We start from the raw sequence: 57,671 nt of genomic DNA on the forward strand, positions 1-57,671 counted from the left end.
ATACAGATAGAATTGTGCCACATCTTGTCACTCGAGATAGCATTAGCGAACCCCACGCTTAATCTTAGATTTGTAGCCAAAATCAGGGAAGATGATAGGAAAAAAGGGTAAGTATTGTCGGGGGGGTGTCAATTAACAATACTTACCCAAGCTGCTTGTTTTACAACAAGACTAAGTGAAGGAAACCTTCAGATACTGCAATACATGTCATTTCTCGCAGTGACAGCGACGCCACTGCATTTCGTCCAAACTAATTTCCATTTCCTAAAATATTGATGTTATCCATCACATAAGTGCTGCCATCAAAGGTATTGGGTTCAATTAAAATAACGATGGTGTCAACATCACCTGTTTTAGTTAAACCATCAACACGCTCTTGAAGTCTGAAACGTAAGGTTTGCTTACCATTTGCATGTTCAATATGCGCTTCATATTTACTATGGCGCCCAGTTGGATAGTTAGACGGTGTTGCCGTTGCACTGTTTTCTAATTGGATAAGGATTTCCTTACCAACCAGTGTAGGGTCGAAATTAGTAATATCGATAGTGAATGCTTTACCACCCGTTAAAAAGGCATCTGCGGCAGGAATAGCCGAGGTTGTTGCGGCAATCACATCGTAAAGCGAGCCCGCGTCGCGGGTATAAACCAACTCACCGTCAACAACTTGGAAGTTGCCAGTGAATGAGGTGTACGTCATGTTTGCGTTACCATTGAAGTCGTCCAACACCGCTTCAACTGGCAGAACAGGTTCAACAAAAACCGGAACAGAAAGTGAATATGTACCGCAGCTATTTGTTACCTCAACGGAAACATCTCCACTGGTTGCTGAACCAAAGTCCACACTAATAGAATCGCCGCCGCCAGAGAGCGTCGCACCCGCCGGAACCGACCACGCATAAGTGCTGTTTGGGTCTTCATCAATAACGGTATACGTGCCAGACTTACCCGGTGCGATAATGTGAGGTCCATCTACAGAAGGTTGGCCCATGTCGTATACACGAACATAATCCACTTCCATTGTTGATGGGAAGATTGAATCATCTGGCGTGCCACCAATAGAACCACCAACAGCAACGTTTAGTAGGAAGTGATACTGGTAATTTTCAAATGTCCACCATGCTGGGTTGGCTAAATCTTCTGGTTTTTTTACTGAATAAAGGATGTCGTCGAGATACCAACGAATTTCGTTTGGCTCCCACTCCACGGCAAACACATGGAAATCATCCGAAAGTAAGTCCGGTTGCCAAAGAATATCGTTGCCTTGGAAAGAGTTGTTTGGATACAGTTCGCCGTAATGAATCGTACCAAAGGCTGTCATCGAGGCTTGACCAGTTGCCTCCATGATGTCAATTTCACCGCTAATTGGCCATACTTCCGCAGGATCAGTCGGAAGCATCCAAAATGCAGGCCATAAGCCTTGTCCAAGCGGTAATTTAATACGAGCTTCAAAACGCCCGTTGGTCCACTCTCCGCCATTTGGCATATTCGCCGTTCTTAAACGCGCAGAAGTATAGGATTTGCTTCTTACACGTTCTCGTTTTGCGGTAATGCTAAGAACACCGTTGGCAACTGTTGCGTTCTCAGATTTGTACCATTGAAGTTCATTGTTACCCCAACCACAAAGTCCAATATCACAGCCATCACCTAGTTGGGCTTCCCACTTAGTGGTATCGAGCTGTGTTCCATTAAATTCATCACTCCAAATCAGATTTTGACATTGTTGCGCAGCCGCCGAACCGGAGAACGCAGCTAACAATAGTGCAGTTGTGATTGTGTTTTTGGTAAATAAAGGCTTGTTCATTGAAGTCTCCGCCAATTGGATTCATTACCATTCCATGACTACTGTTGTAACGCTCAACTAAATATCATCCTAATAATGAGCAACTATTGGCAAGAATATTAACCTTCAAAGAAAAAAATGTAAACGCTTACATTCTCATTTTTCTAAAAAATTTTACAAGTTATTAATATTTGTAAAAAAAAGTAATCCTAATTGGTTTGTAGAGATTGCTGAAGTTCACTTACTTTCGTGTTGTTGAGCGTATAACCTTTCATTAAAAACGCGACAACAAAAAAGCATAATGCAGGGAAAACGGTAAACGACCATAAAATACCTTGTTTCACCGTTTCAGACTGCGCTTGATCTGCTTCATAACCATAGAAGGCAAGTAACCATCCGGCTATTGCGCCACCAAGGGCTAAGCCTAATTTTATAAAGAAGACAATGGTCGAATAAACCACACCGGTCAAACGTTCACCGGTTTTCACATGACCGTAATCAACAACATCAGCCATTTTGGCCCAAAGCAAGGGGGTAGCCATTTGTAGGAAAAAGCCCCACAAGAAATGCATTACAAAAGCGAGAATTAGGCTGCTGCTGTCAACCAGAACACTCGCCGCGCTGATAACACCCGCTATCACTTGCAGCAATCGGTATAGCTTAATTCTGCATATTCTCTTGGCTGCATAGGCAGACACAACACAACCTAAAATGTTACCAATCATTCCCAGCGTAATGAACTGAGTAATCATAGACTCCTGCTCTAAGTAATACTTCACGTAATAAATGGCTAAGGTGTTACGTAAAACCATGCCGACGAGCAAAACAAACGCGGCAGCACACAGCACCCGCCATTGATCATTACGCCATAAAAGTTGTAAATCAGCTTTAAGCGGTCTGCCATTTGTCTGCGGCATTTCCACCCGCTCTTTGGTCCCGTAAAAACAAATAAAGAACATCACGACACCGGCAATACTCATGATGACCATAGTAAGTTGATAACCCAAGGCTTTATCACCCTTGCCTAACCAATCTACCAGTGGAATCGTTAACGCAGAAACCAATAATCCACCCAACATACCGAAGGTAAAACGATAGGATTGCACTGTTACCCGTTCTTCTGGATTTGGCGTTAATGCCCCGCCTAAAGCGGAATAAGGAATATTGATAGCAGTATAAGCAATCATCAAAAGAGCGTAAGTCGCAAAGGCGTAAATCACCTTTCCAGTGTCACCTAGGTCAGGGGTTGTAAAAGTGATAACACTAATTGCACCAAAGGGAATCGCCAGCCATAGAATGTAGGGGCGAAAATGACCATGTTTGCTGCGTGTTCTATCGGTTAATGCCCCCATAAGAGGATCGGTTATCGCATCCAACACTCGTATTGAAAGGAACAAGGTGCCGACAATGGCAGGAGACAAGCCGAAAATATCGGTATAAAAAAACGCAAGAAAAAGCATGACGGTTTGAAACACAATATTACTCGCCGTATCCCCTAACCCGTAAGCGATTTTCTCTTTAACCTGAAGCATATTTTCGGCCTTCTTTCTTATTGTTGTTTTTAACTGATGTTACTGTTTTTTATGTTAAAAGTTATGCACTAAGCACGTTGCTCTTGACGTTCGGATTGCCTACGCTCGGTTAATAACGCCTGATAACAACGACCACTGTATTTTAAAGTTCGTTGTTGTGTTTGATAATCTACGTAAACAATACCAAAGCGTTTTACATAGCCTTCTGCCCATTCAAAGTTATCTAATAGGCTCCACGCAAAATAACCACGAATATCAACGCCTTGCTGCATAGCATTTTCAACAGCTTGTAAATGCGTTTGAATATATTCGGCTCTATCTGTATCCATCACCTCGCCATTTTGCAGCGTGTCGGGCATGGCTGCGCCGTTCTCTGTAATGTACAGCGGAGGCAAGGTATAGCGTTGATGTAAATCAACCAATACATCGGTTAGCCCTTGCGGAAACACTTCCCATCCCATATCAGTTAACGGTAATGTTTTCTCAGGAACCGCTTGATATAACTCACCTTCAGCACTTTGATAAACTTCCCGGGTATAATAATTAATTCCCAAGAAATCAATTGGCGTGGAAATCAGCGCTAAATCGCCCTCTTCAACTGGCGGTGCAGCACCTTCTGGCTCGGTTAGCACCGCTTCTGGATAAGACCCTGCTAATACGGGTTGGAACAACCATTGGTTAAGAATTTGGTCGGCCATTTTTGCTGCTGCAATATCTTCAGCACTATCGGAGGCAGGATAAGTAGGCGTAATATTTAAGACAATGCCACATAATGCATTTGGTGCATTCTTACGCAACACTGCCATGCCTAAGCCGTGAGCAAGAAGCAAATGATGTCCGGCTGTTCGACCATTTTTAGTGCCTGTAATGCCCGGCGCATGAATGCCCAACTCATAACCTAAATAGGCGCTACAAAAAGGTTCGTTAAAGGTCGCATAGGAATAAACCCTATCACCAAAGGCTTGGGTAATTGCATCCACATATTGTTCATATAAGTAGGCGGTTTCTCGATTTAACCAACCCCCATTTTCTTCAATATGTTGCGGTAAATCCCAATGATAAAGCGTTATAAAAGGTTTAATGTTGTTTGCATTGAGCCAATCCAATTGCTCAATATAATAATTAACGCCTTCTTGCTTAAGTTGACCATTTGCATCCATTACCCGAGGCCAAGAAATGGACATGCGATAAGCATCAACCCCTAAAGACTTAATCAGTGCAAAATCTTCTTTCCAGCGATGAAAATGATCGCATGCTACTGCGCCATCTGACTGATCAGCAATGGCACCGGGCTGTTGACAAAAAACATCCCAGTTGCAAGGTTCCCTGTGTTCAATGCCTCCCTCTATTTGGAAAGAGGCGGTTGCAACACCGAAACAAAATGCTTCATTTAATAGCGGAGAATGAGCGTGTAAGCGAATACTCATAAGTTTCCTATTCCCTAGTCGCCTTCATTTTAAAAACATAGGCTTAGGCTTAACCGTACATTTGAAATGAAGAAATTTATCTATCCCAGAAATTTACCACAACTAAAACAAAATGTAAGCGTTTTCATTTTGTTTTAATTTTGTTAAAGTCATGTTTATCTGGAGCAACTGGCCATACGAGTTAATGACCAATCTATGTCGTTGGCTAGCTCATTCACTATTATCTATTAATCCTCAGAGGTAGCATTTATGGCTAGTTTAGGAACTACAGGTGTGGACGACACCGTGTCTTCTCAAGGTTCTACCTTGTCGAATAGCCAAGGCAGAATTGCGATCACTTCATTAACATCTTTGTTTTTCATGTGGGGATTTATCACCGCCATGAACGACATTCTAATCCCTCATTTAAAGGGCGTTTTTGATTTAACCTACACCCAAGCCATGCTAGTACAGTTTTGCTTCTTTGGCGCGTATTTCTTAGTGTCTATGCCCGCTGGGTACATTGTTAGTAAACTCGGGTATAAAACCGGTATCGCACTTGGTTTAGTGTGTGCGGCGGTGGGTTGCGTACTATTTGTTCCCTCTGCCAAACTCTCCCTCTACTGGATGTTCTTACTTGGCTTATTTGTGCTTGCTTCGGGTGTGACTATTTTACAAGTTGCAGCAAACCCATTAGTAACGTTAATCGGCAACCCAGACACCGCGTCTAGCCGCTTGAACATGACGCAAGCATTTAACTCGCTAGGAACAACCGTTGCCCCTATCATTGGCGGCATACTCATTTTTGGCTCGGTAGACACAGAAACCAACGCAAATCATGTTGAAACCGTGATTGTGCCTTACCTAACCCTTGCCGCTATTTTAGTTTTACTGGCCGTTTTGTCGCGCTTTGTCACTTTGCCAAACCATACTTCTCCACAAGTGACGCCAACATTAGATGGTGTTGTTAAACGCACACCACTGGCGCATTACAAGCATTTAGTGTTGGGGGCTGTTGGCATATTTGTATATGTTGGCGCAGAGGTATCTATCGGAAGCTTTATGATTAGCTTTTTAGGCGAAAAACATATCGCAGGCTTAACTGAATCCGAGGCAGCGCACTACGTCGCCTATTTCTGGGGTGGCGCAATGATTGGTCGCTTTATTGGTGCCGCCATCATGCAAAAAATTCGAGCCAATCGTTTATTGGCCTTTAACAGCCTTGCCGCTATCGTACTGCTTGGCATTGCCATCACCAGTTCAGGTAAAGTCGCCATGTGGGCCTTGCTAGCAACCGGATTGTGCAATTCCATTATGTTTCCAACCATTTTCTCGCTCGGCATTGCCAAGCTCGGTATAGATACCAGCCGTGGTTCTGGCTTACTGTGTTTAGCCATTGTTGGTGGCGCAATCATCCCCGTATTCCAAGGGTTAATTGCTGACGCCAGCGGACTACAAACTTCCTTTTTACTACCTGTAATTTGTTATGTATTCATTGCGTTTTATGGCGCGAAAGGTTATCGCCCCAATCAGGGATAAATCTCGGAGATATAGATTGATGTTTAAATCGAATCCACCTTCGCTCAATGTGAAGTTAACAAAAACCACTATGGCCTGTGCGCTAGCGTTTGCTCTACTTGGATGCAACAACAACAACGCTCAGCCAGATAAAGACCCAAAAACACAAACTAGCGAAACAGGATTATCGCGCAATGTAAACTTATGGCCGCAAATTGATTCTGCAATTAAAGCCGATCCTGCCATTGAAAAGCGTGCGAAAGCCATTCTTGACAAGATGACGATAGAGCAAAAAGTCGCGCAAGTTGTGCAACCAGAAATCCGCTCGATTACTGTTGAAGAAATGCGTCAGTATGGATTTGGTTCCTATTTAAACGGCGGCGGAGCGTATCCAAACGATAACAAACACGCCACCCCCAAAGATTGGATCAACCTAGCTGAAGCGATGTATCAAGCATCAGTTGATGACTCGATCGATGGCTCTACTATCCCGACTATGTGGGGAACGGATGCAGTCCACGGTCACAATAATGTAATTGGTGCGACTTTGTTTCCTCATAATATTGGCTTGGGCGCCGCTCGAAACCCCGAATTAATTGAGTCCATAGCCGCAGCCACCGCAAAAGAGGTGCTCGCAACGGGTATTGATTGGATTTTTGCGCCTACCGTAGCAACCGCCCAAGATGATCGCTGGGGCCGAACCTATGAAAGTTATGCTGAATCTCCCGATTTGGTGAAAGCCTATTCAGCAGCCATTGTAAAAGGGTTACAAGGTTCAGCCGATGGCGACAGCAAACCCTTCTCAGATGATAAAGTCATTGCCACTGTTAAACATTTTGTTGGTGATGGTGGAACTCTGAATGGTGATGACCAAGGTGATAGTCTGGTATCAGAGCAAACGCTTATCGATATTCACGCCCAAGGGTATGTGGGTGGACTAAATGCTGGCGCGCAGACGGTAATGGCTTCATTTAATAGTTGGCACGGCAGCAAAATCCACGGCGACAAATATCTGCTAACCGATGTTCTGAAAGAACGAATGGGCTTTGATGGATTAGTGGTTGGCGATTGGAATGGTCACGGCCAAGTGAGCGGCTGCACCAACGACAACTGCCCGCAAGCTATTAACGCGGGGCTCGATATTTACATGACGCCTAACGACGATTGGCGAAAGCTTTACACCAATCTTGTAGAACAAGTGAAAACCGGGGTAATACCACAAGCGCGTTTGGATGACGCAGTGACACGTATTTTACGAGTGAAACTACGCGCGGGCTTATTCGACAACCCCTCCCCTGCTAAACGTGCGCTTTCCGGTGACCAATCACTGATTGGTGCAGCAGAACACCGAGCGATAGCGCGTCAAGCAGTACAAGAATCTTTAGTGCTGTTAAAGAACAACCAAAACCTTCTGCCGCTATCTGGTAATCAACATATATTGGTTGCAGGCGATGCTGCGGACAACATTGGCAAGCAATCCGGTGGCTGGACCATCACATGGCAAGGCACTGGCAACCAAAATAGCGATTTCCCCGGTGCAACATCAATTTACCAAGGTATCAAACACAAAGTTGAGCAAGCGGGCGGTAGCGTGTCGTTGTCGGTAAACGGAGACTTCACAACCCAGCCTGATGTCGCGGTAGTGGTATTTGGTGAGGAGCCATATGCAGAAGGCAATGGCGATATTAACAACCTTGAATACCAACGGGAAAACAAACGCGACCTAGCGTTGTTGCGTAAATTAAAATCACAAGGTATTCCGGTTGTAGCCGTGTTTATAAGTGGTCGCCCAATGTGGGTTAACCCAGAACTAAACGCTGCGGATGCCTTTGTTGCCGCATGGCTACCGGGCTCAGAAGGCCAAGGCGTTGCCGATGTTATCTTGCGTGATGAAAAAGACCAGATTGATCATGACTTCAAAGGCAAACTATCTTTTTCATGGCCTGCAACACCAACACAGATGCCAAATGTGTTGGATGGCGAAAACGATAACAGCACCAAACCTTTGTTTGAATATGGCTATGGCCTCACTTATTCGGACTCATCTGAATTAGCTGCGCTACCTGAAACGTTCAAAACGGATGCCAAGCAAACGTTAACAAGTAAAGCGCTCTACGTAGGTCAAGTGAAAAAGCCGTGGTCCATTGCCGCAGGCCCAGCCAATGCGTTAACAACGCTCACAAGTAGTGTATTGCAAACGCCTGAAATGCGTGTTCAAACTATAGATCGCTTTGTTCAAGAAGATGCACTTTCTATTGAATGGCTAGCGACAAGTACCAGCGAATTTGGCTTATATTCCCCGTTCCCAGAAGACTTAATTAGCTACTTAGAAGCTGATGCAAGTTTGGCGTTTGACTATAAAATCATGACAAATCAGGTTAACGCGATGCAGCTAGGCGTGCGCTGTTTGGATGCCTGCGATGCGAACATCGACATCACTGAAATGTTGCAAAACAACTTCGACTTCGAACAACCCGACACATGGGGCAAAGCGAGTGTTGCCTTGCGATGTTTAAGCCAAAAAGGCGCAACCTTTAGCAAGATGATGTCGCCTTTTGTGTTATCCAGCGATAAACCCAATCATATTGCCATTTCTAACCTTCGCATTGTGCCTAATGCAGGGAAACAGGCGTTGATAAGCTGCGAATAGCCCTACTCACGTTATGAAACGAAAAAGGAGGCATTCACTATGCCTCCTTTTTTATATATTAACTAAGAGGTTTATAACTAATTGCAAATCACTATCAACGGGCCGATGTTAATCGTCAACCACCTTATTTGAGAAGTTAACATCGGTTCGCTGAACAGACGGAAAAGTCAAGATAAGCTAATTTGTTACCTTTATAACAAAGAAAGTTTCCTACGAAATATTAAATAGTTAGCCTACCCATGAAGAAATAATAAGCCACAAAGAAGATTCATTTTCTACAGAGTTATAAAGAATGTAATTGTAGCGAAAATATGATTCAAAAATGATATATGCGAACAAAGCCATTGGGACATTAGTAACCATATGATAGAAGAACTTATCTATTAGGTACTTTTTTATTTTTATCCATAGAACCTCAATTCTTCCTAATTTATGGTCCTCATATTTAGGGTACTGAGACTTGAACAGTTCATTATCCAAAACCTCATGGTTATCTGACGCTCTAAGAATTGCATCGTAGTCCTTATCCAAACTTTCCAATGCATCAAAAAAATCAGCGTCCTTCTCTCTATTTTCATACTTGTTTTTTAATCTTCTTAATTTTTTGTACAGACTGTTTATATCTAAAGCGCATTGATGCAGACGAACTGCCCTTACACCGTATGAAGCAGAGCTTTCTAATTGACTGAAAATTAAAATAAGAAGCGAGAGCATCACATTGGTAAACAAAATATAATTACCATTATACGATTCCAAATGACTCAGAAAGAAATAGTCAAATAAGGAAAACAAAATCATGTAAGCGGAAAGTAGAGCTATTGATTTATATGAACGAACATTCTTTTCATTGAGTCTCCTAGAAGCAATAAACCTAGCTCGAGAAGTAGACCAAAGGCTATAATTTAACTGTTTATCAAATCCGCCTTGAGTGTACAAGGGAACCCCAATTGAAACCTTTTCCTGTCCTTTTTCATTAGAATCGCTTTTCATAGATGCCTTTATAATCAACCAAAAAAATAAAATGGGTTAACTATACCACCTTAACAGAGGTGAAAACTCTAAATCTTATCTCTGAATAAAGTCATAACTTGCTCGTTCAAAACTTCAGCGATTACCTTACAAAGCTTATCTCTTTAGCATGTATGACATTCATAATTCGTTAAACTCTATATAAAATGTATTTCACTAAAGTTTTCTTAAAAAGTCACAATTTATATGTTGAACCAACTACCCCCCACAATGATGCTTCAGAAAATCGCTATGACTTGGCAATTGCGAAACGGCTTTTCTCACGCGGGCTTCAATTTGTTGCAAGAATTGATTGAGGTCGTCATCGGACATGGTATCCACAATCGGGTGGTACGCTTCTGGTGTTAAGCCCTGCCCTAGCATGACTTGAATCCATGAGTTTTCTGCGAACAGTTCGTTAGGCACTTTGAACACGCGACCGCTTTCTTTGAACAGTTCAATGCGATGTTTTAGGGAGTCTGGTATCGACATGTTGCGACAATAGCGCCAAAACGGGGAATCTTTTCGTTCAGTTACGTAGTAATGCAGAATGATGAAGTCGCGAATATTGAGCACTTCATGTTCGGTTTGCTGATTGAATTCGTTCACGCTGGCGTGTTCCACACCATGATAAGGGAACAACTGCATGAATCGAATAATACTGCGCTGAATCAAGTGAATACTGGTGGATTCAAGCGGTTCTAAGAAGCCGCTCGACAAGCCGATGGCTAAACAGTTTTTATGCCAATGTTCACGGCGCTGGCCGGTACGAAAACGAATTAAGCGCGGTGTGGTAATTGGCTCGCCTTTTAAGTTATTGAGTAGGGTTTCTTGGGCGTTGTCATCGTCGATATAACGACGACAATACACTAGGCCATTCCCCATACGGTGCTGCAACGGAATTTGCCACTGCCAGCCATAATCATGGGCAATAGAACGGGTGTAAGGCACAGGCTCACCTTGCATTTCGGTTTGCACCGCCAAGGCGCTATCGCAAGGGAGCCAGTGTGTCCAGTCGTCGTAGCCCACATGCATTGCATCTTCAATCAGTAAAGCGCGAAAGCCGGTACAATCAATAAAGAAGTCGCCTTCAATACGCTGCCCAGATTCCAACGTTAAGGCATCAATAAAACCGTTTTCAGAATGCAAACACACTTGCTTAATTTTACCTTCCACGCGAGTTGCGCCGTTGGTTTCTGCCATTTTTCGCAAGAACTTAGCGTAAGCGCTGGCGTCTAAATGATAAGCATAGTTAATGCCGTTAGAGGGCAATACGGCAAAACGATTTTGTTGCGCAGCGACCAACTCAGGGCAATAGTCACCAAAGGGTTTGCTGATATTAAGCTGCTGCCCTTTTAGCCAAAAGTGCTGGAAACCAGCAGCCCATGTGTCTTGCCCCGTGATGCCAAAAGAGTGAATGTAGTCTTGGTCAATGTCTCGCCAATTTTCGAATTTAATGCCGAGCTTAAACGTGGCATTGGTTTCACGCATAAATTCTTGTTCGTTGATACTCAACAACTTATGCAGGGTTAGCAATGGTGGAATGGTGGCTTCACCAACGCCAACCGTGCCAATTTCTTCCGATTCAACCAAAGTGACTTTAATGGCCTTACCTAATAGTTTTGAGAGCGATGCCGCTGTCATCCATCCTGCGGTGCCACCACCAGCAATAACCACATGTTTGACATGATTTTGCATTGTTAATTCGCCTCTTTACTTAATTCTTAATCGATTGTGCAAGCGTAGTTGCAGTTTTCGCGCTTGCTCCGCCGACAATCCTTCTTTTTGCCATGTTAAACCGGTTTGCATCGGCTCAGGTTGGTACGCCGCCGTTTTCTCTGCTTCGGGTTTATCGGCATCATCGAACAGGTAATAATTGAATAACGCCTTCCATGCTTGCTTTTGTGAGGAAGGCAACGACTTCAGCCCTAATAACGCATGGGTTAACACATCTGATGGCGAGCCCATATAAGCTGGCGTATTTCGCCACCAATAGTTAATAAGAGTATTAATGCCGGACAAACTCTCAACATGATGCCACCACATACTTGGCAAAAATAACGCATCGCCCGGAGCAAGTTCGGCGACAATGGCCTGTTGCATCGCCTGTTCAAATTTGGGGTAACGCGTTAAATCCGGGTGGTAGAAGTCCACCAAACTAATCGGTTGCCCTGCTGGGGTAATTTCAATTGGGCCGGGATAGAGCGCATCCACTAACTCTGGTGCAAATAAGGTAAAACGGCGTTTACCAGAAATGCAACACGCCAAATTTTGTGGAAAGTCGTAATGCGCGGCAATGCGGCTTTTGTTGCCTAACCATAAGCTAACAAGGGGTTCGAAGTTTTCTAACTGTGTCGGTAAATCGTTTTGCGCTCGAAAACCCGGCAAGAATTGATCCAGCAAGGTAGAGCCTAGGTAATACGTTGTGCCGGTTTTTGCTTTGCTTTCTTGCAAAACCAAAGACAACACATCGAATAAACCTTTGAAAGCAGCTTGGAAATTACCGCCCTGAAAACCGTCATCATAGAAAATTCGTCCTTGTGCTTCCGGCCCCGCTCGATACACGGTCACAGGCTCATCAGTACCAAAGCCCGCTAGGTAATCGAGCAACGCCACATCGCCCGATTGCGCTAATTTAACCACAGGCCAATGCGACACCAAACCACGAATAACTAGAGGCTGGGTTTGCTCGTTCAATTGTAAAAACACGTCGTTGAAATCACTGGCGTCAACTTCTTGCACATTGGGCGCATTCAATAACCAGTCAATCGTCATAGTTTCTCCAGCTTGGCTTGTTGTCCAATCTAAATAATGCTTTGTAAGCCTTTAATCCTTTACATTGTTACGCCTTGAGCAAAGTCGCGTTTTTTCTGGCAATAAGATTAGAAAACTGCGATAGCGACGCCAACATCATATATACCGCCGACAAAAAGCCCTTTTCGTTCAGTTCAGCAAGCTTTTCAGCGCTGAGTTTGTACAATTTTTCTTCGTTGATAGTGTAATAACCTAGAAGCTGATGCGTTGTACCATCGTTCAATTCAATTTCCGCAGAAAAGCTTTCCACCAATTCGAGCTCAATCAATGCCGCTGAGAAGGCTTTATTTTGCTCCATGCCCAAGTGAATGCTTTCAAGCAAACTCGCCATTTTTTGCAAATACGGACTTTGTTCGCCTAAATCCATAAACAACGGTTCGCCTTGCTCTTGGCTCACCCGAGGGTTGTCTAAATCTATATGAACGACGCGCTGCTTTTCGTCGCTATCGGGAGTGGATTTAAACCCAATTGAAAAGGGTTGTCTGGCAATTAATGCGGGGATATATGGCGCATCCCAATGTGACTCTTGCAAAAACAAGTTTTCCCCTATTTCAAACCCCAAAACCACAACTGGATGAAACAGCCCTGATTGTCCATCGCGCTGGAAAACAATGGGGTAATGCGCCTGCACTGTTCGAAATTCGCCAACAAAACTCAAGCAAGCATTCACGCTGTCGCCATACTCGGCGCCTAACTGGCTACCATGACGCGTGTCGATTTTAATTTGTTTATGCTCATCTGGGGTTAAAAGCACCGTGTTTGTCATTCTTGTTCTCGTATTTAATTGCAACCTTAGTTGCCGGAATAATTATCACCAACTCAACGCAGCGCTAACTGCTTAAGCCATTCTCTGTGCGTTGGCAGTGACTGTAATAAGTGTCGTGTTTGGTTGGCAACTTGTTTAAAACAGCGTTCAGCCTCTACCTGCATGGCCAATTGTGCCGCATTGGCAGCATTATCCATAGGTAAAGCTAGCTTTTCTTGCTGCATGCCGTACCAAATATAGCGCCAACTGGCGGCAGGAAACATTTCCATCATCATGGGTACATCGTGCAAATTCGGCCCGCTTTGTGCCCATAATTGCAAATTGTCTTGTAGCCAGTCGGAACAGGTTTCTATTGCTGTTTGCGCTCGCCAGTAGTCGCTGTCTCTGCGTGATGAAAGTACATAATGCAGTTTAATAAAATCGATGATTTTAGACCAATGATAGTGCATGGTGCTATTAAAGCGCTTAGCGACGACAGCATTGGCTTGCACATCCGGCGTGATGTTGTCACTGATAAAATTCACGGCACTTTCAATTAGCGCAATGGCAGAAGCTTCCAGCGGCTCTAAAAATCCGGCCGATAACCCTATCGCAACGCAGTTATGATGCCAAAACTGTGTACGCACTCCGGGTTGATACGCGATGGCTTTCGCCTCTATTTTTTCCAACTGTTTCAAAAAAGCGCCACTGCCCTGCGTGCTGTTTTCAACATGCTGGCGTAAACACTGTTCGGCCTCATCATCAGAGGTAAAGTGACTGGAATATACCAGGCCTATTCCACGTCGATTTTGCAAGCCTATGTCCCATGTCCAACCTTGACTATGTGCGGTTGAAAGCGTAGCTGAGGCAATAGGCGAATGTGCATTTTCGTAAGGTATTTGCAGTGCTAGCGCGCGATTATTAATTTGTGTGCTTTCGATGCTTTGCCACGGAATGTGGTAATGCTGCTCAATTAGCCGACCAGAAAACCCGGTGCAATCAATGAATAAATCGGCTTCAAAACGCTCGCCGCTGTCCGTCACAATGGCTTGAATAGGCGCGCTGCTATCACCAATTACCGAATCGATGGTGGCAAGTACATGGTTCACACCTAATTTAGCGGTGCCATGAGTCTGCAACAAACTAGCAAATTTTCCGGCATCAAGATGGTACCCGTAATTTAAAGCCGTGCTGTTTTCGCCTGCCTGCAAGGCTTTCGGCGCACGCTGCATATCGCTAACGCGGGCCTGCGCACTAACAGCATTAGCAAAACTAACCTCTTGTTGATAAGGCAACCAATATTGGGATAAATCCAGATGAGGATAGCCTTCTGGCAAGGTGAATGGATGATAGTAGCGATCGTTTTCTTGACCGGTTCGCCACGCATCAAAACGAGATCCTTGTTTGAAAGCGGCATCACATTGCTTGAGGAATTCAGCTTCGCTCAAACCAATTTTATGTAGCGTTTGGCGCATGGAAGGCCATGTTCCCTCGCCAACACCAATACTAGGGATATTGGGTGATTCAACGAGGGTGACATGGATATTAAGACGTGGGCAGGCACGTAACAAACAGGCTGTTAACCAGCCTGCCGTGCCGCCACCGACCACCACAACCTGCGTGGCGTGTTGTTGATTACTCATGAAAGCATTAGAACTTATAACGCATTCCTAAATGATAACGTGGTCCAGTTTGAGTCACGTTAAGAACTTGCTCTTCTGCACGACCATAACTTCTTGTGTACTCATCCGTCAAATTCAAGCCTTCGAAGAAGAAGGTTAAATGCTCGTCGTAATCATAGCTGATGGTGGCATCCCATTGACCGTAATCTTCGATGTAGGTTGGGTGCGAACCGGTTCCTTGATTCGTTGAATTCAGGAAGTCATCACGCCAGTTGTAAGCCACACGAATTTGCCAGCCATCTTTTTCATAGAAGCCGATAATGTTGGCAGAGTCACTTAAGCCTAATAGTGCGAATTGTTGCTCTAGGCTGAAGTTGTCGTAACTGATATCGCCATCAACAAATGTGGCGTTGAGAATGGCACCGAACCCGGTTTCACCAAATACATGCTGCAAGGCAATTTCCCAACCGTCGATTTTTGCTTCGCGTTGGTTAACTGGCACGGTGATGTCGAATACTGCTGCGCCATCTTCGCCATCAATACCGAAGATAGTGTCGCCATCAACGGTATCTGGATAATTGGCAATAATGTATTCGCGGATAGCAACCACATCGTTGCCCACTGCTGCCAACGCTTCTTGATAACGAGGACCATTTGCAGGGTGCGCGAGGTTAAACACAGTTTCTTCAACAATGGATGTACCGATGAAATTCTTCACATCTTTTTCGTAATATCCTACGGCGAGGTAACTATCTTCGTTGTAATACCACTCGAGGGTTAAATCGATGTTATCAGACTCAAACGGTTTCAAATTTGGATTACCACGAGAGCCTGTACCGCCATCAATACGCACTAAGGTGTTAACCGTTAGGCCACCTTGGATGTCGGCATAGCTTGGACGGGCAATGGTTTTGCTGTAAGACGCACGGAAAATGACGTCTTCATAAATTTCAATATCGAAATCGATGTTAGGTAGGAAGTTGTCGTATTCACCTTCTAACTGAGTGAAATCCTGATCACCGGTAGCAACAAGATTAAATTCGTTGGCGGACACCCAACCAATCCCGCTATAGGTAGGCACCAAAGCGCGAGATTCTATATCTGTTTCTTCATAACGCGCACCAACGACTAAGTTAATTGGACGGTCATCCCACTCTGTTTCCATGTGCAATTGTAAATAAACCGCTTTGGCTTCTTCTTCTACACGACGGTCGGTATCAAGAATGGATGAGGTACAGAAACCTGTTCCACAATCACCTAACCCTTCTACTGGGTATAACTCTTCTGCGCGATCTCTTACATTGTGGAAATCAAACATGAAGAATTCATTTTGAAGCAAATCGTTGTCACTTCCCGGTAAATCAAAACGATCACTTACCGTTGCCGCAGGCCAGAAGCTGTTGTCGAAATCACCTTCAACACCTACGCCACCCCAAGTATCACGTTGCACATTGGAGAATGCAGAGCGGTTTTTAGAATCAACAAAGCTTGCACCAAAGTCGATACTGCGGAAAAAGTCGTGTTCGAATACGTACTCACCGTTAATTTGGAATTGGTCAATTTCACTACGCATCATGGAATGACGGAATGAAGAGCCGGTCACGCGCATATCTTCTGGACGCAGCGAACCCCCTTCAGGATAACCTATTTCTAGAACCGGAAATTTCTCACCAAAATACGCGGTTGTACTTGCACGAACAAATGCCGCAGTACTTAAGATGTTGTTACTACCAAATTCGCTGTCTGGGCGAGATTCAGCCGAGGAAGAGTGAAAATCAAACTCAAGCGTTAGGGCATCATTCGCTTGCCATTCAACATTAAAGCCTACCGATTTATTTTCATTTATCGTGGCGTAGTCCCCCGCGCCCATCGCAATATCCGCAGGGTTTGCAGACGTATCTTCGCTATAAACTAGCGGCGACGCAATTGGGCCGTCCGTCCATTCACCCGTTGAAGGGCCGAAGTTAAACCATGCAGACAAATCGTTGAACTGGGTATCAACTTGGTTTTCTGCATAAGTATAATCAAGCGTGGTGGTTAAGGTATCAATTGGGCGATATTGTAACGTCAATTGACCATTAATACGGGTTCTTTGTACTTCTTCAAAGCGATACCCTAAGCTTTGCGGTACAGAGTAAATGGAATCTTCTGTTGGACGGTTGATATGACCAGAATCTGGGCCGCTTGGAATACCACCCCAATCACCGGTTCCCGCATCATAATTTTGGTCGGTAATACCCGGAAATGAGCGCCAGCCTGTGCCGACATTGGCTTGTTGGTTGCCGCTGTCACGCTTTTGATAACTGCCTGAAATAGCCACACCAAATTTCTCGTCATCGAAGGTATTACTATACAAACCAGACAACTCAGGTGTGATGTCTCTGTCTTTATCGCTCGATGAATCGTAAACCCCTTTTACACCGAACGTAGCTTTTAAACCCGGCGCTTGTAGTGGTTTGGTGGTGGTGATGTTAATGGTTGAGCCTAAACCGCCTGTAGCAATATGCGCTTTACCGGTTTTGTATATTTCAACGCCAGCGACCCCTTCGGAGGCAATGTTTGAGAAGTCATAAGAACGAGAAGAAGACGCAGAGGTCGCTTCTAAATTCGACGCAGGCATTTGGCGTCCGTTCAACGTAACCAAGTTGAAGTCGGGTCCAAAACCACGCACCGTTACCTTGCTACCTTCACCGTTTTGGCGATCAATTGAAACACCAGTCACACGTTGTAAAGACTCAGCAAGGTTGGTATCTGGGAATTTCCCCATATCTTCGGCAGATATGGCTTCCATGACACCTTTGTAGTCGCGTTTAACTTCCATTGATTTGATCAAACTGCCCCGAATACCGGAAACACTGATCACTTCAACATCATCTTGTAAACCGTTATTGTTAGCCTCCTGTGCGTCCTGCGCTTGTGCAGAAACTGTAAAAGCAACACCCATTAACATGGGAATAACAACAGCTAACGGCTTCTTCTGAAATCCAACATTCTTTTTTCTTGTGTACACAATAACCTCAACCAATCCAAAGGTGTCAATGACTTGTAACCAACGCTAATTCAAATGGTTACAAGGTGTAGATAGTCACGTCAATTATTGAATGTAGTCTTGAATCATCTTATTAACAATGCGAAGTCTTCAACCCGAAATATTCAAATATTGTTTTCATTGATCAAGGCAACCAAATGAAAGTGTGACCATTTCACTAACATTTTGCTCTAAATGAAAGCAAAATGTAAACGCTTACATTAGATGCTAATGCGCGAAAAGAATTCAGTCAACAAAAATTTAACATTTATTGCGGGGCAATGGCGGTGTCAGATTTGGGACAATAAAAAAGCTCCAATATAGGAGCTTTTGTAAAAAGAGATGAATTGATACAACAAAAACTAGGTTGTTGCGCCTGCGATAGCCTCTTTAGCAAGCTGGGTAATACGAGCATAGTCGCCAGATTTCAAAGCATCTTCTGGCACCAACCATGACCCACCTACGCACTTTACATTTGGTAATGCAAGGTAAGACAAATAATTGTTTATATCGATGCCACCCGTTGGGCAGAATTTAACGTCTGGGAAGGGCCCACCAATCGATTTAATGGCTTTAGCACCACCAGACGCTTCAGCCGGGAAGAATTTGAAATGATCGTAACCTAAATCAATGCCTTCCATTAACTCAGAAATAGAGGCAATCCCCGGGATCAAAGCAATTTTGCCCTCGTTACCCGCGATTAATAGCTCTTTGGTCATGCCCGGACTAATAGCAAATTGTGCGCCTGCGGCTTGCACTTGCTCTAGCTGTTCAGCGTTAGTCACGGTACCCGCTCCCACTATCGCTTCTGGCACTTCTTTGGCAATCACAGAAATCACGTCCATAGCCGCAGGTGTACGTAATGTCACCTCCAGCACTTTTATACCACCTTCGACCAAGGCTTTCGCCATTGGCACAGCAGTATCCACATCCTTCACCACTAAAACAGGAACCACGGGGCCTTGTGAGAAAATGTCTTCTGCTGAATGCAGCCAGTTTTTGTTTTGCATAATTACCCCTTGTAATGCTGTTCCAGATAAGCCGCCGCGCCAAGCAAACCGTGGTCAGGCTCTGTAATCACATAAGTTGGAATGACGGACACATATTCTTTAAAGCGCCCTTTTGCTAAATAGCGTGCTCTAAAGTCACTTTGTTCCAAAAATGGAATGAACCGGGAAACGATTCCGCCAGCAATGTAAATGCCGCCAGACGTTCCCATATTAAGTGCCAAATTACCGGCAAAAGAGCCCATAATGGCGCAGAACTGATTCAGTGCTTTCACACAAATTTCACATGCACCAGATAAGGCATTTTCTGTTACTTGCGCAGGTTCCTCGCAACTTACTGCAACACCATTCATATCGGCAATGGCTTGGTAAATTTGCAATAGGCCGTTACCGGAAAGCAGTTGCTCAGCGGACACTCGTTCGTAGCGCTTTTGTAAAAAGGTTAAAATAGCCATGTCGATTGCGTCTACGGGGGCAAAGTCGACGTGACCACCCTCTCCGGGAATCGATTGCCATCCCACTGGTGTGTGAATTAGATGGCCTACACCTAACCCCGTACCGGGACCAAATACCGCAATATGCCCAGTTGGATCGGCTGTGCCAGAGCCAATTTGGTGTTTTTGATCTTCACCTAAAACTGGTAACGACATTGAAACAGCGGTGTAATCATTGATGACTTGTAGCCAATCAAGCGACAAACCTTGGGTTAGCGCTTTAACTGAAAATGCCCAATGATGGTTGGTCATTTTGATGGTATCGGTGTTAGTCGGACACGCAATACCAATACAACCCGCCTTAAAGGTGACATCTGGAAATTCAGCAAAGTAAGCTAAAATCACCTCTTGAATGGTGGCATAGTCTTTACATAAATACTTTTTGATGTGAGAAATCCGACCATTGGTTTCTTGTGCCAAACGAATATTCGTTCCGCCCACATCCGCTACAAAACGTCCCATCACAGCACTTGCTCCTGACTCGCAAACAATGAACATGCGCCTTCTTCAGCTCCTGTTAACAAGCCTCGCGTCCCCGTAAAGAGTTCGCGCCCCATGCCTTCTTGGTGATTTTCAAGATTGGCTTGTTTCGGTTGACGCGCATTAAGCTCTTCATCGCTTATCAACAGATTTAACGCCCCTGTTGCCGCATCTAGCTCTATCATGTCACCATTTTGTACACGCGCTAGCATGCCGCCATCGTAAGCCTCTGGTGTCACATGAATCGCAGCCGGCACTTTACCCGAGGCACCAGACATACGACCATCTGTGACCAGAGCCACTTTGTAACCTTTATCTTGAAGTACGCCCAGTGGTGGTGTGAGTCTGTGAAGCTCTGGCATGCCAATGGCTTTAGGCCCTTGGAAACGCACAACCACGATGCAGTCTTTATCTAAATCGCCAGATTTAAACGCCGCATCCAATTCAAACTGATCTTCAAATACCACGGCTGGTGCCGTAATCGTGCTTGTGCCTTCACGCATTGCCGATGTTTTGATGACGCCGCGCCCCAAGTTTCCGCTAAGTACAGAAAGACCGCCGTCTGGCTTAAATGGTGTTTCCACGCTTGCGACAACTTCTTTGTCGAAACTTTCTGTTGGTCCTGTTTTCCACACTAACTGACCATCTTCTAACGCCGGCTCTTGGGTGTATTTTTCCAAGCCTTGACCGCAAATCGTGGTGACATCGTTATGTAACAAGCCTGCTTCTAACAACATTTTAAATAGCAATGCCATACCGCCAGCGGCATTGAAGTGGTTAATGTCGGCTGAACCGTTTGGATAAATGCGTGTCAGCAATGGCACTGATTTAGAAATGTCGGAAAAATCGTCCCACGTTAGGTAATACCCTGCCGCTCTGGCAACCGCAATCATGTGCATGGTGTGGTTTGTGGAACCACCTGTCGCCAATAAACCAACCAATCCATTAACAATCGATTTAGCATCAACGATTTTGGAAATGGGTGTGTATTCGGTGCCTAAATCCGTTAAACGAGTTACTTGCTTCGCGGCGGCATCGGTTAGCGCGTGGCGTAATTCTGTACCGGGGTTAATGAAAGATGCGCCCGGCAAATGTAACCCCATAATCTCAACAATTAGCTGATTACTGTTGGCTGTGCCGTAAAAGGTACAGGTCCCTGCCGAGTGATAAGATTTAGATTCTGCCTCAAGCAGTTCTTCTCGGCCTACTTTCCCTTCTGCATAAGCTTGGCGCACACGAGCCTTTTCTTTGTTAGGGATCCCTGATGGCATTGGCCCCGCTGGCACAAAGACCGTAGGCAAATGCCCAAAACTTAATGCGCCCATTAACAATCCCGGCACGATCTTATCGCAAATACCCAGCATTAATGTGCCATCAAACATGTTGTGAGATAGCGCAATAGCCGCCGCTTGAGCAATAATATCACGGCTCATCAAGCTTAAATCCATACCCGGATTCCCTTGCGTCACCCCGTCACACATTGCGGGAACACCACCCGCAAACTGGGCTACACCGCCTACTGATGCAATCGCCTCTTTAATTTGCTGTGGATACGCTTCATAAGGCTGATGTGCCGACAACATATCGTTGTAGGAAGACACAATGGCAATGTTGGACTTAACCATGTTGGTTAATGCGTTTTTGTCCGAGGCATTACATGCCGCAAAACCATGAGCTAAGTTTCCGCAAGATAACACGCCGCGATGCGGTCCTTGACGACGCGCCTTATCAACCTTGGCGAGATACGCAGCGCGAGAGTCTTTGCTACGTTCAATAATGCGTTGTGTTACTTCTTGAATAGTTGAATTCATTCGATTCTCCTATGGCGCCCACATGAGCTGCACGTCAGCATTGTTTAATACTGCTCGAATTGGCATTTGCAGTGCATCATCTCCAGCTAATGCTTCATCCAAAACCGCCTTTTTGCTGTCTCCTGTTAGATGCAAAAAGATATGTTTGCTGGCCAAAATGCGCTTGAGCGTGAGTGACATGCGTTGATGGGGTGCAGTAGTTGGTTGCACAGCGATGTAATCAGCTTGTGTATTTAAATCTAGTCCGGCTTGAACTTGTTCAGAACAAGGGAACAGTGACGCCGTATGACCATCTTCTCCCATGCCAAGAATCAGGGCATCAAATGGCGTTTGCATCGAGGCTAATTGTTCGGTGCAAGTTGCAACCGCCTCTTCTGCTTGTGCATGTGACGTTTTAATTTCAACAAAATTGGCACTTGCTGCGTAACCTTGCAACAAATTTTCTTTCACCAAGCGCGTGTTACTTGCCTCATCGGTTTCATCAACCCAACGCTCATCAACGAGCGAAATATCAACCTTGCTCCAGTCAATATTGGTTTCCGATAATTGTTTAAACAGCGGTAAAGGCGTACGACCACCCGACACGAGCAGGCTAGCGCGCCCATTTTCAGCGATGCCTTGCGATAGAATCGCCACAAGGCGCTCGGCGAAGGCGTGATTTAATGCGTCTTTCGATTCGAAAAGGTGTGCTTGCATGACGTCCTCTACTTGGATTTGGGTTTTGATGTGCTGTCGTACCAGCTACGATCTTCGCGCGCTAACATGGCAATGGAAGAGGTTGGTCCCCATGAACCGGCTGCGTAACCATCAGGCTCTTCCTTTACGGCGTCCCACGCGGCGAAAATACCATCAACCCAATTCCATGCCTGTTCCACTTCATCACGACGAACAAATAAAGACTGGTCGCCCAACATCACTTCGAGTAGCAACTTTTCGTAAGCATCTGGAATTCGCTCTTCTTTAAAGGCTTCAGAAAAGCTCAAGTTAAGTTCTGATTTTTGCAAGTTCATAGCACTTGCGCCGCCTAAACCCGGTACTTTATTCATAACGGTAATTTGTACGCCTTCATCTGGCTGCAAACGGATTTTCAACTTATTCGGCGGCAACGAACTAAAGCTGTCGGTAAAAAGGTTATGGGGCTGACGTTTGAAGTAGATAACGACCTCACTTACCTTGGTTGGCATGCGTTTACCAGTGCGCAGATAAAAAGGCACGCCTGCCCAACGCCAATTATCCAGTTCTACTTTCAGGGCAACAAACGATTCGGTGATACTTTCTTTATTTGCTCCCTCTTCTTCTAGGTATCCGGGAACTTCCTCACCTTTTACAAAGCCTGATGTGTACTGGCCTCGAACGGTATTTTGACGCACATTTTCAGCGGTAATCGGACGAAGCGCTTTAAGCACTTTTAGTTTTTCATCACGAATGCTATCGGCATCCAAACTCGCTGGCGGCTCCATTGCAATCAAGGTTAGGATTTGCAGCAAATGGTTTTGCACCATGTCGCGCATTTGGCCTGCATCGTCGAAATATCCCCAACGTCCTTCAATACCGACCGACTCAGCAACAGTAATTTGAACGTGGTCGATGCAATTATGATCCCAATTTGTGGAAAAAATAGAGTTCGCAAAACGAAGCGCGACCAAGTTCAAAACGGTTTCTTTGCCGAGGTAATGGTCAATTCGATAAATTTGCTTTTCTTCAAAGAATTCAGCAACTTGGTCATTAATTACTTGTGACGATGCTAAGTCATGACCAATCGGTTTTTCCAGCACAACCCGCACAGACGAATCAATTGCCCCAACCGTGTGCAGACCACGGCAAATATCGCCGTAAATACTCGGCGGCGTTGCTAAGTAACACACCATGATGCGAGTTTGGTCGACGTGAGAAAGCAGGGCTTTGTAACTCTCCATCTCCTGCATGTCGATTTGCACATAGTCAAGTTTGGCCTTTAGTCTTGACCAAGTATCAGGGCAGATTTCTTCACCACCAAACTGATTAAGATTGTTTTCGACTTGTTCAGTAAATTCTTCTACTGTGTGCTCATGCCTAGCGACACCAATAATCTTTGAGCCTTCATGAAGTAAGCCCACTTTCTCAAGCTGGTATAAAGAGGGTAAGAGTTTACGACGAGCCAAGTCCCCTTTTGTGCCAAAAAGAACGAAGTCACAGGGTTCAAGCGCGTTAATGGGTACCATAGATTGTTACCTTCTAATTAAATTACATACAAAAGAAGAAAAACGCAGTAATTTTACTAAACAAATCACTATAAAGGCCGAATTTAGGCCAATATTAAATATCATTTGTAGTAATTTTACAACTTTATCTCTTTTTTCCGGCCACAGCTTCGAACACTGTCAGGCATTTTCATGTAACATTTTCACAAATTTATGTTATAAAATTACATCTATTCGCCCCGTATTATAAAAGCAGAATTTGTAGATCGCATGAACATTCTAGAAAAGATCGCCCAAAGTAAAGGCGCATTCAGTAAATCCGAACGTAAGGTTGCTGAAGTTATCCTCGCCAACCCACAAACCGCAATCCACTCAAGCATTGCAACCCTCGCCAAAATGTCGGACGTTAGTGAACCTACGGTCAATCGTTTTTGTCGTCGACTTGATACCAAGGGTTATCCAGATTTCAAACTACATCTGGCACAAAGCCTCGCGAATGGAACACCATACGTCAACCGTCACGTAGAAGAAAATGACGGTCCAGACGAATACACCAACAAAATTTTCGAGTCGACTATGGCCGCGTTAGAAGTAGCACGTCAATCGGTCGACCCTCTCGCGATCAATCGCGTGGTTGACCTGCTAACGCAAGCCAAGAAAATTTCGTTCTTTGGTTTAGGCGCTTCAGCCTCCGTTGCCCATGATGCTGTCAACAAATTTTTCCGCTTTAACGTACCTGTCGTCTATTTTGAAGATGTGTTAATGCAGCGTATGAGTTGTATGAACAGTGCAGAAGGCGATGTCGTTGTTCTTATTTCATACACTGGTCGTACCAAGAGCTTGGTGGAAATTGCCCAGATTGCTAAAGGCAACGATGCCACGGTGGTCGGCATTACATCTAAAAATAGCCCTCTCGCTCAAGAGTGTACTTTAGTGCTCGGTTTGGAAGTGCCTGAAGACACCGACATGTATATGCCTATGGCTTCACGTATTGCGCAACTCACGCTGATTGATATCCTAGCAACAGGCTTTACTCTGCGCCGTGGAAGCAAGTTCCGAGAGAATTTAAAGCGAGTAAAAGACTCACTGCGCGACTCTCGTTACACAAAAGGTATCGGCCGCTCTTAAGTGTCTGTCAAAAATTACAGTGGAATTTTGAAAGTTTGTTTAAAAATTGTTATTTGATTTCACTTTAGCGCCTTTTTCAGCTAGGATTTTGTAATTAAATTACATTTAAATGTTTTTTATCAGGGTAAATTGAGCGCTTTTAATGAAACAAGGTCGCATTAACTTACCCTTCAATGTAATAAATTGACATTTTACAAGCCTGTCACCGACTCATAAAGCAGAAGAAAATTATGCTAAGAAGAACCAAGATCCTTGCCACACTAGGTCCTGCCACAGATACCATTGAACGCATCAAAGCAATATTAGAAGCAGGTGCTGACACCGTTAGAATGAACTTCTCTCACGGTAGCGCAGAAGACCATATTCAACGTGCTAATCGCGTAAGAGAAGCCGCCGCCTCATTAGGTAAATGCGTCGCTATTTTAGGTGATTTACAAGGTCCTAAAATCCGCGTTGCAAAATTCGCTGATGGTCCAATTCACTTAAATATTGGTGACAAATTCACGCTCGATGCCGAGTTAGATAAAAACGCTGGCAACCAAGAAGTGGTGGGCATTGACTACAAGGCTTTGCCAAACGATGTCTCTGCTGGTGATTTATTATTGTTAGATGACGGACGCATTCAACTTAAAGTAACGGATGTGAATGGCGCCAAGGTTGAGACTGAAGTGGTTGTGGGCGGTAAACTTTCTAACAATAAAGGCATTAACCGCCTAGGTGGCGGTTTGTCCGCAGATGCTCTCACTGAAAAAGACAAAGAAGATATTAAGGTCGCTGCTCAAATTGGCGTCGACTATTTAGCGGTTTCTTTCCCTCGTAGCGGGGAAGATTTGCGCTATGCTCGAAAGCTTGCAGAAGAAGCGGGTTGCTTTGCAAAAATCTGCGCCAAAGTTGAGCGCGCAGAAGCGGTCGCATCGGACGAAGCCATGGATGACATTATTGAAGCAAGCGACGCAGTAATGGTAGCGCGTGGTGATTTAGGCGTGGAAATTGGTGACGCAGAGTTAGTTGGAGTACAGAAAAAACTGATTTCTCGCTCTCGCCAACTGAATAAAGTGGTAATTACTGCAACGCAAATGATGGAATCGATGATTTCCAGCCCAATGCCAACACGCGCAGAGGTCATGGATGTTGCAAACGCCGTGCTTGATGGTACCGACGCAGTGATGTTATCTGCCGAAACCGCGGCGGGTGAATATCCAGTAGAAACGGTGGCGGCAATGGCTCGTGTTTGTGTTGGCGCAGAAACCCACCCCTCTGTTCGTATTTCAAAACATCGTGTGAGTGAGCAATTCAGCAGCATTAGTGAAACCACAGCCCTTTCTGCGGTTTACGCGGCAAACCATTTATCTACGGTAAAAGCCATTGTTGCGTTAACCGAGAGCGGTGGCACAGCAAGGTTAATGTCGCGTATTACAACGTCTTTACCTATTTATGCATTATCTCGGCATCATGAGTCATTGAATATTATGGCGTTGTTCCGTGGCGTTAAACCAGTTTACTTTAACTCAACAGAATGCCAGCCGGGCACCCTGAAAAATCAGGTCATTGAATGCTTAAAAAGCAAAGGTGTGATTGAGTCTGGTGATCAGTTCATCATGACCTACGGCGATGAAATGGAAACCATTGGCGCAACCAACGGCTGTAAAATCGTCACGGTTCCTTAATCAAATGGCGCTATTAAAGTGATTTGAATACATCGTTTTTAAGGCATACACACTTTAAAAATAGGAAAAGCCCAGTAACTTATAGGTTCTGGGCTTTTTATTTCAGGTCATTTTTTGTATTGCAGCCTCTTTCGATGTGCTATTGATTTAGGAAAGGTCATGCGTAAATTTCCCAAAGATAGCTAAGGCAGGAATATCTCAGCAAGCATACAGCGTACACTGCCACCGCCAACGGCCTCTATCGTAGGCACATCAATGGCTAGCAAATCTCCGCTTTTAGCGAGCGTTTCTTTTTGTTCGTGGGTGAATGCATCAAAGGCGGTTTGCGACATCACCAAGGCTTTTTTGCCATCGGCGTTGCAGATTTGCAGTACATTGCCACAAAATGCGGTAAGTTGCTCAAGGCTAATCTCTATAATGCGTTTGTCTTTTAGCGACTCTAACACTTGTTGTCTGTGCTCAGACACAATGCTTTCGGCGCAAACAATGGCGTAATCGTCACCCACGCTTAGCATCACATTGGTATGATAAACGGGCTGACCCGAGGCCAAAAGTGTATCAAACGCCAGCACTTCATTTACTTGTAATCGTTGTGCACATTGCTCTAGTAATACTTGATTGCAACGTTGTGAAATAGCAGCATAAATACTGTTGTTCCTGTGGTCGAACACCATCGCTCCCGTGCCTTCGAGTTTGGCTTTATCTACCGCTAAACTTCTCACATCAATGATATTTTTCACCTGATATTGATGCTCTTCCAAGAATTTAACGAGGGCTTCGGGCTTGACTTCGCGTTGGCGGTTTTCACACACCATTGGGTAAATGTATACATTACCGTTACCATCGGTGCTAAACCAATTATTGGGAAACACTGCATCAGGAGTGTTGTCTTGGGGGTCGTCAAAAACCAACACATTAGCGCCGAATTTACGCAATCTTGCCACCATGTTGTCAAATTCCTGCGTGGCGCGTTTCTGTAGTTCAGCATCGGTCATATTGAGGTGATGTTGAAATTCATTATCAGCCCCCGTTTCAGTGTTAAATTTGAAACAGCTTGGCGGCACCATCAACAAAGTGTTGGCGCACAAAGCGTTATTGCTTTGCGACATGTATTTTCTCCGGTCGAGATTAAGGTGTAATTGCTTTTGCTAAGGGGAATAAACGGTAGAAGTTACGGGTAGTAATTTCAGCCAATTCTGGGAAGCTCACGCCTTTTAATTTGGCAATATATTCTGCCACTTCGAGCACATATCCCGGTTGATTCTGCTTGCCACGATGTGGCACAGGTGCAAGCCAGGGAGAGTCGGTTTCAACTAGCAAACGGTCTAGCGGGACTTGTTTTACAACACTGCGTAATTCATTGGCGCTGTTGAAAGTAATAATACCGGATATCGAAATGTAGAATCCCATATCAATGGCGGCTTTCGCCATCTCCCAAGACTCAGTAAAACAATGCAATACGCCATTGGTCGACTCAGCTTTGTGCTGTTTTAATAGATCTAACGTGTCCTGCCGAGCATCGCGCGTATGAATAATTAACGGCTTATTGAGTGTATTTGCGGCACGAATATGATCGATAAAGGAAGTTTGTTGCACGGCTTTAGTTTCGTTGCTGTAGAAATAATCTAAGCCTGTTTCACCAATAGCCACGACTCTTTTATGCTTTGCCGCTTCCAATAATTCCTCGTAGGAGCAAGCATCTTCTTGATGCAAGGGATGCACACCACAAGATACAGAAACACAGTCGTAAGCCTCGACTGTATTGAGCATTTGCTGGAACTCTCGCACTGACACGCTTACACACAAAAAGTGTTCAATTCCCCGACCTTGGGCAAAACGGATGGTTTCTTGCAATTGCTCTGGAGTTTGCTCCAGTCTATCTAAATGGCAATGGGAATCGACTAACACACTTACTCCTGTTTGGTGGAATTAAATCACAACGTCGCGCATTAAATCATAATCATGCAACAACTCAAGTTTTAACAATTAAGACTGTTTTACCGCTTCTAATAACGCAGATAGCGCTTGGTTAAGTAATAATGATTTATTTACCCCAGGTAACGCTAGCTGGCGCGAAAGTTGGGTAAGTTGGATATGGGCTTCCCAATGAGCATCTTGGTTTTGTACATCGCAACCTTTCATTTGCTCACTAAAATACAGCTGTAACCATTCTAAACACAGATCAACACATTCGAGGTATTTGTCGGTGAAAGCTAACGTAGTTAATTGACCAGCCAAAACCGAGTCGAAATCTTGTTCAATGTCTTTCAATTGGTTTGCATCTGGATCCGATAACAAACGTTTTAAATACAGGGGGCGATACCAATACAAATCCAACAAAATGGGATCGGCCGTTATGCCTTCAGATTGTAACCATTGTTCTACAAGCGCTCGCTTTGCCACGCCTAAATTTTGTTTATGGCAGCGACTTTTAATAGTAGGTAACAAGCTATCCATTTTATCCGTTAACAGGAATAGATAGGTTTTGGCGGTAGGTTCTTCCAACGTTTTTAACAAGGAGTTCGCGGCGGCCACCGTCATTTTATGAGCCGATGTAATCATTAAGACTTTGGCTTGCATCTGATGCGACGCCGAATTGAGCCTATTGGTTGCAGCTCGGATGTCGTCTACACCAATTTGATTTTCTGGTACAACTTTGTGAAAGTCTGGGTGAGATTGAGCTAAAAACAACTGACAAGACTTGCATTGACCACAAGCCGTACTTGAATCCTGTTGACACAATAAATCTTGAGCGAATTGTTCAACTAACAGTTGCTTGCCAACACCTTCTTTGCCATGAAGGATTATAGCGTGATGCAATGTATTATTGTTTCGACTCGTCGTTAATTGAGAGTAGGTTTCTACTAACCAAGGTAACACCATATTATTCTGTCGCCGCCACAATCGAGTTGAGATAATGCAGAATATTCGCTTGCACATCGGCTATTTCCCGCATCGCATCAACAACAATTATGCTGCTATCAGCTTGCGCCAACGCTAAATAACGTGCTCGTGTACGCTCGAAAAAGCTCAGACTTTCTAGTTCAATCCGATCTAATTCGCCACGGCCTTTAGCTCGTTGTAATCCGACCTCTGGTTCAACATCCAAGTACAAAGTGAAATCTGGCTTGAAACTCCCCAAAGCAACCTGCTGAATGGGGCCAATAACAGACTCTGGAATTTGACGCCCACCACCTTGATAGGCTTGTGTGGAAAGGTCGTGCCGATCACCTAACACCCACTGCCCTTTCGCTAATGCAGGCTTAATCGTGTGTTCAACTAGCTGAATTCGTGCTGCATACATTAACAGTAGCTCAGTTTCGGGCGTCAAGTTTTCAGACCAGTTATGCTTCACTACATCTCTGATGGCTTCTGCAACGGGAGTTCCGCCCGGCTCACGGGTACACACAAGATCGATATGTTTTTCAGCAAAAAATGCTTGGCAGGTCGTTATCGCAGAGGATTTACCTGCGCCTTCCAAACCTTCGATTACGATAAATTTACCCTTCATTTGGTTATTGAATTCCTAATTGGTAACGACGTACGGCTTCGTTATGCTCGTTAAGCGTCTTCGAGAATGCGTGACTGCCATCACCTTTAGCGACAAAATATAAGTCGTCGGATTGGATGGGGTTAAGTGCCGCGGTTATGGCCGCTCTGCTTGGCATTGCAATGGGTGTTGGTGGCAGCCCTTTAATGCGATATGTGTTGTATGGCGTAACGGTTTTCAAGTGTTTACGAGTTAGGTTTCCGTCAAATTCCGTACCAATACCATAGATAACAGTCGGGTCAGTTTGTAAGCGCATCCCTAAATTTAATCGATTAATAAAAACGGAAGCAATATGCCCTCTTTCCTCTGCAAGCCCGGTTTCTTTTTCAATGATGGATGCCAGAATAAGGGCTTCGTAAGGAGAATCTATCGGCAAGTTCTGCGCCCGTTCTTCCCAAGATCGCTGCACAAAGCGTTGCAACGACTGATGCGCTTGCATCATTAAAGTAGAAAATTTGCTTCCCGCTTCTATGTGATACGTGTCGGGCATAAAAGCGCCTTCCAAATGTGAGAGTTGCCAGCCAGATACCGCATTAACACTAGACAGTAACTCTCCTTCGTTTAAGTCCATTTGTAACCAAGGGTTTTCCAGTAACACTTGATACCATTCGCGCCAAGTCTTACCTTCAATCAAGGTAATGGCAACCTTTTTGGTTTGACCTTGATTGAATCGTGATAGCACTGATGCTAAGGAATCCGATGGCAGCAGTTCATATACTCCGGCCTGAACGTGTGTTTTCGCGGGATTTAGACGAAAGTAGATTTTAGCCACATAAGTAAAAAGTGCATCATCTTCTATTGGTAAACGCTGAAAAACACCGGATACCGACTCCCCAGAATGAATATTAAAAATTGCGTTATTTTGGATAGTTAATGGTTGCTGTAAAAAGCGGTTTATTTGATATGACGTCACACCAAATACGATTAACGCGAAAGCAACAATAAAAAGAAAACTGTATTTAAGCCATGTTCTTGTTTGCATAGAAATATACATCCCTTTCTCTATAAACAATCATTTAACTGCTGAAAATATGACGAGACCATATCAAAATCAATACTCTGCTGTTCGTTTAAACATATCTTATTAACGGGTACTAATCCCATCACACTATTACAGATAAAGACTTCGTCTGCCCTCAGAAGTACGGAAGGCTTAGCTCTAACAACACTAACGGGTAAAGTGCGCTGCTGGGTTTCTAATATTTTTCCCCGTACTACTCCTGCGACACCGCAATAATAAAGCTCAGGAGTATACCACTGCTGCCCAAAGCGCCAGAAGATATTCGCCGAAGATACTTCGACCATCATACCATCGCTATCTAAAACAATCAGATCGTCTACGTTGCCCAAACACTGATTTTTGACCAACACTTGTTCTAGGCGATTGAGGTGTTTTATTCCAGCCAACTTAGGTTGCTTAGCCAGTGGCATCGAACTAACACCAAGCTTCACCCCTTGCTGTTGCCACATCTGATAATGCTTTGGCATCGGGTGCTGAGTAATATAGACATCGATATTGGGCGATTCAGGACGCTGATAACCTCGCCCGCCTGCGGCTATCGACACGAGTATCTTAATGACACAATCATGCGTTAATTGTGGGATGACATGTTCATCTAAATAACTTTCCAAGGTAGTGGGAGCAAAGCCTACGATGTGTAGCTGGTCACACCCTTGTTGAAGCCGAGCAAGATGCTCTTTTTTTAACTGCAACGTATTGTCTTGCCAAACGGCCGTGGTGAAACAACCATCGCCGTAAGATACCGCGCGGTTAGCGTAATCAATAGTGGTTGGTTGATAACGGATATACATAAAAAAAGCCTGAATAAATCAGGCTTAATTGTGTCAGTTTTAACGCCGAGTTTAAATGCGTTTGATCAGTAATGAACCATTTGTCCCACCAAAACCGAAGGAATTACACAACGCATACTGGGTTGAAAGCGTTTTAGCTTCATGTGGCACAAAGTCTAAATCGCACCCTTCATCTGGGTTGTCTAAATTAATGGTGGGTGGAGCAATACCGTCATGCAGAGCAAGCGCAGTAAAAATGGTTTCGACGGATCCTGCCGCCCCCAATAAATGCCCTATCATCGACTTAGTTGAACTGACCATTACCGAATGTGCAGCGTCACCAAAAACTTGGTGGATAGCACACACCTCGGCTTTATCACCAACCTGAGTGGATGTGCCATGCGCATTAATGTAGCCAACATCCTCGGGTTGAATACCTGCATCGCGAATAGCATTTTGCATAGCAAGTGCGGCCCCTGCACCATCATCAGGCGGCGAGGTAATATGATAAGCATCAGCACTCATGCCAAATCCAACGATTTCGGCATAAATTTTGGCTCCCCGAGCCTTCGCGTGTTCATATTCTTCAATAACAACCACTCCAGCCCCTTCTCCCATAACAAAGCCATCTCGGTCTTTGTCCCATGGGCGACTTGCTTTTTCGGGAGCGTCATTTCGTGTAGAGAGCGCTCTAGCAGCGGAAAACCCTGCTACACCAAGCTCTGTTGTTGAAGCTTCTGAGCCCCCAGCGACCATGGCATCAGCATCACCATAACTGATTAATCGTGCTGCCATACCGATATTATGAACACCTGTGGTACATGCCGTAACGATATTCAGATTGGGACCTTTTAAACCTTCCATGATAGAAAGGGAACCCGACACCATATTCGTAATGCTTGCAGGAACAAAAAAAGGTGAGACCTTTCTGGGGCCTGACGTTTCCAGCTTACGATAGTTATCCTCTATCGTCCCGAGCCCACCCATGCCGGAGCCAACCATGACACCAATTCGGTGTGCATTTTCTGGTGTGACTTCAAATCCAGAATCCACCAAGGCTTGTTTACCTGCCGCTACGCCATACTGAATAAAGAGATCCATTTTTTTGATTTCTTTTTTGGGGATATATTCAGTTGCATCAAAGTTCTTAACTTCACCTGAAAAATGCGTAGGAAAAATGCTAGCGTCAATTCGAGTAGTGGGTCCAATACCACTCTTACCTGCTTTGATAGCTTCCCAAGTTGATTCAACGGTACTACCAACGGGTGTTAGCATACCTAAACCGGTGATCACAACGCGCCTTTTGGACATAAGATCTCCACAAAAATACAATTTATGGTAGGTTGTAAACAGGAATTTTACGAATTCTGTTCTTACTAATGGACTTGATCAGGCACTTTCAGCTAAACATAGGTTTACCGAAATATTAAATCATGATCAAAATTACATAAGGGAATGTAAAAAGCGGCTTGAAGGCCGCTTTTTTGAATGTCTGCTTTAGCCGTCAATATTTGCGTTAATGTAGTCAATCGCAGCTTGAACGGTAGTAATTTTCTCAGCATCTTCATCAGGAATTTCAGTATCAAATTCCTCTTCTAATGCCATTACAAGCTCTACTGTATCAAGTGAGTCTGCACCTAAATCATCAACAAAAGATGCTTCTGGTTTAACTTCTTCCTCTTTTACACCTAATTGTTCGAGGATGATTTTCGTAACGCGCTCTTCGATATTACTCATAATTCTAGTTATCCTTCGTATCGCTAGATTTTAAATCGGCGGGTAGTGTATTCGTCTACATAAGACCATGCAAGCACTGGATACACCTTTTTTTGTGGTCAAACCACAATATGGCGCACTTCACAGCGCTATTTCATATGTATTCGAACCCGATTAACCCATGAATAGACCGCCATTGACCTGAATAGTTTCACCCGTAACATAAGCCGCTTCTTGGGAGGCTAAAAATACCACCGCAGAAGCAATCTCACTTGGCGAACCTAACCTTGCCATTGGTACATCTTTAAAAATTGTTGCTCGTTGTTCCTCAGAGAGTTTTTGCGTCATATCTGTTTCAATAAACCCGGGGGCAACGACATTGACCGTAATGCCTCTTGACGCCACTTCGCGCGCCAATGACTTACTAAAACCAACTAGACCCGCTTTTGCAGCGCAATAGTTGGTCTGACCGGGATTACCGCTGCTTCCCACAACTGAGCCAATGTTAATAATACGACCAGCACGCTTTTTCATCATACCGCGCAAAACACCTTTCGACATGCGATATACTGAGGTCAAATTAGTATCAATAATGGATTGCCACTCGTCTTCTTTCATACGCATCAGCAAGTTATCACCTGTTACGCCTGCGTTATTAACAAGAATATCAATCCCACCATGATCTTTTGTGACATCGGCAATTACAGCTTCAACGGAAGATTGTTCAACAACATTAAGAACCAGCCCCGTTCCGTTTCCACCTAAATATTGAGAAATCGCATTCGCCCCATTTTCGGATGTCGCTGTGCCCACTACAGTAGCACCTTGAGCAACCAGTGCTTCGGCAATTGCCTTTCCAATTCCACGGCTTGCGCCTGTAACAAGTGCAACCTTACCTTGTAAATCAAACATACGAACCTCTTATGCTTTCAGTGCGCTTTCTAGGGTTTCAGCAGTGTTAATCGCTGACCCTACTAAACTATTATCGATACGTTTTGTTAATCCTGTTAATACTTTACCCGGACCACATTCGACAACATTGGTGACGCCTTCACTGGCTAACTTTTGGATGGATTCTGTCCAGCGAACTGGGCCAGAAAGCTGACGAATAAGGGCTACTTTAATAGCCTCAATTTCATTTTCTACTGCTACATCAATATTGTTAATAACCGGGATTAACGGCTCATTCATGGATGTTGAATTGAGTTTTTCAGCCAATTTTTCGGCCGCTTCCTGCATTAAGCTACAATGGCAAGGTACGCTCACAGGAAGTAAACGCCCCATTCTCGCACCTTTTTCTTTACAACCAGCAATTGCACGATCAACAGCAGAAGCATGCCCAGCAATAACAACTTGACCCGGCGAATTGAAGTTTACAGCAGCGACGACTTCACCCTCGGCAACATCGCGACACAATTCTTTCACTTTTTCATCGTCGAGACCAATAATAGCAGCCATACTCCCAGAGCCTTCTGGCACAGCATCTTGCATATAATTACCACGCGCATGAACCAAGCTCACCGCATCTGCTAATGAGAAGACACCGGCGCAGGTCAAAGCCGTGTATTCACCTAAACTATGTCCGGCAAGGAAGTCTGGCTTTCTGCCACCCTGCTCTCGATAAACGCGCCAAATTGCCACACTTGCCGTCAAAACAGCGGGTTGCGTAATAGCGGTTTTATTTAATTCTTCGATAGGGCCGTTTTGAACAAGCTCCCATAAATCGAAACCGAGGGCCTCAGAGGCCTCCTCGAAGGTATCTGTAACAGTGGGAAGGATTGATGCTAAATCAGATAGCATTCCAACCGCTTGAGATCCCTGACCGGGAAAGACAAATGCAGTTTTAGACATAAATATTCCTAGCAAATGTATCAATGAAAGTGAGAAAAGGTGATTTTGGGTATTTAACCACACTCACCAATTATAGGGAAAATAATGTCACTCTATATACGACGAGCAACTTAATATTTGACTAACAAAGAACCCCATGTAAAGCCAGCGCCAAAAGCCTCGAGCATGAGTGTTTGTCCTCGTTGAATTCGACCATCCCGAATCGCCGTATCAAGGGCTGTGGGAACAGAGGCAGCGGAAGTATTACCAAATTTCGGTAAAGTTAGAACGACTTGATCCATCGACATATTCAGTTTTTTAGCTGTAGCTTTAATAATTCGAAAATTGGCTTGGTGAGGCACTAGCCAATCCAGCTCTTCTTTGCTCATACCATTGGCAACGAGTGTTTGTTCAACCAGTTCACTAAGTTTCGTTACAGCTACTCTGAACACCTCATTGCCTTTCATCCCCCCCCAAGAGTTGTCGATCGTGTCAACCTCCCCCCAAAGTGGTCTACCGGCATAAAGTAGATCAGCGAATTTACCCGAGGCATGAATATGGCTTGTCATAATACCCGGCGTGTCGCTCGCTTCTATAATGCAAGCGCCAGCCGCATCGCCAAAAAGAATAATCATAGAGCGATCGGTAGGCGCAACCAATTGTGATAACGCATCAGTACCCACGACCAACACTTTTTTACTCATGCCAGAGCGAACAAATTGGTCTGCGACGCTCATGGCATAGCAAAACCCCGCGCATGCGGCGTTCACATCAAACGCTGGAATATTATCCAGTCCAAGGTCTCTTTGAATATCACAAGCAACACTTGGAAATGCTTTTGGGCCAGTGGATGTAGCACATACCACCAAATCAATTGTTGATGGATCGACATCACCATATTCAATTGCGGCTTTGGCAGCTAATGTTCCCATATCACTGACCGTTTGATCTTTAGACATGATCCGACGTTCTTTAATGCCGGTACGGTCTGTAATCCATTGGTCACTGGTATCAACCATTTTTTCTAAATCTTCGTTGGTACGGATTTCAGATGGGTAATAACTCCCAGTTGATACAATTCTTGAATACATTACCTTTTTACCTTTCAAGCAAACCTATGTTGACCTTTATCCAACTTTATTTCGTTATGGACGCCAAATTTGACGCGCAATTCTCTCACGTCAGGAACCTACCGTCTTTAGTCTTATCACAGATCCGATCTCTTACCAAGATGTTAGAAACGATCAGAAGTACAAATAAACACTTTGAAAAACTAAGTAATTTGGGGATAAAAGAAGAAAAATAACACGTAGGCATAAAAAAAGGGAGCAAATTGCTCCCTTTTTCAATTTTAGATCTTAACGCTCAACAACTTTCTTACCTTTGTAAAAGCCATCGGCTGTTACATGGTGACGACGATGAGTTTCGCCAGTTGTTGAATCAATAGACAGAGTCGCTCCAGGTAGCGCGTCGTGAGAGCGACGCATGCCACGCTTGGAGCGAGTTTTACGATTCTGTTGTACCGCCATTACTTACTCCTGATTACGCTTTAATTCTTTCAAAACTGCAAACGGATTAGGTTTACTTTCCTCTGGCTCAATATCGCCGTAACTCATATCACTTCCTTTCATAGCGCAGTCTTCATCCTTATGCATTGCTACGATAGGTAGAGTTAATATCAGTTCATCTTCGAATAGACCGAGTAAATCCACTTCACCTAATTCATCTACTTCCACCGGATCATAAATTTCCGGTATTTCGTCCTCAACATCTTCACTTCTGACTGGACAAAAACAGAAGCGCACATCAATTGAATGGACAAAGGAATCATTACAACGCTGACAAATCAAGCTAGCTCTTGTTTGCAGCTTACCTTCAAAATAAGTCAGACCTTGAACATCAGTATCGAACTTAACAGAAATTGCAATATCATCCAGCACTTCGCAAACTGCGGCGCTGAACCGCTGCATATCTGTAGCCAGCATCACGCCCTCATAAATAGAGCGTTGAATAGCACTTTTGAACGGATCGACCTTTTTAGGCAGTTTGACTTTCTGCATAGCGCGCGCATCATATAGAGGAATAAGACTTGAGTCAAAGCATTATTGGCATTTATTAAAGGAACAACCATTTGTCTGCTTATAATTTAACTAACCTCCCCCCTGTTATCCTTGCAAGTGAATCAAAATACAAACGGGCCGTATTGGAAAAGCTTCACATCGCCTTTTCCTGTTGTGCGCCCAATATTGATGAATCGGCGCTAGAAAATGAATCACCTGATAAATTGGTCACTCGGCTCGCTAAAGAAAAGGCGCTAACCATAGCAAAACAACATCCCCATGCGTTAATTATTGCCGCTGATCAAGTTGCCAGTTTTAACAGCCATATACTAGGTAAACCTAATAATGAAGAAAATGCACTAAAGCAGTTGTCTTTATTCAGTAGTAATAGAGTTGATTTTATAAACGGGCTGGCACTGTATGATCCTCGAACTCAGGAGGTTTATCAATTATGCGAAACCTTCTCGGTTCAGTTTCGTTCGCTCTCTCAACAAGAATTGCTTCTCTATATAAGAAAGGAAAAACCGTTTGATTGTGCGGGTAGCTTTAAAAGTGAGGGGTTAGGGATTCTTTTATTTGACGCACTAATTGGCAGAGATCCTAATGCCTTAGTTGGTCTACCACTGATTGGCTTAAGAGAACTATTCGAGCAAGCTCAGATTAACCTGCTCGAATGTATACACTAATTAAACCCTTTTCAGTTGAGACAAGGTGTAAGACAGTTGTTTATCTAACGCCGCATTAAATGTCATTTTTTCATTTGAATTAGGATGCGTAAATGTAAGTTGATGAGCATGTAAAAATAGACGTTTCAACCCAATCTCCTTCATTGACGCTTCAAAATCAGGATCTCGATATTTAGAATCTCCAGCAATGCAATGTCCTGCATATTGGCAGTGAACCCGTATTTGATGCGTTCTACCGGTAATTGGCATCGCTTCAACAAGCGTTGCCCCTTCATAGCGCTGTGAGATTTGATAACGTGTTTCTGACGGTTTACCTTCATCCGAGACTCGAACCACCCTTTCACCAGACTTTAGGGTATTTTTTAGCAGTGGAGCATTAACCACTCGACGCGCTTTTGGCCAAGTACCGGATACAAGGGCAAAATACCGCTTATCAACGGTTTTATTACGTAACTGCTCATGCAAACTTCGTAAAGCTGAACGACGTTTAGCTATAAGTAAACAACCAGAGGTGTCTCTATCAAGACGATGAACTAATTCTAGAAACTTGGCATCTGGTCGTACTTTTCTCAACGCTTCTATCACGCCATAAGACAACCCACTACCGCCATGCACAGCCATACCACTTGGTTTATTCAATACGATTAAATGGTTATCTTCATGTAAAATAAATTGTTCTAATTCTTGCGCTCGTTGAGTATTAACGTACCCGCCTTCATCTTTCTCGCTCACTCGAATAGGAGGCAGTCTTATCAGATCACTTGCTTGTAATTTATATTCGGGTTTTATCCGTTTTTTGTTAACTCGCACTTCTCCTTTGCGTAACAGCCTATAAATCATACTTTTAGGCACGCCCTTGAGAATACTAATTAAGAAATTATCAACCCGCTGACCTTCGCGTTCCGCGTCGATCTCAATAAACTGTACTGAAGAAAAATTTAAATCACTCATAGCGGCGTATTCTAACTTAAATCATAAAATAAGCCCTAAATAATTATATTTTCTTGCTACATTTTCTGCTTTAGTGCCATAATTACGAAGTACGCGTCTAATTTCGACGGTATTAATAAAAGAGAGTGTGTGTATTGAAGCACGCAGAGCCGTGTCCCGAACAAAAAATCGGAATGTCACGAGAAGTTAAGAATTCGCCCCTGCACTCAGAGTTAAGAAAAACATCTCTCGCAGTAGCGTTAACCCATTACCGCTCAATATACACCCATAAATAATTGAAAAAGTAGTTTGCGATCACGCAACAATACAGGAATTACCTGATACCTGCGCAGAACAGAGATAACGCGGGTTGACTCACAAGTAAGCAAAAAGTGTAAAAAACAGAGCCGAGCGGGGAGCCTGTAATATACAGTCGGGAGACTGAGTTTGGAAAAATCCAGCCGCAGTGAGTGTGTAATCAAAGTCCGCGTAGTGGAAAAAAGGCAAATAAGCCAGTATTGATGGCGTGATCGATTCCATAATCGAGTCACAGTATGAAAAGAATGTTGATTAATGCTACTCAGCAAGAGGAAATGCGAGTAGCTCTGGTCGATGGTCAGAAGCTTTACGATTTAGATATTGAAAGTCCTGGTCACGAACAAAAAAAAGCAAATGTTTACAAGGGAGTTATCACTCGAGTTGAACCTAGTTTGGAGGCCGTTTTCGTAAACTACGGCGCTGAACGGCACGGTTTCCTTCCCCTCAAAGAAATAGCTAAAACGTACTTCCCAAATAATTATAAATTTGAAGGCCGTCCGAACATCAAAGATGTCGTCAAAGAAGGTCAAGAGGTTATCGTTCAAATTGATAAAGAAGAACGCGGTCAAAAAGGAGCCGCATTAACGACCTTTATCAGTTTAGCTGGCAGCTATTTAGTATTAATGCCTAACAACCCAAGGGCTGGCGGCATCTCTCGCAGAATTGAAGGCGATGAAAGAACAGAGCTAAAATCTGCACTCAATAAGTTAAGTCTGCCCAATGGTATGGGCCTGATTGTTCGAACTGCTGGTGTCGGCAAATCTTATGAAGAATTAGAATGGGATTTAAATATCCAGCTCACTTATTGGCGAGCGATTGAACAAGTCGCAGAAACCAGAAAAGCGCCCTTTCTGATTCACCAAGAAAGCAACGTTATTATTCGCGCCATTCGTGACTACCTAAGACGCGACATAGGTGAAATTCTGATCGATAACGAAAAAGCACACCAACAAGTGCTTGAACACATGCAGTTATTGCGTCCCGACTTTGTTAGTAAAGTGAAACAATATAAAAGCGATGTGCCGTTATTTAACCACTATCAAATTGAAAACCAAATCGAATCAGCTTTCCAGCGTGAAGTTCGATTGCCCTCAGGTGGTTCAATTGTAATCGACCCAACAGAAGCACTAACATCTATTGATATTAACTCTGCCCGAGCGACGAAAGGCGGTGATATCGAAGAAACGGCGCTTAATACCAACTTAGAAGCAGCAGATGAAATAGCACGCCAATTACGCCTACGAGACTTAGGAGGCTTGCTGGTTATCGATTTTATCGATATGACCCCTGCCCGCCATCAGCGTGAAGTCGAGAACCGTTTGAAAGAAGCGGTGCAACAAGACAGAGCTAGAGTTCAATTAGGCAGAATATCCCGCTTCGGTTTATTGGAAATGTCCCGTCAGCGTCTTCGTCCATCACTTGGTGAAGCATCGACCCATGTCTGTCCACGTTGTTTAGGTCAGGGGACAATCAGAAGCGTCGAGTCATCAGCATTGTCCATCTTGCGCCTAATGGAAGAAGAAGCACTTAAAGACAACACCAAGCGCGTTACCGCTAATGTGCCTGTGGAAGTTGCAGCTTACTTGCTTAACGACAAACGGGATATGCTTCGTAACATTGAAAACCGTTTAAGTGTGTCCCTGCTAATTGTTCCTAAACGAGAATTGGAAACACCACATTACGAAGTTGCTCGTGTTAGAAATGATGACACTGTTATCGAATCCAATTCGAAGATGGTGCCTCAATCTACACCAGAAAAAGACGAAACCAATACGCTTTCAACTGACACTCCAACCCGAGAACAACCTGCTCTGCAAGGATTGGTTCCTCCTCAAGCCGCCCCTGTTGTGAAGAAAGAAGAGCCAAGTGTTTTCTCTCTATTCATAACCTGGTTACTTGGGCTATTTAAGTCAGAGGAAAAACCGCAGAAAAAGGAATCTAGAAACAATCGCAATAATCGTCAGGGGCGCAATAATAATAACAATCGCCGCCGCAATAATAATCGCAGTCGTAATACCAATGACAAAAACGACTCGTTAGACAAAGACGATAAGAATGCTCGCGGGAATCGTAACGACAGAGAGGACAAGGGCAGTAAAGATACTCGTTCAAATCGTCAGCCTCGCAATAAAGAAGGCAATAATGCGAGGAAACGTCCAGAGCAATCTGATACGAACCGAGCTCGTCCTGATAGCGATGCACAAAAAGCCAAAAGTGAAACGCGCAAAATCGCAGAGCGTAGAAAGCGTAGAGAGCGTAAACGTAGTGTGCGTGTCACCGATACAGATAAAGCTTCGGTTCAAAACAATGCGGTAACAGAGCAATCTCCAGACACTAAACCCGATAACAAAGTGCAAATTGCAAACGCTCCTGAAAAGGCTATTGAGAAAAAGCAACCCACTGCACAATCGGATGTTAAGGCTGAAGCAGTACCGACACAAGCCAGCGAAAACCAAACCGACTCAACACAAGACGTTTGGGCTGCTGCCAGAGAAAAAGCAGCCGTTGAGAAGGAATCAACAGTTCACGCTCAGGAAGATAGCGCCAAAGCAAAATCAGCACCTAAAGAGCCCGAACAGACTCAACAGGATGCCAAACCTTCTACTGATGCGAAAACAGCAGATGCTGCGACGTCTTCGCATTCGGAAGAAGCAGATAAAACAGTGGAAACGCAATCTCCCGAAACTGAAGAGCCTAAAACAAAAGCAGCTCAAGAGGTTCCGAATCAACCTAGTTTGAACTTCGAAGAAACAGAAGATACTTCGGTTAAAGACTCAGCGCCAAAAGACGAAACGTCTTCAGTTGTTGCCGAGCCCGAGCAAGTTGATATTTTCTCTACAGTAGAATCAACACCGGAACAGGCTGTTCAAACGCAAGACAAAGAGCATGTAGCAGAGGATAGTGTTGCTCAACCAGAAGCCGAAGCAACAAAAGCTGAAGTAAACGAAAGTACAGAGACAACTAGGACTCAAGCAAATAACAAAGCTTCCCATCCTAAAGCCTTCGTTATTCGTTCTGGTTTACTAGAGCAACTAAAACGTACTTCTCACCCAATGGCGAAACCACAGGCGATCGACACACCAATAGAAGATATTGAAATTCTTGCTATTGACACTGCACAACGCCCACAAATCGCTATAAGTGGTCGAGCAGCAGCTTCAAGTAGTGTTACGAGCAAGGCAAGTGCGCCAATTACTCGTCCCTAACTAAATACCTGCCTAAAAAACAAAAAGCGGACTCCTCAAGAGTCCGTTTTTTTTGCCCAAAAACATAATTTCATCGTTTTCACTCAATTTTTCGCTAATTTCCACAAGCAAAATACGCTATTTTTTTACACTTTTACGAAATATTACATGTTGGGGTGAGACAAATTATGCTCCCTAACTAAAAGGTCAAAATTTAGTTTCTCATTTGCATTTGCATTTACTGTTAACATTATTGCAACATATTTAATGAGAGAAATTAAAAAACCTTATTGGTAAATTTTAAAGTTATACTAAAATATAATAGTAAATATTGGCTAAAATCTTAACTAGATGAATTCATTATGTATATAAAGACAATGACGGCAATAACATGATTAAAAAAGACATTTTTGTTTACTAGATATATATACAAATCATTCTAAATTAATGGCAAGAAAAGTGACAAACTTGTACACCCTTTAGAAGACGTTTTTTTAACCTTATCAGTTATAGCATTTGTAAGAGATCTATAAATATTTATCTTTTTTTACAGAATTTTGCTGTCATAATCTCTTACCTATATTTGTATGATCTGAAAACATTAACAAGGATGGACGGTGATTAACTTGTGCTTAGACACAAGGATCTTGAAGACAGCCTCCACACTTTAAAAAGGTAAAAAGTAGAATCCGTTATAATACAGTGAGGATGCCTTCGTTAAACAAGTAAACAGCATGATAGGTAGAAGAATATGTACTCAGATGTTGCCTTAAATGCTCAGTTGAAAATTGAGCCTACTGAATCAAAGCCCAATTTTAACTTGAGAACCTTTGCAGAGATAATTGAATTCAGAGCTAAATATGAAGGGAGTAAAGAGGCTTTTTCATATTGTTTCGATGGCGAAGGTGAAGGCGAAGAAGACATTGTTACGTGGTCGTATCGTGATTTAAAAAACGCGATTGCCTTTGCGAGCCAGAAGATCAATCAGCACAATATCAAAAATGAAAAAATTGTTTTGCTGTTTGAGCCAGGGCTCGCGTTTATTGCAGCCTATCTTGCCACTATTTGCAGTGGAGCCATTGCAGTCCCCTGTCACCCTCCTATGGGAAAAAGACAAATACAACGCTTACACACATTGATTCAAGATAGTGACCCTAAATTAGTCCTTTTCAGCGACGTAATAAGACACTCCACTCCCCAACTTTCCCAATTAATTGATTCAGCATCCAACGATATTACGTTTAAAGAAATCCACATTCCCATGCAGCCACAAGAAATGCCATGGCAACATCCCAATATCGAGGAAGATGCTATTGCAATGCTGCAATACACCTCTGCTTCAACAGGTGAACCTAAAGGCGTACAACTAACCCACAAGAATCTGGTTAAAAATAGCGAGGCAATATACAAGTGGCTTTCGCCCTATCCAAACCGAAAAGGATGTATTTGGCTCCCTCCATACCATGACATGGGTCTACTCGGCGGGATTATGCAGCCATTGTATGCAGGATTTCCGCTAGTGTTTATGTCCCCCATGCATTTTGTTCAACAACCTATTCGTTGGCTGAAGCTAATATCGAGACATAAGCTAACAACGACTGGCGCACCTAATTTTGCTTTTCAGTTATGTGTAGATGCTATTTCAACAGAGGAAATACAAGAGGCCCAAATTGACCTAAGTAGCATTAAAGAACTGTTCTGTGGCTCAGAGCCAATCAATGCAACAACGATGCAGGCATTTGAAGAAAAGTTCGCCCCCTATGGATTAGATTCTAAAGCCATCAACCCATGTTATGGCATGGCAGAAACCACTCTCTTCGTGAGCGGTAAAGAAGCGGGTCACACCTTTACTAAAGAATGCTTCGATAAGGAAAAATTGAAGGTGGGGAAAGCCATTCCTGTTCCCAAAGGTGCTGACAATGCTCAGTGTATCGTTAGCTGTGGAAGCCCTGGTAGTGAACTGAACATTCGTATTATTGACCCCGAGCAAAAGCGTCAAGTATCGAGTGGTTGTGTTGGTGAGATATGGGTAGCTGGTCCAAGTGTTTCTCAAGGATACTGGAATATGGAAGCTTTAAGCCAACAAGCCTTTAACAATTCGTTAGCTGGGGAGCAAGGAAAGTTCTATCGAACTGGTGATTTGGGTTTCTACCATAAGGGAGAATTATATGTCACCGGCAGAATTAAGGACGTCATTATCATTAGAGGACGAAACCTCTACCCTCAAGATATTGAACAAATTGCGCTTAGTATAGAAACCACATTATCCCTACTCTTTTCTGCCGCATTTTCTGTTCAAGAACAAGATACAGAGGCACTCATCATTGCTGTAGAAGTAAAAGGGCGTCCAGAAGAAGGTGAAATACAAGCTCTACGGGAAAAAATAAGAGTAAAAGTAACAAATGAATTTCGCGTTTCACCGAAAGAAATATTAGTTGTTCCTGCGTTATCCATTCCAAGAACGACGAGTGGAAAAATACAACGTTTTGCTTGCAAGAATGCTTGGAAGCAGAACTTACTACGCCAGTTTAAGCGGAGAGAAAAATGAATCAGAGCAATAATTTTTCTACGCAAAATGAACAAATTAAAGCCAGCACCTCATCTAATAAACTAACGTATTGGATGGCGCTTCTCACTGTAGGCGGATCAACCTTAGGAGCCGTTATTGCAGGCTATCAACTTGCTACGGAACAAGTCACTTTTCTCGACGTAGGGTTGCTTTTACTTTTTTACTTTGCCACCGCTATTGGTGTTGAAGCTGGTTTCCACCGTTACTTTTCGCACAGTGCATTTAAAGGTTCCTCATTTACGACTTGGTTAATGGGAATTCTTGGTTCTATGGCAGGACAAGGCCCTGTCTTATTTTGGGTAGCAACCCACCGAAAACACCATGCATTCACCGATATATCAGGGGATCCTCATTCTCCTATGCTCCACGGTTTGAGTATTTTAGCTCGTATTAAGGGTTTTTTTCATGCTCATATAGGTTGGCTATTTTCAAATGAATTAGCCAGTTGGGGAAAATTTACCCCAGACCTCCTCCGAAATCGGGCGATTGTCAAAATCAATCAAAGTTACTTTTCTTGGGTATTGATAGGGCTCATTTTGCCTACACTGCTGGGGCTCCTCATTGGTGGGACGCTCGAAGCCGCTTTTCATGGGTTCATTTGGGGCGGGTTGTTTCGTATGTTCTTACTCGATCACATCACATGGTCAGTTAACTCACTCTGTCATACGTTTGGCACCAAGCCCCATAAACTTAAAGACAATAGCCGTAACCTCGCGCTACTTGGTATCCCTTCTGTTGGCGGTTCTTGGCACAACAATCATCACGCCTACCCCATTGGTGCGAGGAATGATCACCAATCCCGATGGCAATTAGATTTATCAGGATTATTCATAGAATTCCTTGGCATCTTAGGCTTAGCAACGCAGATAAAGCGCTACGCTCCGACTAAATTAAAGGAGAGCAAATATGAGTAAACAAAACCCGAATAGTATCGAACCTCATGCTGCTGCACCGGGAGTATTGAAGCTTGAAGGTAGCGCAGCTAGGCTTCAATTAGTGTTTGCCTCTTTAGTTTTAGTTGTGCCCTTACTTGGCACAATAGAAGCGGGCCGCTTAATTTGGGTAACAGAGATCCCCGCTTGGGCATGGTGGCTATTTGGAGTGATGTACTTTGTTCATATGTTTGGGGTAACTGCCGGCCTACATCGTTTAGCAACACACACCGGATTCAAAACCAGTGAGACAATGAAAATGTTGCTCACCATTATGGGCTCCATGGCAGCGCAAGGGCCGTTGTACTATTGGGTATCTCAACACCGCAGACATCATTTATACAGTGATCAAAAGGGCGATCCACACTCCCCCAACTTACATGAAAATAAGTGGTTAGGACTTTGGTACAGCCACATGCCTTGGATGCTGTCTAAACACGTATCGACTTGGAGCCATTACGCCAAAGACACCCTAAGAGATCCAGTTTACTTTTTTGTGCATCGTTACTACCTAGCATGGGTATTACTTGGCTTACTAATTCCAACGGTAATTGGAGCGCTAATAACACAAACCTTTCACGGAGCCTGGATAGGCTTCATTTTTGGTGGTCTAGCAAGAATGTTTTTCGCAAACCAATCTGCATGGATGGTCGGTTCAATTTCACACCGCTATGGAAGTGTGAATTTTGATACAAAGGACAATAGCAAAAATAATTGGATCGTCGCCCTGTTAGCATTCGGAGAAGGATTACAAAATAATCATCACGCCTTCCCAATTAACTATCGCCACGCGGTTTATTGGTATGAACCGGATTTAACAGGCTGGATTCTAGCGCTTATGAATAAACTAGGATTGGTATGGGATCTTAAATTTCCCAACCAATCCAGTATCAACAAATTATCACTGAAAAAAGACAAGGTATAGATATGAGTTTTTTAACATCAATTAAAGGCATGTTTAGTGATAAGGACAACACCGTTATTAGCAGTCAGGATGATGCCGCAATTAAAGCTTGGTTAATGCAAAGATTAGCCAAACATTTAAAGAAAGATATAAATGAACTTGATTCAGCTACACCGTTTGAACAGTATGGTTTGGATTCTATGTTTGCAGTTCGTGTCACTGGAGAACTGGAAAAAGTAGTCGAACTTCGCCTATCTCCTGCATTATTCTTCGAAAACTCCTGCATTGACGAAGTTGTTAGTGAAATTACAGGCTCAACGCCAAACTCTTAGCAGAGGTAAAATCAAATGAACGATGCTCACTTACCCAAAAACGCAGATGCAAAGTATATACAATACATTGAGCACATCGAAGCATTGAAGAAAGAACCTTTAGGGAAAGCCATTCCCAAAGCACTATTCAAAAAAAATGTCCTTAAATCTTTGGCGGGATTTGTAATCAGTTACAGTTTGTATATTGGCAGCATCATCGCCATTGCCTACTCTCCACATTGGTCTGTGTCTCTTTTATTACTTTTACCTGCTGGATTAGGTGGCTGGGGTTTACATTGTATTGCCCACGATTGTGGACATGGTTCATTTTCTAACAGTCGAATCGTGAATACCCTTGTAGGTCACTTAGCATTAATCCCTCTGCTATACCCCTTTCATGCGTGGCGCCATGTCCATAATATGCATCATAGCGCTACCAATAATTTAGAGATGGATACTGATTGGCGGCCTATATCCAAGTCAGTGTATGACAGAATGCCATTCATCGATAGAGTGGTTTATTTATTCACACGTTCCTTTGGTTTCTGGGCTGGCACAGTCCATTACTGGTGGGTATCTGCCTTTAGACCGTCTTTTTTCCCGCAAAAAAAACAGCGTAACGAAGTTAGACGCTCAATGCTCTTTGTTATCATTGCTGGCGGAGCTATTATCACGCTTTTGGCTATGTACACTGGCTTACATGGTGTGCTTTGGTACTTTGTGCTGCCATTACTGGCAACCCATGCTTGGTTTAGCGTAACAACATTGATGCATCATACAGAGGAAGATGTTCCCTTCCTTGAGCGTAAAAACTGGTCATTGAATGGCAGCAGAATATTACTGACAACCGACTATATTTATCCGAAATGGCTTTTATTGCTAACCCATAATATTTCTATTCACGCCGCGCATCATGTTTCCCCAACAGTGCCATTTTATAATTTACCGAAAGCACAGGCGGCACTTGAAGCGGCATATCCTGGAATGATAAGACAAGCACCTTTTACCTTCAAAACCCTTTGGCGCATCATCACACGTTGCCACTTTTATGATCCGCAAACAGGGTATTACCAAAGTTTTTCGCAAGCTAAAAATACCTCTGCGGAAAAAACGGCACACAACGCTGACTAGATGCCTGAAAATGAATGAATTAGCAAAAATAGGCTTAAAGACTTTATGTTACCTAGCTCCAAAACAAGCTGGGCAAATAGCAACTAAACTTTTTACCCAATCTAGAAACGCTACCAACCCTCATAGAAAAGCCTATACCCCTATTGGCGCCCAAAGTATCTCAATTGAGGCTTACGGCAGAAAAGTCAGGCAGTATTATATGTGGGGGGATAGTGGTGATATTGTGCTATTACTCCACGGTTGGGGCTCAGAATGTGGAAGCATGTTTAGTTTGGCATCTTACTTAGCTAAGCAAGGCCATCGAGTGGTTACATTTGATGCGCCCGCTCACGGCGCATCCGCAGGAAAATTTGCAAGCATGAGCGAATATGTCTCGGATACAAAATTGATTTTGAATGAACTTTCAAGCTTCGGTACTGTAACCCGTGTCGTCGCACACTCACTAGGTGGAATTGTGGCGATGGCTGCCACTAAAGAATTTCCAGCAATCAAACAGGTAGTGCTTATTTCTGCCCCTTATTCACTTAATGATGTACTGAGCATCTGGAGCAGAAATGTCATCAATTTAGGAAGCAAGGTCCGCGACAACGTTTTACGTCAACTCCTTAAAGACAATGGTGTACCTGTGAGCTATTGGGATATAAGTTTACATGGAAAGGAGCATCACGCAGACATCCTTGTGGTTCATGCCATCGATGATAACATCATCGATATTGAGCATGGGGAACGTATCTGTAATGCTCTTCCCTCGGCAACAATGGAAACCGTCGATGAACTTGGTCATATAAAAATACTTTCATCTCTAAAGGTTCACCAGAAAATATCGCATTTTTTCAACGCTTAAGCGACATCCTTTTCGCCATCATTCTGCGCTTTTTCGCTCTCATGCTTTACCTCGCCCGAGATTATATAATCAGCGACTAGCTCAGCCAGATGCTTGTCCCGCAAGATTTTACGATGTCCTAGCCCGGCTGCATTAAACGTTTTAATTTCGGAATGGGATTTGGCAATTTCACGCATAGAATGAAACGGGATCTCTAAATCATCATCCGCATGCACCAACAAAGCCTCGGGTTTAATCTCAGAAAAGACACGGGCAACATCTAACTCTTTTGCTGGTCTACCAACCGATTTTTCAATATTACGAACAAACCGATGTTGACATTTTTCAGATAATCCCATGAAGCGTGCAAACGCCAAAAGGACACGGTAAATATTGGCTGGAGAAGAAATAAGCACGGTTCGACCAAACCTGACGCCAGCTTCCATCGCAATAGAAAGCGATGCGGCTCCCATCGAATGACCAATTGCTCCATCAAATGGGCCAAAAGCTTCATTTGCCGCTTCAATAGCACGAGAAAACGCCAAAGGATTTGACTCATGTCCCTTTGATTTTCCGTGTAAAGGTGCATCAATGGCAATAACGCTATACCCTTTAGATAACAACGGTTGCACAAAGTTGTACATTTGCGTCGCTCGACTTTCCCATCCATGAACGACTAAAACCTTCTTTTCACCATTTCCCCAAACCGCTGCACTCAAGCCATCACCAAACGCTTTTCTAGTCGCCTGCTTTTCTGCTTCCAGCTCCCAAGATTTTAATTTGAACTTTCGAGGAGTGAGAAAGATTTTTGCGTTTGAACGCGCAATGTGCTCAGGCATTATATAGCCTAAAACCTTATTTCTTACGCGGATCAGGTCTATTATATTCATTGTTAGTCTCCCGGTTTATAACGCGTATTTAAAGCCTAAAACAAACCGATCATTGTATGTAAACTCACCAAATAACCCTTCTTCCTTTCCATAGAACATATCAATGCCGGCCCATAAAGAAAGGTTATCAGAATAACGGTAGAAGACTTCTACCCGAAATTCACCGTCATCACTTTGATGATCGAATAACCCAAACCACTTTAGCGTTAGGGTATCGTTCCAAAAATCTTGCCTAACACTTAAGGTGTGCACGGTATTGCTTTTATCACGCAAAATTTCATCTCGATAATCCAACAAATGCGTTTGAAACCATTGGTAACTGACTAAAATTTCCTTAAAGCCGTGATAATCTAACGCAATAACTGAATTTAAATTTGCACTATTTGTTACCCCTACTCCAGTTCCATCATTGACATAATAGCCACTGGAGTTATAACCCACTTCGCTTCTCACCACCCAATCACCAAATGCACTTGAGGCCGTTAGACCATACAAGTTATTTCTTTGATACTCCGGTGAAAAAACCTGTGTTGGTGTTAAACCATCTATTTGGTCAACGTACACTACAGGAAAATCGTGATAATGATTAAAATAGATAAAGCTAAAATCCCAGCCTTCAAAAAACACACTCCACCGAAGCCCTGTCTCCCATTGATTATCGGGCCTTTGTAATGGCTCGCTACGTACAGCATAATTCAGGTCCAATTGAGGCCGAGAAAATGGTGAGCGTATTTCAAAATCCGTCCCACGCTCTGCTAGACGGTTAAAAGTCATATCATGAATGAGCAGAAACTGTAGTGACGATTCGTCAAACCACGGCAAGTAAGCTTCTGCATTTAGCATCCAGGTTGGGATCCTAGAGTTTTCGAATGAATCAAGATTTAACTCTCTTAAGTCCTGAGGATTAACAACATCGAGGACTTTAATGCCATCGGCCTCTCCCCACACAACTTGTTGCTTCCCTATCGTCCAAAACACCGACTCCGAATCAAATTCAATATAAGCTTCAGATAACGAAAGTATGGCGTGTTGGCTATGAGTCAATGAACCATTGGCACTTGAAAAGCTATCTAAACGATCGCCTGATTGATTTAGGGTTGATTGTAAATCCAGTTTTAGTTCAGGAATAAGCGTATAGCTCACGTTTTCTCCAAGCTTACCTTCAACCTCTAAACTAACTTGGCCCTCACTTTTCCTAATTTCTTGCTGTTCAAAGTTGTAACCCAGTTCAACATCAAAAAACGCTTTCACATCTACTTCGCAATAGACGCTTTTTACAAAGACAAAGTAGACAAGAATAAATAGCCTTAATACCCTCAAGATAATGACTCGCTTACGACTTTTTCATCGATCTTTTGTTAAAACGTCCGTCATTAATGACTGTTTTATAATCTAGGTTGGAAAACTCAAAGCGAGAATAGTGACCCGTCTTATGATTTTGTACCTCAACTTGATGCTTGGACCAAACACCTTCTACTTTGCGAATTTCGGTTGCGACATAGGTTCGTAGCGGCCGACCTTTTCGGTCTTCGTAGTCGACCCTAACAATAATCCAGTTAACAGGGTTAACCCATAGAATACTTTTACCAAACCCTAATTCCCTCTCAATATCTTCACTTTTGGGAATCGCTTGAATTTTAATTGCCTTAATTTGATCATCGCCTAGTTTAACGTGCTCAAGGCCGTGCAAAGTGAAATCGTAATCGGCAATCTCAATTTTTCCGGATTTTTTAATATCTTCATACGTAAAATCAGTGCCAAGAAAATAATCGCCTCTATCCGACGAAGATATGCGGCGTACCTTCCGTAAGGAAGGCAGATATAACCATTGATCATCTTCTCTGTCAGTTTCCTTGTAGTCATAAGTCAAGAAACTTGTACCATCAACATTGGCAGGGCTTTTAAAGACGAGAAAGGTTCGTCTTTCTCCCTCAAAGTTTTTACGATAGGCGAGAGCTTCCCGCATTCTAGCAGTGCCATCTTTATTAACCATGGTCATCTTTAAATTAGAAATGACGTGCTTGCCTTCATCAACACTATCGACCTTCTGCATCACTTGTTCGACCGTCATATCCAGTTCAACAGCATCAGACGAACGACTGTAACCCCAAAGCCCCATGCCCAATAACGCAAACACAACAAGCCCTCGTGCATACCCAGCTTTCACTGCATGGTTGTTGACGGCTTCCTTCTTTTTCGTGAAGAAAAAGCTTGGTTTAAAAAACAACACAATGGCGGGAATAAGCGTTATAGAAGCAAGGAAACTCATAGAAACAGCGAGTACAACAATGATGCCAAAGTTATTCAGTGGAACTACTTTGGAAATAATCAGCACACCAAAACCAAAAGCAATTGCCAAGTAATTAAATAACAGAGCCCTACCCGTACTTGGATAAAGTTCATAAATGGCGTTTTTAATGTCCCCATCGGTATGACTAAGCAAGGTTTTTAAGCGGTCAATAGTGTGTATGGCAAAATCAACACCTAAACCAATAGCAACCGATGCAAACATGGAAGTACCAATGCCAAGGTCGACCCCCCGTAGCACCATAGCGGCGTAGACCACCATAATTGAACAAGCAACGGGCAATATTGATAAAGTACCTGCAAACAAAGAGCCAAAGAGCAATGACGAAACAATCAATACACAGGTTAACGCTAAGGTCACACTTAAAATATGACTATCACCGAGATCTTTAATCCAGTGATAGTTAACCGTTACTCTCCCACTTAAATTCGCGGAGACTTTAGAGTTTGTAAAATGTTGTTTGATATACGCCTCAAGAGCTTCCACTACCGGCTTGATTGTCACAAACTCTGAAGTATCCAAGTGTAAGCGAATATTCGCTAGTCGATAATCATAGTTAATCAAATTGTCGAAGTCGGTGGGAGCGCTACTCGCGGAGTAAATTAGGAAATATTGAGCAACCTGCTCTTTTGTTTCTGGCAACTTGTAATAATCTTGTTTGCCTTCATTCAGCGACTTATTCATTTGTTTTAAATAGTCGACAACCGACATCGAACCGTTGATATGAGGTAAGCTTTCAGCGTATGCCTGTAAAGCCTCCATGTGGCGCAATACATCGGTGTTAAAAATGCCATCTCTAACCTGTGTTTCAATCACTATATCAATGGTGTTGGTCCCATCCATATATCGATTAATGGCTTTGTCTGCTTGATACAAAGGTTCATCGGTATGGAATGAGTCAATGCGATTTTCGTTTACTACTAGTTCTTGACTCAATCGCAGGCCGACAACCGCTAAACAAGCAAATAGCAGAATCGTAATGGACGGTTTCGCCATTGCAATACGCCCAAAGAGCATCATTATTTTTGCAAAAATGTCGTTACGGCTCTGGCTCTGTAATTTGATCCATCTTTTACTTACTTTCGGCTTCGTTAGTGTAATAAGTGCGGGCAAAACGAATATAGAATATGCCCACGCAACAAATACACCAATAGCAGTGAACAAACCAAAATACTCAAATGGAGGCATATAAGCTGCGACATATAATCCTAAAAAGCCCGCCATTGTTGTGACGGTAGTCAGTGTAATAGGCTTCCACATTACGGATACAGCCTCTTCAATACACTCTTTTGCCGTTTTATCTGGATATTTCGCCTGACATTCGTAGTAATGAGAAAAAATATGAATCGAATCGGCGACTGCTATGCCTATCAAGATAACCGGCATTGCATTGGTAATGACATAAAACGGCACGCTATTAAACGACATCATGCCAACAGTGATAGCGATTGCCGCGAAGATGACAAAATTTCCTAAGAGTGCTGGCAATATCTTTCTAAATGCCACGATTAGCATTAAGGTTATTGCTAACAAGCCTAAAGGATTTAAACGACTCGCATCTTGGTCAATATAGTGACTCAAATAACCAAGTACCGCCCCTTCTCCTGCCACATGAATTTTTACGCCCGCTGGCCGCTTGGCCGATTCAGTTAGTGCCATTACTTTTTCATAGGTATCTTGCGCGATGTCGTTATCCATCAATTCAATAACGATTAGTACCATTTTCCCATCATCGGCAACTAATGTGCCGTCATAGAGCGGAAAATCTTTGATGGCTTGCCGCATCGCTTGAGAGCCTCGCTCATCGAACACGTTAAGAAAGGGTTCAACTTCTAATCCCTCTCTTGTTCCAACAATATTTTTTGCCAATGTCAGGCTAAGGGTTTTATCTTCATTAACGTTTTGAATAGCGTTAACGCCGCGCGTCAATTCGTCAATTAATGCCAATGTATTGGGGCTATAAACCCCTGCCGCACTGCGGTCTTCAATAGCGACGACGATTGGATCTGACAGGCCAAATATTTCTTTTACCTTGTCTTTATAAACCAGCACAGGATTTTGAGGAGAAAGGAAAGCATCGGCTCGAGTGTCTTTATGCAATTTTGTTAATCCAATTGCAAAAACAACCACAAAGAAAATACCGATAAGCAAACTCGTCCACGGGCGCTGGATTCCTGTCATTAAGAAAGAATATTTCATTATTACTCCTTGAGGTAATCCTTAAACGAACCCTTGAATTTTTCTGTCTTTTAATGAAACCAGATTATCCGATACATCAAAAAGTTGACTGCTCAATTTTTCACCTAATTGCTGGTAAACCTCCTCTTGAGCCTTATTCCACCGCTGCAAAGCTTGCAGATAAAGCGATTTACCTTTCTCTCCCAAAGACAATAGTTTCACACGTTGATCCTGTTCACTCGGGTGACTTTCAACATAACCAGCCTTAACGAGCGACTTTAAATTACGAGTTAACGTGGTTTGGTTAATGATTAGCTTCTTCTCAAGAAGGTTATGCGGACTTGCGGGGTAGTACCACAAACAACGAAGTATTGAAAATTGAGTGATCTTGATACCAAGTTCTCTTAGGTATGCATCATAATAATTTGTCAACATCCTATCAGCTTGTCTTAATTTAAGGTGAAAACAAATTTCTTTACCCATTGGATAATCCCTTTATACACATGATTTTAAGCGCCAAAATAAAGACCCTAAACAATATTACATGCATATGAATGCAGTTCAACCTTCTAGATAATTTTTGAAATAATTATTTATCCTTGATGTCTATTTTAATCGTGATTTAACTGTAATATAAAAAATACATATTCTTTTTGAAAACGCACTCTACACGTTTGTTATCGACTTTTAAAAATAGGCCAATCCTATGGAAAACCTCAATACAACCAGCATGTTCGTTCTAGAGCTGCTTCAACACTTTAATCGCCTCTCTGAAGGCAATCTGAGTTTTAAGCACCCTTTTTCATTCCAAACGATCTCGGGTATAAAAAGTATCGGAACGTTATCAGAACTAATACAAGCTCCGACACAGAGTATTCGGCAAACTCAAAGCTTTTCAGATGAATCCGTCGCTGCTATTTGCTGGGAGGTATTTATTGGCAATAGTAAAGTTCAAGGTGTTACAGCTTTGGTTCGATACCCACAAGGCAGCGAAGTTCGTATTATGTTGAATTCTTTTCCTGCAACGCGTTTATGGAGAGATGAAGTGTATCAACTATCGTCTCATTACATGAATATGGCAGATTGGACGCTCCCCGCTAATACAGACACCAGCACCCCCGAGTACGATCCTTCTGAAACACTTGACCCCAAGCTTCCTCCTGGGATTGAACTTGCCGATGACGTTATATTCGAAGCGCCAATCGTTTCAAAAGGGCTTCAAGGAATCAAGACTGTAACAACGGCCATAGGGCACGCTTCTGCTGTGTACGGTCCAAGAGATTACGAACATAAAACAATGTCAGGCGCTTGTCTCTTAAGTTTATGGAATGTATCTGTATCGGGACTACGTATAGAAGCAGCTAACTTAATTCAATTTAATACTGAGAAGAAAGTAGCAAAAATGACGGTTTCATTTCAGCCTTGGCCCGCAATTAAGTTATTCCACGATAGGATGCGTGTTAGAACACAGTATTTCTTAAGTTCGGACTATTTTGAGTAGACTAAAGTTTTAATATTTAGGAAAAAGTAGCAGAACCAAAGTCGATCTTCAGTTCTGCCTTAACGAGAAAATTACAACAAAGACTGATTTATATCGGCCAATGTACTCACAGGATCGGAGGATTGGGTTACAGGACGACCAATCACTAGATAATCAGAACCTGCTTTTACCGCATCAAGTGGCGTCATAATGCGAGTTTGATCATCGTTTTGACTGCCTTCAGGGCGGATACCTGGGGTAACAAGACAGAAATCAAGCCCACACAAAGATTTCACTGCATGGGCCTCCTGAGCAGAACAAACAATGCCATCTAAGCCACAGTCTTGAGTCAATTTAGCCAATTTTAGGACTTGCTGTTCTGGAGACAAGTCAAAACCCACGGCACGCATTTGCTCTGCATCCATACTGGTTAACATCGTCACTGAAATTAACTTAGGCCGACTTCTGGATGAAGATTCAAGCGCTTCTCGAGCAGCTTGCATCATTTTAGGCCCACCAGAAGCATGAACATTGACCATCCACACTCCCAAATCTGATGCTGCTTTACACGCCTTAGCAACTGTATTTGGAATATCGTGGAATTTTAAATCTAAAAACACATCGAACTGGCGATCAACCAGCGACCTCACGAAGTCGGGCCCAAAATGCGTGAACATCTCTTTGCCAACTTTTAATTTACACATTTCCGGCGTCAGCTTAGAAACGAAATTCAATGCATCGACTTTTTCATTGTAGTCTAACGCCACTATTATCTTTGCTTCGGTATTCATTATTACTCCCCATCAATACCTTTTATCGGCTTCATTGATCCCCAATTTTTACAAGAAGGACATAACCAATGAATTTTTCTACCAGAAAAACCACAACTGCCACATCGATAGGTTGGACGCTGTTTAAGCTGCTGTTCAACAAGCTTCTGCAATGTCGACAAACTATTTTTGTCTTTCTGCAATTCTGGCGCTTTCTCGTATAGCGCTAATAAAGACTGGAAACCCCGCATCGTTGGTGTGGTTTCTAATTGTTCTAACAAAAACTCAATAGCATCCTCAACCGATGCCTTAGCTGCTAACAAATCCACTTTAGCAAGATAAGCCGTTGCGCAGAGACCGGAGTAGCTCTCTAATTCTTTTTCTAGCACGCTTACATCGCCCGATAAGGAGGCAACCTTTTGCAGTAAAGGAACGGCTT

At 43.4% G+C, this 57,671-nt stretch carries 48 protein-coding genes (2 of these 48 running past the window's edge); 14 read left to right on the forward strand and 34 right to left on the reverse strand.

Annotated elements, in window-relative coordinates; all coding sequences use genetic code 11:
* A protein-coding gene (locus HJG39_RS01210; protein ID WP_268405810.1) for a LacI family DNA-binding transcriptional regulator crosses the window boundary here: on the forward strand, positions 1-62 show its end. The gene continues 943 nt to the left of window position 1, outside the view; 62 of the gene's 1,005 nt are visible here — the last part of the coding sequence; its start codon lies beyond the left edge, outside the window; the stop codon is at positions 60-62.
* A 188-nt stretch (positions 63-250) separates the two neighbouring features.
* On the opposite strand, the gene HJG39_RS01215 is transcribed toward HJG39_RS01210, so the two are convergent.
* The 3 genes from HJG39_RS01215 to HJG39_RS01225 form a co-directional block, all read right to left on the reverse strand.
* Positions 251-1,801, reverse strand: a complete 1,551-nt coding sequence (locus HJG39_RS01215; protein ID WP_268405813.1) for a family 16 glycosylhydrolase — start codon at positions 1,799-1,801, stop codon at positions 251-253.
* A 188-nt stretch (positions 1,802-1,989) separates the two neighbouring features.
* Positions 1,990-3,312: a glycoside-pentoside-hexuronide (GPH):cation symporter gene (locus HJG39_RS01220; RefSeq protein WP_268405816.1), complete on the reverse strand. Its 1,323-nt coding sequence runs from the start codon at positions 3,310-3,312 to the stop codon at positions 1,990-1,992.
* A 68-nt stretch (positions 3,313-3,380) separates the two neighbouring features.
* Positions 3,381-4,739: a GH1 family beta-glucosidase gene (locus HJG39_RS01225; RefSeq protein ID WP_268405819.1), complete on the reverse strand. Its 1,359-nt coding sequence runs from the start codon at positions 4,737-4,739 to the stop codon at positions 3,381-3,383.
* Between the two features lie 249 nt (positions 4,740-4,988).
* Between HJG39_RS01225 and HJG39_RS01230 the strand changes: the two genes are divergently transcribed.
* Together HJG39_RS01230 and HJG39_RS01235 are read left to right on the forward strand one after the other, a co-directional pair.
* Positions 4,989-6,257, forward strand: a complete 1,269-nt coding sequence (locus HJG39_RS01230; RefSeq protein ID WP_268405822.1) for a sugar MFS transporter — start codon at positions 4,989-4,991, stop codon at positions 6,255-6,257.
* A 19-nt stretch (positions 6,258-6,276) separates the two neighbouring features.
* Complete coding sequence (locus HJG39_RS01235) at positions 6,277-8,886, forward strand: glycoside hydrolase family 3 protein (protein WP_326849232.1); 2,610 nt, start codon at positions 6,277-6,279, stop codon at positions 8,884-8,886.
* A gap of 228 nt (positions 8,887-9,114) precedes the next feature.
* Here HJG39_RS01235 and HJG39_RS01240 read toward each other — a convergent pair whose 3' ends face one another.
* The 11 genes from HJG39_RS01240 to zwf form a co-directional block, all read right to left on the reverse strand.
* Complete coding sequence (locus HJG39_RS01240) at positions 9,115-9,876, reverse strand: SLATT domain-containing protein (RefSeq protein WP_268405825.1); 762 nt, start codon at positions 9,874-9,876, stop codon at positions 9,115-9,117.
* Between the two features lie 237 nt (positions 9,877-10,113).
* Positions 10,114-11,592, reverse strand: a complete 1,479-nt coding sequence (locus HJG39_RS01245; protein ID WP_268405828.1) for a tryptophan halogenase family protein — start codon at positions 11,590-11,592, stop codon at positions 10,114-10,116.
* A 15-nt stretch (positions 11,593-11,607) separates the two neighbouring features.
* Complete coding sequence (locus tag HJG39_RS01250; RefSeq protein ID WP_268405831.1) at positions 11,608-12,669, reverse strand: cupin-like domain-containing protein; 1,062 nt, start codon at positions 12,667-12,669, stop codon at positions 11,608-11,610.
* A gap of 67 nt (positions 12,670-12,736) precedes the next feature.
* Positions 12,737-13,474, reverse strand: a complete 738-nt coding sequence (locus tag HJG39_RS01255; RefSeq protein WP_268405833.1) for a SapC family protein — start codon at positions 13,472-13,474, stop codon at positions 12,737-12,739.
* Positions 13,475-13,527: 53 nt separating this feature from the next.
* Positions 13,528-15,096: a tryptophan halogenase family protein gene (locus HJG39_RS01260; RefSeq protein WP_268405837.1), complete on the reverse strand. Its 1,569-nt coding sequence runs from the start codon at positions 15,094-15,096 to the stop codon at positions 13,528-13,530.
* A 7-nt stretch (positions 15,097-15,103) separates the two neighbouring features.
* Positions 15,104-18,025 carry a TonB-dependent receptor gene (locus HJG39_RS01265; RefSeq protein ID WP_442780989.1) on the reverse strand — a complete coding sequence of 974 codons (2,922 nt, stop codon included), beginning with the start codon at positions 18,023-18,025 and terminating at the stop codon, positions 15,104-15,106.
* A 440-nt stretch (positions 18,026-18,465) separates the two neighbouring features.
* A complete protein-coding gene (locus tag HJG39_RS01270; RefSeq protein ID WP_268405843.1) occupies positions 18,466-19,113 on the reverse strand; it encodes a bifunctional 4-hydroxy-2-oxoglutarate aldolase/2-dehydro-3-deoxy-phosphogluconate aldolase in 648 nt (215 codons plus the stop codon).
* Positions 19,114-19,115: 2 nt separating this feature from the next.
* Complete coding sequence (locus tag HJG39_RS01275) at positions 19,116-20,102, reverse strand: glucokinase (RefSeq protein WP_442780987.1); 987 nt, start codon at positions 20,100-20,102, stop codon at positions 19,116-19,118.
* Positions 20,066-21,895 carry a phosphogluconate dehydratase gene (gene edd / locus HJG39_RS01280; protein ID WP_268405845.1) on the reverse strand — a complete coding sequence of 610 codons (1,830 nt, stop codon included), beginning with the start codon at positions 21,893-21,895 and terminating at the stop codon, positions 20,066-20,068. The genes HJG39_RS01275 and edd overlap by 37 nt, the downstream gene beginning before the upstream one ends.
* 9 nt (positions 21,896-21,904) lie before the next feature.
* Positions 21,905-22,591: a 6-phosphogluconolactonase gene (pgl, locus tag HJG39_RS01285; protein WP_268405848.1), complete on the reverse strand. Its 687-nt coding sequence runs from the start codon at positions 22,589-22,591 to the stop codon at positions 21,905-21,907.
* Between the two features lie 8 nt (positions 22,592-22,599).
* Entirely contained in the window at positions 22,600-24,096 is a 1,497-nt protein-coding gene (gene zwf, locus HJG39_RS01290; RefSeq protein ID WP_268405850.1) for a glucose-6-phosphate dehydrogenase, read from the reverse strand.
* Positions 24,097-24,345: 249 nt separating this feature from the next.
* Between zwf and HJG39_RS01295 the strand changes: the two genes are divergently transcribed.
* Complete coding sequence (locus HJG39_RS01295) at positions 24,346-25,203, forward strand: MurR/RpiR family transcriptional regulator (protein WP_268405853.1); 858 nt, start codon at positions 24,346-24,348, stop codon at positions 25,201-25,203.
* Between the two features lie 230 nt (positions 25,204-25,433).
* Entirely contained in the window at positions 25,434-26,870 is a 1,437-nt protein-coding gene (gene pyk / locus HJG39_RS01300; protein WP_268405856.1) for a pyruvate kinase, read from the forward strand.
* Positions 26,871-27,052: 182 nt separating this feature from the next.
* Here pyk and ctlX read toward each other — a convergent pair whose 3' ends face one another.
* The 13 genes from ctlX to yceD all read right to left on the reverse strand — a co-directional run bounded on the left by ctlX (position 27,053) and on the right by yceD (position 37,817).
* Positions 27,053-27,979: a citrulline utilization hydrolase CtlX gene (gene ctlX / locus HJG39_RS01305; protein ID WP_268405859.1), complete on the reverse strand. Its 927-nt coding sequence runs from the start codon at positions 27,977-27,979 to the stop codon at positions 27,053-27,055.
* Between the two features lie 19 nt (positions 27,980-27,998).
* The gene (locus HJG39_RS01310; protein WP_268405862.1) at positions 27,999-28,778 is read right to left on the reverse strand and encodes a TatD family hydrolase; all 780 of its coding nucleotides are present in this window, start codon (positions 28,776-28,778) and stop codon (positions 27,999-28,001) included.
* Positions 28,779-28,856: 78 nt separating this feature from the next.
* Positions 28,857-29,753, reverse strand: a complete 897-nt coding sequence (gene holB, locus HJG39_RS01315) for a DNA polymerase III subunit delta' (protein WP_268405865.1) — start codon at positions 29,751-29,753, stop codon at positions 28,857-28,859.
* Position 29,754: 1 nt separating this feature from the next.
* Positions 29,755-30,381, reverse strand: coding sequence for a dTMP kinase (gene tmk / locus HJG39_RS01320; RefSeq protein ID WP_268405868.1), 627 nt, complete (start codon positions 30,379-30,381; stop codon positions 29,755-29,757).
* A 4-nt stretch (positions 30,382-30,385) separates the two neighbouring features.
* Entirely contained in the window at positions 30,386-31,402 is a 1,017-nt protein-coding gene (gene mltG, locus HJG39_RS01325; RefSeq protein ID WP_268405871.1) for an endolytic transglycosylase MltG, read from the reverse strand.
* A gap of 20 nt (positions 31,403-31,422) precedes the next feature.
* Positions 31,423-32,232: an aminodeoxychorismate lyase gene (gene pabC, locus HJG39_RS01330; protein WP_268405875.1), complete on the reverse strand. Its 810-nt coding sequence runs from the start codon at positions 32,230-32,232 to the stop codon at positions 31,423-31,425.
* Between the two features lie 51 nt (positions 32,233-32,283).
* On the reverse strand, positions 32,284-33,522 hold the full coding sequence (fabF, locus tag HJG39_RS01335) for a beta-ketoacyl-ACP synthase II (RefSeq protein WP_268405878.1): 1,239 nt from the start codon (positions 33,520-33,522) through the stop codon (positions 32,284-32,286).
* Positions 33,523-33,708: 186 nt separating this feature from the next.
* A complete protein-coding gene (acpP, locus tag HJG39_RS01340) occupies positions 33,709-33,948 on the reverse strand; it encodes an acyl carrier protein (protein ID WP_268405881.1) in 240 nt (79 codons plus the stop codon).
* A gap of 153 nt (positions 33,949-34,101) precedes the next feature.
* Positions 34,102-34,839: a 3-oxoacyl-ACP reductase FabG gene (gene fabG, locus HJG39_RS01345; protein WP_268405884.1), complete on the reverse strand. Its 738-nt coding sequence runs from the start codon at positions 34,837-34,839 to the stop codon at positions 34,102-34,104.
* Positions 34,840-34,848: 9 nt separating this feature from the next.
* Positions 34,849-35,778: an ACP S-malonyltransferase gene (gene fabD / locus HJG39_RS01350; RefSeq protein WP_268405887.1), complete on the reverse strand. Its 930-nt coding sequence runs from the start codon at positions 35,776-35,778 to the stop codon at positions 34,849-34,851.
* Positions 35,779-35,888: 110 nt separating this feature from the next.
* Positions 35,889-36,848, reverse strand: coding sequence for a beta-ketoacyl-ACP synthase III (locus HJG39_RS01355; RefSeq protein ID WP_268405890.1), 960 nt, complete (start codon positions 36,846-36,848; stop codon positions 35,889-35,891).
* A gap of 267 nt (positions 36,849-37,115) precedes the next feature.
* Positions 37,116-37,286, reverse strand: coding sequence for a 50S ribosomal protein L32 (rpmF, locus tag HJG39_RS01360; protein WP_268405893.1), 171 nt, complete (start codon positions 37,284-37,286; stop codon positions 37,116-37,118).
* 3 nt (positions 37,287-37,289) lie between these two features.
* A complete protein-coding gene (gene yceD / locus HJG39_RS01365; protein WP_268405896.1) occupies positions 37,290-37,817 on the reverse strand; it encodes a 23S rRNA accumulation protein YceD in 528 nt (175 codons plus the stop codon).
* 71 nt (positions 37,818-37,888) lie between these two features.
* On the opposite strand from yceD, the gene HJG39_RS01370 reads away from it, so the two are divergent.
* On the forward strand, positions 37,889-38,503 hold the full coding sequence (locus HJG39_RS01370) for a Maf family protein (protein ID WP_268405899.1): 615 nt from the start codon (positions 37,889-37,891) through the stop codon (positions 38,501-38,503).
* Here the strand turns inward: HJG39_RS01370 and rluC are convergent, their stop codons facing one another.
* Positions 38,504-39,454 (reverse strand): 23S rRNA pseudouridine(955/2504/2580) synthase RluC, encoded by a 951-nt coding sequence (gene rluC, locus HJG39_RS01375; RefSeq protein WP_268405902.1) that lies wholly within the window; start codon positions 39,452-39,454, stop codon positions 38,504-38,506.
* 533 nt (positions 39,455-39,987) lie between these two features.
* Between rluC and rne the strand changes: the two genes are divergently transcribed.
* The 7 genes from rne (at position 39,988) to HJG39_RS01410 (ending at position 49,627) form a co-directional block, all read left to right on the forward strand.
* Positions 39,988-42,957 carry a ribonuclease E gene (gene rne, locus HJG39_RS01380; protein WP_268405905.1) on the forward strand — a complete coding sequence of 990 codons (2,970 nt, stop codon included), beginning with the start codon at positions 39,988-39,990 and terminating at the stop codon, positions 42,955-42,957.
* 730 nt (positions 42,958-43,687) lie between these two features.
* Positions 43,688-45,484, forward strand: coding sequence for a fatty acyl-AMP ligase (locus HJG39_RS01385; protein WP_268405910.1), 1,797 nt, complete (start codon positions 43,688-43,690; stop codon positions 45,482-45,484).
* Positions 45,481-46,419, forward strand: coding sequence for an acyl-CoA desaturase (locus HJG39_RS01390; protein WP_268405913.1), 939 nt, complete (start codon positions 45,481-45,483; stop codon positions 46,417-46,419). Before HJG39_RS01385 ends, HJG39_RS01390 begins: the two co-directional genes overlap by 4 nt.
* Positions 46,412-47,362 carry an acyl-CoA desaturase gene (locus HJG39_RS01395; RefSeq protein ID WP_268405917.1) on the forward strand — a complete coding sequence of 317 codons (951 nt, stop codon included), beginning with the start codon at positions 46,412-46,414 and terminating at the stop codon, positions 47,360-47,362. The genes HJG39_RS01390 and HJG39_RS01395 overlap by 8 nt, the downstream gene beginning before the upstream one ends.
* Before the next feature lie 2 nt (positions 47,363-47,364).
* Entirely contained in the window at positions 47,365-47,673 is a 309-nt protein-coding gene (locus HJG39_RS01400; RefSeq protein WP_268405920.1) for an acyl carrier protein, read from the forward strand.
* A 15-nt stretch (positions 47,674-47,688) separates the two neighbouring features.
* The gene (locus HJG39_RS01405) at positions 47,689-48,783 is read left to right on the forward strand and encodes a fatty acid desaturase (RefSeq protein ID WP_268405923.1); all 1,095 of its coding nucleotides are present in this window, start codon (positions 47,689-47,691) and stop codon (positions 48,781-48,783) included.
* A gap of 10 nt (positions 48,784-48,793) precedes the next feature.
* Complete coding sequence (locus HJG39_RS01410; protein WP_268405926.1) at positions 48,794-49,627, forward strand: alpha/beta fold hydrolase; 834 nt, start codon at positions 48,794-48,796, stop codon at positions 49,625-49,627.
* Here HJG39_RS01410 and HJG39_RS01415 read toward each other — a convergent pair.
* From HJG39_RS01415 to HJG39_RS01430, 4 genes are all read right to left on the reverse strand, one after another.
* Positions 49,624-50,496, reverse strand: a complete 873-nt coding sequence (locus HJG39_RS01415) for an alpha/beta fold hydrolase (RefSeq protein WP_268405929.1) — start codon at positions 50,494-50,496, stop codon at positions 49,624-49,626. The two genes, HJG39_RS01410 and HJG39_RS01415, sit on opposite strands and share 4 nt — an antisense overlap.
* A 15-nt stretch (positions 50,497-50,511) precedes the next feature.
* Positions 50,512-51,747 carry a DUF1302 family protein gene (locus HJG39_RS01420; protein ID WP_268405932.1) on the reverse strand — a complete coding sequence of 412 codons (1,236 nt, stop codon included), beginning with the start codon at positions 51,745-51,747 and terminating at the stop codon, positions 50,512-50,514.
* A gap of 82 nt (positions 51,748-51,829) precedes the next feature.
* On the reverse strand, positions 51,830-55,003 hold the full coding sequence (locus HJG39_RS01425) for an outer membrane lipoprotein-sorting protein (protein ID WP_268405935.1): 3,174 nt from the start codon (positions 55,001-55,003) through the stop codon (positions 51,830-51,832).
* 21 nt (positions 55,004-55,024) lie between these two features.
* Complete coding sequence (locus tag HJG39_RS01430; protein WP_268405939.1) at positions 55,025-55,465, reverse strand: MarR family winged helix-turn-helix transcriptional regulator; 441 nt, start codon at positions 55,463-55,465, stop codon at positions 55,025-55,027.
* A gap of 223 nt (positions 55,466-55,688) precedes the next feature.
* Here HJG39_RS01430 and HJG39_RS01435 point away from each other — a divergent pair, with 223 nt between their 5' ends.
* Positions 55,689-56,483 (forward strand): hypothetical protein, encoded by a 795-nt coding sequence (locus HJG39_RS01435; RefSeq protein WP_268405941.1) that lies wholly within the window; start codon positions 55,689-55,691, stop codon positions 56,481-56,483.
* A gap of 71 nt (positions 56,484-56,554) precedes the next feature.
* On the opposite strand, the gene pyrF is transcribed toward HJG39_RS01435, so the two are convergent.
* Complete coding sequence (gene pyrF, locus HJG39_RS01440; protein ID WP_268405943.1) at positions 56,555-57,253, reverse strand: orotidine-5'-phosphate decarboxylase; 699 nt, start codon at positions 57,251-57,253, stop codon at positions 56,555-56,557.
* Positions 57,254-57,255: 2 nt separating this feature from the next.
* Positions 57,256-57,671, reverse strand: partial view of a lipopolysaccharide assembly protein LapB gene (gene lapB, locus HJG39_RS01445; RefSeq protein ID WP_268405946.1) — the end only. Its footprint extends 754 nt past the window's final position; only the last 416 of its 1,170 coding nucleotides appear in the window; its start codon lies off the right edge, out of view; the stop codon is at positions 57,256-57,258.

Origin of the sequence: Alteromonas sp. a30, from assembly GCF_026788005.1 — a bacterium.
In the GTDB taxonomy this organism is placed as follows: domain Bacteria; phylum Pseudomonadota; class Gammaproteobacteria; order Enterobacterales; family Alteromonadaceae; genus Paraneptunicella.

Excerpts from the sequence above, each read along its gene's own strand:
- HJG39_RS01215 (WP_268405813.1), bottom strand. The coding sequence starts at position 1,801 with ATGAACAAGCCTTTATTTACCAAAAACACAATCACAACTGCACTATTG.
- HJG39_RS01220 (WP_268405816.1), bottom strand. The coding sequence starts at position 3,312 with ATGCTTCAGGTTAAAGAGAAAATCGCTTACGGGTTAGGGGATACGGCG.
- HJG39_RS01225 (WP_268405819.1), bottom strand. The coding sequence starts at position 4,739 with ATGAGTATTCGCTTACACGCTCATTCTCCGCTATTAAATGAAGCATTT.
- HJG39_RS01230 (WP_268405822.1), top strand. The coding sequence starts at position 4,989 with ATGGCTAGTTTAGGAACTACAGGTGTGGACGACACCGTGTCTTCTCAA.
- HJG39_RS01235 (WP_326849232.1), top strand. The coding sequence starts at position 6,277 with ATGTTTAAATCGAATCCACCTTCGCTCAATGTGAAGTTAACAAAAACC.
- HJG39_RS01240 (WP_268405825.1), bottom strand. The coding sequence starts at position 9,876 with ATGAAAAGCGATTCTAATGAAAAAGGACAGGAAAAGGTTTCAATTGGG.
- HJG39_RS01245 (WP_268405828.1), bottom strand. The coding sequence starts at position 11,592 with ATGCAAAATCATGTCAAACATGTGGTTATTGCTGGTGGTGGCACCGCA.
- HJG39_RS01250 (WP_268405831.1), bottom strand. The coding sequence starts at position 12,669 with ATGACGATTGACTGGTTATTGAATGCGCCCAATGTGCAAGAAGTTGAC.
- HJG39_RS01255 (WP_268405833.1), bottom strand. The coding sequence starts at position 13,474 with ATGACAAACACGGTGCTTTTAACCCCAGATGAGCATAAACAAATTAAA.
- HJG39_RS01260 (WP_268405837.1), bottom strand. The coding sequence starts at position 15,096 with ATGAGTAATCAACAACACGCCACGCAGGTTGTGGTGGTCGGTGGCGGC.
- HJG39_RS01265 (WP_442780989.1), bottom strand. The coding sequence starts at position 18,025 with ATGTTAATGGGTGTTGCTTTTACAGTTTCTGCACAAGCGCAGGACGCA.
- HJG39_RS01270 (WP_268405843.1), bottom strand. The coding sequence starts at position 19,113 with ATGCAAAACAAAAACTGGCTGCATTCAGCAGAAGACATTTTCTCACAA.
- HJG39_RS01275 (WP_442780987.1), bottom strand. The coding sequence starts at position 20,102 with ATGTTCATTGTTTGCGAGTCAGGAGCAAGTGCTGTGATGGGACGTTTT.
- edd (WP_268405845.1), bottom strand. The coding sequence starts at position 21,895 with ATGAATTCAACTATTCAAGAAGTAACACAACGCATTATTGAACGTAGC.
- pgl (WP_268405848.1), bottom strand. The coding sequence starts at position 22,591 with ATGCAAGCACACCTTTTCGAATCGAAAGACGCATTAAATCACGCCTTC.
- zwf (WP_268405850.1), bottom strand. The coding sequence starts at position 24,096 with ATGGTACCCATTAACGCGCTTGAACCCTGTGACTTCGTTCTTTTTGGC.
- HJG39_RS01295 (WP_268405853.1), top strand. The coding sequence starts at position 24,346 with ATGAACATTCTAGAAAAGATCGCCCAAAGTAAAGGCGCATTCAGTAAA.
- pyk (WP_268405856.1), top strand. The coding sequence starts at position 25,434 with ATGCTAAGAAGAACCAAGATCCTTGCCACACTAGGTCCTGCCACAGAT.
- ctlX (WP_268405859.1), bottom strand. The coding sequence starts at position 27,979 with ATGTCGCAAAGCAATAACGCTTTGTGCGCCAACACTTTGTTGATGGTG.
- holB (WP_268405865.1), bottom strand. The coding sequence starts at position 29,753 with ATGGTGTTACCTTGGTTAGTAGAAACCTACTCTCAATTAACGACGAGT.
- tmk (WP_268405868.1), bottom strand. The coding sequence starts at position 30,381 with ATGAAGGGTAAATTTATCGTAATCGAAGGTTTGGAAGGCGCAGGTAAA.
- mltG (WP_268405871.1), bottom strand. The coding sequence starts at position 31,402 with ATGCAAACAAGAACATGGCTTAAATACAGTTTTCTTTTTATTGTTGCT.
- pabC (WP_268405875.1), bottom strand. The coding sequence starts at position 32,232 with ATGTATATCCGTTATCAACCAACCACTATTGATTACGCTAACCGCGCG.
- fabF (WP_268405878.1), bottom strand. The coding sequence starts at position 33,522 with ATGTCCAAAAGGCGCGTTGTGATCACCGGTTTAGGTATGCTAACACCC.
- acpP (WP_268405881.1), bottom strand. The coding sequence starts at position 33,948 with ATGAGTAATATCGAAGAGCGCGTTACGAAAATCATCCTCGAACAATTA.
- fabG (WP_268405884.1), bottom strand. The coding sequence starts at position 34,839 with ATGTTTGATTTACAAGGTAAGGTTGCACTTGTTACAGGCGCAAGCCGT.
- fabD (WP_268405887.1), bottom strand. The coding sequence starts at position 35,778 with ATGTCTAAAACTGCATTTGTCTTTCCCGGTCAGGGATCTCAAGCGGTT.
- HJG39_RS01355 (WP_268405890.1), bottom strand. The coding sequence starts at position 36,848 with ATGTATTCAAGAATTGTATCAACTGGGAGTTATTACCCATCTGAAATC.
- rpmF (WP_268405893.1), bottom strand. The coding sequence starts at position 37,286 with ATGGCGGTACAACAGAATCGTAAAACTCGCTCCAAGCGTGGCATGCGT.
- yceD (WP_268405896.1), bottom strand. The coding sequence starts at position 37,817 with ATGCAGAAAGTCAAACTGCCTAAAAAGGTCGATCCGTTCAAAAGTGCT.
- rluC (WP_268405902.1), bottom strand. The coding sequence starts at position 39,454 with ATGAGTGATTTAAATTTTTCTTCAGTACAGTTTATTGAGATCGACGCG.
- rne (WP_268405905.1), top strand. The coding sequence starts at position 39,988 with ATGAAAAGAATGTTGATTAATGCTACTCAGCAAGAGGAAATGCGAGTA.
- HJG39_RS01385 (WP_268405910.1), top strand. The coding sequence starts at position 43,688 with ATGTACTCAGATGTTGCCTTAAATGCTCAGTTGAAAATTGAGCCTACT.
- HJG39_RS01390 (WP_268405913.1), top strand. The coding sequence starts at position 45,481 with ATGAATCAGAGCAATAATTTTTCTACGCAAAATGAACAAATTAAAGCC.
- HJG39_RS01395 (WP_268405917.1), top strand. The coding sequence starts at position 46,412 with ATGAGTAAACAAAACCCGAATAGTATCGAACCTCATGCTGCTGCACCG.
- HJG39_RS01400 (WP_268405920.1), top strand. The coding sequence starts at position 47,365 with ATGAGTTTTTTAACATCAATTAAAGGCATGTTTAGTGATAAGGACAAC.
- HJG39_RS01405 (WP_268405923.1), top strand. The coding sequence starts at position 47,689 with ATGAACGATGCTCACTTACCCAAAAACGCAGATGCAAAGTATATACAA.
- HJG39_RS01410 (WP_268405926.1), top strand. The coding sequence starts at position 48,794 with ATGAATGAATTAGCAAAAATAGGCTTAAAGACTTTATGTTACCTAGCT.
- HJG39_RS01415 (WP_268405929.1), bottom strand. The coding sequence starts at position 50,496 with ATGAATATAATAGACCTGATCCGCGTAAGAAATAAGGTTTTAGGCTAT.
- HJG39_RS01425 (WP_268405935.1), bottom strand. The coding sequence starts at position 55,003 with ATGAAATATTCTTTCTTAATGACAGGAATCCAGCGCCCGTGGACGAGT.
- HJG39_RS01430 (WP_268405939.1), bottom strand. The coding sequence starts at position 55,465 with ATGGGTAAAGAAATTTGTTTTCACCTTAAATTAAGACAAGCTGATAGG.
- HJG39_RS01435 (WP_268405941.1), top strand. The coding sequence starts at position 55,689 with ATGGAAAACCTCAATACAACCAGCATGTTCGTTCTAGAGCTGCTTCAA.
- pyrF (WP_268405943.1), bottom strand. The coding sequence starts at position 57,253 with ATGAATACCGAAGCAAAGATAATAGTGGCGTTAGACTACAATGAAAAA.